The sequence below is a fragment of the Streptococcus sanguinis genome (genome assembly GCF_019929225.1).
GTDB lineage: Bacteria > Bacillota > Bacilli > Lactobacillales > Streptococcaceae > Streptococcus > Streptococcus sanguinis_J.
Genome location: NZ_JAHZPA010000008.1, coordinates 1 through 57,671 on the forward strand (window position 1 = coordinate 1; position 57,671 = coordinate 57,671).

43 protein-coding genes (1 of these 43 running past the window's edge) are annotated in these 57,671 nt (G+C 45.5%); 34 read left to right on the forward strand and 9 right to left on the reverse strand.

The window, feature by feature from the left end; translation table 11 throughout:
• The first annotated feature begins 158 nt into the window (after window positions 1-158).
• From K1I80_RS10900 to K1I80_RS10965, 14 genes are all read left to right on the forward strand, one after another.
• Window positions 159-2,432 carry an LPXTG cell wall anchor domain-containing protein gene (locus K1I80_RS10900; protein WP_457654963.1) on the forward strand — a complete coding sequence of 758 codons (2,274 nt, stop codon included), beginning with the start codon at window positions 159-161 and terminating at the stop codon, window positions 2,430-2,432.
• 344 nt (window positions 2,433-2,776) lie between these two features.
• Complete coding sequence (locus tag K1I80_RS10905) at window positions 2,777-5,998, forward strand: SP_1767 family glycosyltransferase (protein WP_223313869.1); 3,222 nt, start codon at window positions 2,777-2,779, stop codon at window positions 5,996-5,998.
• Between the two features lie 16 nt (window positions 5,999-6,014).
• Window positions 6,015-7,019: a sugar transferase gene (locus K1I80_RS10910; RefSeq protein WP_223313870.1), complete on the forward strand. Its 1,005-nt coding sequence runs from the start codon at window positions 6,015-6,017 to the stop codon at window positions 7,017-7,019.
• Window positions 7,020-7,051: 32 nt separating this feature from the next.
• Window positions 7,052-8,275 carry an accessory Sec system protein translocase subunit SecY2 gene (gene secY2, locus K1I80_RS10915; RefSeq protein WP_223313871.1) on the forward strand — a complete coding sequence of 408 codons (1,224 nt, stop codon included), beginning with the start codon at window positions 7,052-7,054 and terminating at the stop codon, window positions 8,273-8,275.
• 8 nt (window positions 8,276-8,283) lie between these two features.
• The gene (gene asp1 / locus K1I80_RS10920; protein ID WP_223313872.1) at window positions 8,284-9,864 is read left to right on the forward strand and encodes an accessory Sec system protein Asp1; all 1,581 of its coding nucleotides are present in this window, start codon (window positions 8,284-8,286) and stop codon (window positions 9,862-9,864) included.
• Window positions 9,854-11,383 (forward strand): accessory Sec system protein Asp2, encoded by a 1,530-nt coding sequence (asp2, locus tag K1I80_RS10925; RefSeq protein ID WP_223313873.1) that lies wholly within the window; start codon window positions 9,854-9,856, stop codon window positions 11,381-11,383. Before asp1 ends, asp2 begins: the two co-directional genes overlap by 11 nt.
• Complete coding sequence (gene asp3, locus K1I80_RS10930; RefSeq protein ID WP_223313874.1) at window positions 11,380-11,859, forward strand: accessory Sec system protein Asp3; 480 nt, start codon at window positions 11,380-11,382, stop codon at window positions 11,857-11,859. The genes asp2 and asp3 overlap by 4 nt, the downstream gene beginning before the upstream one ends.
• Complete coding sequence (secA2, locus tag K1I80_RS10935; RefSeq protein WP_223313875.1) at window positions 11,852-14,233, forward strand: accessory Sec system translocase SecA2; 2,382 nt, start codon at window positions 11,852-11,854, stop codon at window positions 14,231-14,233. Before asp3 ends, secA2 begins: the two co-directional genes overlap by 8 nt.
• Window positions 14,234-14,245: 12 nt before the next feature.
• The gene (gtfA, locus tag K1I80_RS10940) at window positions 14,246-15,766 is read left to right on the forward strand and encodes an accessory Sec system glycosyltransferase GtfA (protein ID WP_223311215.1); all 1,521 of its coding nucleotides are present in this window, start codon (window positions 14,246-14,248) and stop codon (window positions 15,764-15,766) included.
• Window positions 15,750-17,102: an accessory Sec system glycosylation chaperone GtfB gene (gene gtfB / locus K1I80_RS10945; protein ID WP_223311216.1), complete on the forward strand. Its 1,353-nt coding sequence runs from the start codon at window positions 15,750-15,752 to the stop codon at window positions 17,100-17,102. The genes gtfA and gtfB overlap by 17 nt, the downstream gene beginning before the upstream one ends.
• The gene (gene asp4 / locus K1I80_RS10950) at window positions 17,095-17,277 is read left to right on the forward strand and encodes an accessory Sec system protein Asp4 (protein ID WP_125377559.1); all 183 of its coding nucleotides are present in this window, start codon (window positions 17,095-17,097) and stop codon (window positions 17,275-17,277) included. Before gtfB ends, asp4 begins: the two co-directional genes overlap by 8 nt.
• Window position 17,278: 1 nt before the next feature.
• Window positions 17,279-17,500, forward strand: coding sequence for an accessory Sec system protein Asp5 (gene asp5 / locus K1I80_RS10955; RefSeq protein WP_223311217.1), 222 nt, complete (start codon window positions 17,279-17,281; stop codon window positions 17,498-17,500).
• Window positions 17,501-17,673: 173 nt separating this feature from the next.
• Window positions 17,674-18,054 (forward strand): CidA/LrgA family protein, encoded by a 381-nt coding sequence (locus K1I80_RS10960; RefSeq protein WP_023916062.1) that lies wholly within the window; start codon window positions 17,674-17,676, stop codon window positions 18,052-18,054.
• The gene (locus tag K1I80_RS10965; protein WP_002897855.1) at window positions 18,047-18,742 is read left to right on the forward strand and encodes an LrgB family protein; all 696 of its coding nucleotides are present in this window, start codon (window positions 18,047-18,049) and stop codon (window positions 18,740-18,742) included. The genes K1I80_RS10960 and K1I80_RS10965 overlap by 8 nt, the downstream gene beginning before the upstream one ends.
• A 42-nt stretch (window positions 18,743-18,784) precedes the next feature.
• Here K1I80_RS10965 and K1I80_RS10970 read toward each other — a convergent pair whose 3' ends face one another.
• Window positions 18,785-19,618: a lantibiotic ABC transporter permease gene (locus K1I80_RS10970; protein WP_223311218.1), complete on the reverse strand. Its 834-nt coding sequence runs from the start codon at window positions 19,616-19,618 to the stop codon at window positions 18,785-18,787.
• 14 nt (window positions 19,619-19,632) lie between these two features.
• Entirely contained in the window at window positions 19,633-20,340 is a 708-nt protein-coding gene (locus K1I80_RS10975; RefSeq protein ID WP_223311219.1) for an ABC transporter ATP-binding protein, read from the reverse strand.
• A gap of 180 nt (window positions 20,341-20,520) precedes the next feature.
• Between K1I80_RS10975 and K1I80_RS10980 the strand changes: the two genes are divergently transcribed.
• From K1I80_RS10980 to lepB, 4 genes are all read left to right on the forward strand, one after another.
• Entirely contained in the window at window positions 20,521-23,631 is a 3,111-nt protein-coding gene (locus tag K1I80_RS10980; RefSeq protein ID WP_317627744.1) for a DNA polymerase III subunit alpha, read from the forward strand.
• 84 nt (window positions 23,632-23,715) lie between these two features.
• Window positions 23,716-24,726, forward strand: coding sequence for a 6-phosphofructokinase (gene pfkA / locus K1I80_RS10985; RefSeq protein ID WP_002895919.1), 1,011 nt, complete (start codon window positions 23,716-23,718; stop codon window positions 24,724-24,726).
• A 56-nt stretch (window positions 24,727-24,782) separates the two neighbouring features.
• The gene (gene pyk / locus K1I80_RS10990) at window positions 24,783-26,288 is read left to right on the forward strand and encodes a pyruvate kinase (protein WP_002897851.1); all 1,506 of its coding nucleotides are present in this window, start codon (window positions 24,783-24,785) and stop codon (window positions 26,286-26,288) included.
• A 181-nt stretch (window positions 26,289-26,469) separates the two neighbouring features.
• Window positions 26,470-27,027, forward strand: coding sequence for a signal peptidase I (gene lepB / locus K1I80_RS10995; RefSeq protein WP_223311221.1), 558 nt, complete (start codon window positions 26,470-26,472; stop codon window positions 27,025-27,027).
• 77 nt (window positions 27,028-27,104) lie between these two features.
• On the opposite strand, the gene K1I80_RS11000 is transcribed toward lepB, so the two are convergent.
• Complete coding sequence (locus K1I80_RS11000; RefSeq protein WP_223311222.1) at window positions 27,105-28,292, reverse strand: cation diffusion facilitator family transporter; 1,188 nt, start codon at window positions 28,290-28,292, stop codon at window positions 27,105-27,107.
• Between the two features lie 259 nt (window positions 28,293-28,551).
• On the opposite strand from K1I80_RS11000, the gene pcrA reads away from it, so the two are divergent.
• The 8 genes from pcrA to K1I80_RS11040 all read left to right on the forward strand — a co-directional run bounded on the left by pcrA (window position 28,552) and on the right by K1I80_RS11040 (window position 41,172).
• Window positions 28,552-30,840 (forward strand): DNA helicase PcrA, encoded by a 2,289-nt coding sequence (gene pcrA / locus K1I80_RS11005; RefSeq protein ID WP_223311223.1) that lies wholly within the window; start codon window positions 28,552-28,554, stop codon window positions 30,838-30,840.
• A complete protein-coding gene (locus tag K1I80_RS11010) occupies window positions 30,837-31,235 on the forward strand; it encodes an NUDIX hydrolase (RefSeq protein ID WP_002906865.1) in 399 nt (132 codons plus the stop codon). The genes pcrA and K1I80_RS11010 overlap by 4 nt, the downstream gene beginning before the upstream one ends.
• 98 nt (window positions 31,236-31,333) lie before the next feature.
• Complete coding sequence (locus tag K1I80_RS11015; RefSeq protein ID WP_223311224.1) at window positions 31,334-32,614, forward strand: O-acetylhomoserine aminocarboxypropyltransferase/cysteine synthase family protein; 1,281 nt, start codon at window positions 31,334-31,336, stop codon at window positions 32,612-32,614.
• 98 nt (window positions 32,615-32,712) lie between these two features.
• Entirely contained in the window at window positions 32,713-33,639 is a 927-nt protein-coding gene (locus K1I80_RS11020; RefSeq protein ID WP_223311225.1) for a glycosyltransferase family 2 protein, read from the forward strand.
• Between the two features lie 54 nt (window positions 33,640-33,693).
• Entirely contained in the window at window positions 33,694-34,917 is a 1,224-nt protein-coding gene (locus K1I80_RS11025) for a beta-carotene 15,15'-monooxygenase (protein ID WP_223311226.1), read from the forward strand.
• A gap of 109 nt (window positions 34,918-35,026) precedes the next feature.
• Window positions 35,027-35,881 carry a dTDP-4-dehydrorhamnose reductase gene (rfbD, locus tag K1I80_RS11030; protein ID WP_223311227.1) on the forward strand — a complete coding sequence of 285 codons (855 nt, stop codon included), beginning with the start codon at window positions 35,027-35,029 and terminating at the stop codon, window positions 35,879-35,881.
• Window positions 35,882-36,161: 280 nt separating this feature from the next.
• Window positions 36,162-36,920: a triose-phosphate isomerase gene (gene tpiA, locus K1I80_RS11035; RefSeq protein WP_002900651.1), complete on the forward strand. Its 759-nt coding sequence runs from the start codon at window positions 36,162-36,164 to the stop codon at window positions 36,918-36,920.
• Between the two features lie 64 nt (window positions 36,921-36,984).
• Complete coding sequence (locus K1I80_RS11040; RefSeq protein WP_223313876.1) at window positions 36,985-41,172, forward strand: GBS Bsp-like repeat-containing protein; 4,188 nt, start codon at window positions 36,985-36,987, stop codon at window positions 41,170-41,172.
• 32 nt (window positions 41,173-41,204) lie between these two features.
• On the opposite strand, the gene K1I80_RS11045 is transcribed toward K1I80_RS11040, so the two are convergent.
• Genes K1I80_RS11045 through K1I80_RS11060 form a run of 4 tightly spaced genes read right to left on the reverse strand, consistent with a single transcriptional unit; the run spans window position 41,205 to window position 45,781 of the window.
• A complete protein-coding gene (locus tag K1I80_RS11045; RefSeq protein ID WP_223313877.1) occupies window positions 41,205-42,440 on the reverse strand; it encodes an aminoacyltransferase in 1,236 nt (411 codons plus the stop codon).
• 14 nt (window positions 42,441-42,454) lie between these two features.
• Complete coding sequence (locus tag K1I80_RS11050) at window positions 42,455-43,669, reverse strand: aminoacyltransferase (RefSeq protein ID WP_223313878.1); 1,215 nt, start codon at window positions 43,667-43,669, stop codon at window positions 42,455-42,457.
• A complete protein-coding gene (yidA, locus tag K1I80_RS11055; RefSeq protein WP_223313879.1) occupies window positions 43,669-44,478 on the reverse strand; it encodes a sugar-phosphatase in 810 nt (269 codons plus the stop codon). The genes K1I80_RS11050 and yidA overlap by 1 nt, the downstream gene beginning before the upstream one ends.
• Window position 44,479: 1 nt before the next feature.
• Window positions 44,480-45,781: an HD domain-containing protein gene (locus K1I80_RS11060; RefSeq protein WP_223313880.1), complete on the reverse strand. Its 1,302-nt coding sequence runs from the start codon at window positions 45,779-45,781 to the stop codon at window positions 44,480-44,482.
• Between the two features lie 115 nt (window positions 45,782-45,896).
• Between K1I80_RS11060 and K1I80_RS11065 the strand changes: the two genes are divergently transcribed.
• The 3 genes from K1I80_RS11065 (at window position 45,897) to K1I80_RS11075 (ending at window position 50,145) form a co-directional block, all read left to right on the forward strand.
• Window positions 45,897-46,283: a DUF1934 domain-containing protein gene (locus K1I80_RS11065; RefSeq protein ID WP_185761267.1), complete on the forward strand. Its 387-nt coding sequence runs from the start codon at window positions 45,897-45,899 to the stop codon at window positions 46,281-46,283.
• 285 nt (window positions 46,284-46,568) lie between these two features.
• Window positions 46,569-49,265 carry a cation-translocating P-type ATPase gene (locus tag K1I80_RS11070; protein ID WP_185776890.1) on the forward strand — a complete coding sequence of 899 codons (2,697 nt, stop codon included), beginning with the start codon at window positions 46,569-46,571 and terminating at the stop codon, window positions 49,263-49,265.
• Between the two features lie 88 nt (window positions 49,266-49,353).
• A complete protein-coding gene (locus K1I80_RS11075; protein ID WP_223313881.1) occupies window positions 49,354-50,145 on the forward strand; it encodes a DUF2785 domain-containing protein in 792 nt (263 codons plus the stop codon).
• Here K1I80_RS11075 and K1I80_RS11080 read toward each other — a convergent pair.
• Window positions 50,139-50,999, reverse strand: a complete 861-nt coding sequence (locus K1I80_RS11080; protein ID WP_223313882.1) for a metallophosphoesterase — start codon at window positions 50,997-50,999, stop codon at window positions 50,139-50,141. The two genes, K1I80_RS11075 and K1I80_RS11080, sit on opposite strands and share 7 nt — an antisense overlap.
• A 310-nt stretch (window positions 51,000-51,309) precedes the next feature.
• Here K1I80_RS11080 and prfB point away from each other — a divergent pair.
• The 3 genes from prfB to ftsX all read left to right on the forward strand — a co-directional run bounded on the left by prfB (window position 51,310) and on the right by ftsX (window position 54,061).
• A protein-coding gene (prfB, locus tag K1I80_RS11085; RefSeq protein ID WP_097677707.1) for a peptide chain release factor 2 occupies window positions 51,310-52,405 on the forward strand; the annotation gives its coding sequence in 2 pieces (ribosomal slippage) (window positions 51,310-51,381 and window positions 51,383-52,405; 1,095 coding nt in all).
• A 44-nt stretch (window positions 52,406-52,449) separates the two neighbouring features.
• Window positions 52,450-53,142 (forward strand): cell division ATP-binding protein FtsE, encoded by a 693-nt coding sequence (ftsE, locus tag K1I80_RS11090; protein ID WP_002895890.1) that lies wholly within the window; start codon window positions 52,450-52,452, stop codon window positions 53,140-53,142.
• Window positions 53,135-54,061: a permease-like cell division protein FtsX gene (ftsX, locus tag K1I80_RS11095; RefSeq protein WP_002910064.1), complete on the forward strand. Its 927-nt coding sequence runs from the start codon at window positions 53,135-53,137 to the stop codon at window positions 54,059-54,061. The genes ftsE and ftsX overlap by 8 nt, the downstream gene beginning before the upstream one ends.
• A gap of 69 nt (window positions 54,062-54,130) precedes the next feature.
• Here ftsX and K1I80_RS11100 read toward each other — a convergent pair whose 3' ends face one another.
• Window positions 54,131-54,769 carry an MBL fold metallo-hydrolase gene (locus K1I80_RS11100; protein ID WP_002915496.1) on the reverse strand — a complete coding sequence of 213 codons (639 nt, stop codon included), beginning with the start codon at window positions 54,767-54,769 and terminating at the stop codon, window positions 54,131-54,133.
• A 135-nt stretch (window positions 54,770-54,904) separates the two neighbouring features.
• Here K1I80_RS11100 and K1I80_RS11105 point away from each other — a divergent pair, with 135 nt between their 5' ends.
• Both K1I80_RS11105 and K1I80_RS11110 read left to right on the forward strand, forming a co-directional pair.
• Window positions 54,905-57,349, forward strand: coding sequence for a bifunctional DnaQ family exonuclease/ATP-dependent helicase (locus K1I80_RS11105; protein ID WP_223313883.1), 2,445 nt, complete (start codon window positions 54,905-54,907; stop codon window positions 57,347-57,349).
• A 99-nt stretch (window positions 57,350-57,448) separates the two neighbouring features.
• On the forward strand, window positions 57,449-57,671 hold the 5' portion of the coding sequence (locus K1I80_RS11110; RefSeq protein ID WP_223313884.1) for a YeiH family protein. It continues 758 nt past the right edge of the window; the window shows 223 of its 981 coding nt (coding positions 1-223); the start codon lies at window positions 57,449-57,451; the stop codon falls past the right edge of the window.

Below are 57,671 nucleotides of genomic sequence, written 5' to 3' on the forward strand. Positions count from 1 at the left end.
CAACGAGCGCGTCCGTATCTGCCAGCACGTCCGCTTCAACGAGCGCGTCAGTAAGCGCAAGTACGTCTGCTTCAACGAGTGCATCAGTGAGCGCAAGTACGTCCGCGTCTACTAGTGCGTCAGTAAGCGCAAGTACGTCTGCATCGACCAGCGCGTCTATGAGTGCAAGTACGTCGGCATCAACGAGTGCGTCAGTAAGTGCAAGTACGTCTGCGTCGACGAGTGCATCTGTATCAGCCAGCACGTCCGCTTCAACGAGTGCATCAGTAAGCGCAAGTACGTCCGCGTCTACTAGCGCATCCGTGTCCGCAAGTACATCTGCATCAACAAGTGCATCAGTTTCAGCAAGCATGTCAGCGTCCACCAGCGCGTCAGTGAGTGCAAGTGAATCAGCATCAACAAGTGCATCAGTGAGTGCAAGTACGTCCGCATCGACAAGTGCGTCAGTGAGCGCAAGTACTTCAGCCTCTACGAGTGCGTCGGTAAGTGCCAGCATGTCAGCGTCCACCAGCGCGTCAGTGAGTGCAAGTGAATCAGCATCAACAAGTGCATCAGTGAGTGCAAGTACGTCCGCATCGACAAGTGCGTCAGTGAGCGCAAGTACTTCAGCCTCTACGAGTGCGTCGGTAAGTGCCAGCATGTCAGCGTCCACCAGCGCGTCAGTGAGTGCAAGTGAGTCGGCTTCAACTAGCTCATCTGCGAAAGCGAGTGAATCAGCGTCGACGAGTGCCTCAGTAAGCGCAAGTGCTTCAGCATCGACAAGTGCGTCAGTAAGTGCAAGTATGTCCGCGTCCACGAGCGCGTCAGTAAGCGCAAGTACGTCCGCGTCGACGAGTGCGTCCGTAAGTGCAAGTACGTCTGCATCGACAAGTGCATCAGTGAGCGCAAGTACGTCCGCATCGACGAGTGCATCTGTATCCGCAAGCACGTCCGCGTCGACGAGTGCGTCTGTATCCGCAAGTACGTCCGCGTCGACGAGTGCGTCGGTAAGCGCAAGCACCTCGGCTTCAACGAGCGCGTCAGTAAGCGCAAGCACCTCAGCATCAACAAGTGCGTCTGTATCCGCCAGTACCTCAGCATCAACAAGTGCCTCTGTTTCTGCCAGCACCTCGGCATCGACGAGTGCCTCAGTAAGCGCAAGTACGTCCGCCTCAACGAGCGCCTCTGTAAGTGCAAGTACCTCAGCTTCAATGAGTGCCTCAGTAAGCGCAAGTACATCGGCGTCCACGAGCGCGTCGGTAAGTGCCAGCATGTCAGCGTCCACCAGCGCGTCAGTGAGTGCAAGTGAATCAGCATCAACAAGTGCATCAGTAAGTGCAAGTACGTCCGCGTCGACGAGTGCGTCAGTATCTGCAAGCACGTCCGCTTCAACGAGCGCATCAGTCAGCGCCAGCACGTCAGCCTCAACGAGTGCATCTGTGAGTGCAAGTACGTCCGCGTCGACGAGTGCTTCAGTTTCAGCAAGTATGTCTGCATCAACAAGTGTATCAGCAAGTGCCAGCACATCTGCATCAACGAGTGCGTCAGTGAGCGCAAGTACGTCTGCATCAACGAGTGCGTCAGTGAGCGCAAGTACGTCAGCGTCGACGAGTGCTTCAGTAAGTGCAAGTACGTCGGCATCAACTAGCTCATCTGCGAAAGCGAGCGAATCTGCATCGACCAGCGCCTCAGTATCTGCAAGTATGTCTGCATCGACAAGTGCATCCGTGAGCGCCAGCACGTCCGCGTCCACGAGCGCATCCGTATCAGCAAGTGAATCAGCTTCTACGAGTGCATCAGTGAGCGCAAGTACGTCCGCGTCTACTAGCGCGTCCGTAAGTGCCAGCACGTCCGCTTCGACGAGTGCATCCGTAAGTGCAAGTGAATCAGCCTCAACGAGCGCGTCCGTAAGTGCAAGTACATCCGCTTCGACGAGTGCATCCGTAAGTGCAAGTGAGTCCGCTTCGACGAGCGCGTCTGTATCCGCAAGCGAATCCGCTTCAGTAAGTGCTTCAGAATCCGCAAGTACTTCGGCTAGCCTGTCTGGTTCGGAAAGTGCTTTGATTAGCAATTCTCAGTCAATCAGCGAGTCTACCTCACTGAGCACCAGCACTTCAGTCTTGCATAGTCAGCTGGATCTGGTTCATGAGAAGGAATTCTACTCATTAAGCCTTTCTACCAGCGAGTCACTGTCAGCAGCAGTCAGTCTCAGCGAGCTTGCCCGTGTCAGTCAGTCTGTATCGGAAAGCCTGTCGACGAGTCTGTCAGCTAGTCAGAGCACATCTGAAAGTCTGTCCGCTTCAGCAAGACAGTCTGAGCTGGATCTGATTTCCAGAGGTCGTCTGCCTCAGACAGGGGAAACGGAGAGCAAGGCTTCCATCCTAGCTTTAGGCTTAGGAGCATTGGGCTTGGCCTTCAAGAGACGTAAAAAGAAAAGCGACTCTGAGGAGTAACAGTAAATAGAGCCGATCAGTTTATCTTTTAGTCCGTCAAAAGTTCACTCAGTTAGTGAGCTGTGGAAGTGATGGGCAGAGTAAGTCGTAAGGGAATTAACTTGATAATTTCTGGTGCTTGCTTCCTAAAATCCTAGACTAGGAATTAGTAAAAAGAAACCGAGAGGCAATAGAAACAGGAAGTTTTGACAACTTCCTGTTTTTTTGACAATTTAGTAGAAAAAAGTGTCCTTTATTCTGCAGGAAAGTCCTTGAGAATATAGATTTTTTGGACAATATTTTATATAATATCAAGTATAGAAATGATGTTTTAGAGTTTATGAAATGAAAGAGTAAGGGAAGAAATGAAAACGATTGTTTTGGTTGGGGATCAGGCCTATCAGGAGCAAGTTTCGACTACAATTAAGTCAATTTTATATTACAATAAAAATGTAAAAATCTATGTTTTCAATCAGGGATTGAGCGACGAATGGTTTCGTGATTTTAATGAGCTGGCCGAGCAGCTGGATAGTGAACTAATTAATATCAGCTTGGACCAAGTGATGATCAGTCCAGAGTGGCTGACTCAGGACCATATCAGCTCAGCAGCCTATGCTCGCTATTTCATTCCGCAGTTTGTGGCAGAGGAGCGCGTCCTTTATCTGGACAGTGATCTGGTGGTCAATAGAGATTTGCAACCTTTATTTGATATTCCTCTGGAAGGTAAGCTTGTGGCAGCGGTTGGAGATGCCGGCGGTTATGGCTTTAACTCTGGCGTTCTGCTAATTGATAATCGAGCTTGGAAAGAAAGGCAGCTGCAGGAGACCTTTATCAAGGAAACGGACCGCATCATGGGCTTGGTCCAGTCTGGCCAGATGGAGGATTTCAACGGCGATCAGACGGTTTTAAATCATGTGCTGGCTCAGGATTGGCTGCCCTTGGATAAGATTTACAATCTGCAGGTAGGCCATGACTTAGTGGCCTTTTACAGCGGCTGGAATGGTCATTTTGAGCTGGATCAGGAACCTCTGATTATCCACTATACAACCTTCCGCAAGCCTTGGAACTCGGAAGTTAGCTATCGCTATCGTCAGCTTTGGTGGGACTTTCAGGCCTTGAGCTTGGCGGAGATTTCAGCCCATCATCGGGGAGAGTTTGAGATGCAAGACCGTTGGGAGCAGGCATCTCTGAACTGCATGCTCCTGACAGATGTACAGGAGTTAGAGCAGATAGAGTTTTTAGCCCAGTCCTTGCCTAGGGTTGATTTTCACATCGCCTGTTACACAGAGATGGGAGCTTATCTGCAATCTTTGAACCAGTATGAGAACATCCATCTTTATCCGCAGGTTATTCATGCTGTGCTGGATGAGCTCATTGATAAGTGCCAGGTCTATTTGGATATTCACCATGGAAGCGAGCACTATCAGCTGAGCAGTCGTTTCAAGGCACTTGACAAGCCAGTTCTGGCTTTTGACAATACTAAGAAAAATGAAAACGAAGAACTGGTCTTTCCGCATGAAAATCCACAGGAAATGGTGGAAAAGCTGCGCAGTCTGATGAAAAAAGAGAAGCCGCAAGCCTTTCGGGCTGTGGTGTTGGCGGCTAATGCTGCCTATAGTGAGCAGGTCTTAACCACCATTAAGTCCATCGTCTGCCACAATCGCTTTATCAAGTTTTATGTCATCAACAGTGACTTTCCAACAGAGTGGTTTGTCAGCATGCGGAAAAAGCTGGCCAAGCTGGACTGCCAGATCGTTAATGCTCGGGTGTCTGCTTCGCTGGTATCAAATTTTAAAACAGATATTAGTTATACTGTTTTCCTGCGCTATTTTGTAGCGGATTTTGTTGAGGAAGACAAGGCTTTGTATTTGGATTGCGATATCGTTGTCACGCGGGATTTAAGCTCCCTATTTGAAACAGAACTTGGAGATGCACCACTTGCTGCGGTCAAGGATCTGGGTGGGCATGTGTATTTTCATCAGCATATCTTTAATGCTGGGTTCTTATTAATCAATAATGCCCTTTGGAAGCGAGAAAATATTCGCCAACGTTTGATTGAACTGACCAATGAATGGCATGACAAGGTACCGTCTGGTGACCAAAGCATTCTCAATATGCTTTTTGAAAATCGCTGGATGGAGCTGCCTTTTGCTTATAACTGTATTACGCTGCACACGACCTTTTCGGACTATGAGCCAGAAAAAGGTCTCTATCCGCCTGTGATTCACTATCTGACCGAGCGAAAGCCTTGGAAAGAGTATACCCAGTCCATCTATCGTGAGGTCTGGTGGTTCTATCAGGGACTGGATTGGTCGGATATGCAGGTTCCAGTCGGAGCCCTGACTCAAAAGATGGTGGAAGGGGAAGAGGGCTCAAGTCTGTCCTGCCTAGTCTACACCTACTCTTGTGACCTGATGCATATCAACTATCTGATTCAAGCCCTGCCTGCCTGTCATTTCTACATTGCGGCACCGGTAGTGGTAGCAGAGCCAATCACGCGTCTGCTCCAGTATCCTAATGTCAACGTCAGCTCAGATATTGCTGGTATTCCGGCTCTCTTGGAGTCGCTAGAAGCCAAGTCTCAGTTGCTGCTGGATATCAATGCCGGTGATGAGGTCGGGGATATTATTGCCCGCTTTAAGTCTGCTGGCAAGCCAGTCTTTGCCTTTGACAGCACAGTCCATGGCCAGCAGGGGCAGGAAGTCTTTCCAGCTGATAACCCTGAAGTCATGGTGCAGGCTATTGAGAAGCTAAGATTGGCCAATCCTGAAGAGCGGCAGATTTCTGTACTCTCTATCGACCAGTCGCTGGATTATCTCTTGGAGAAAGGTGCTTCAGTAGTTCGCTTTGGAGATGGGGAGATGGATTTGATTGCAGGTCGTGGTATCGTCTATCAGGAATACGATCCAGAGCTGTCAGCACGCTTGAGAGAAATCATGTCTATGGAGAGCGATGAGCGTTTGATGGTCTGTCTGTCCGATGTCTTTACAGGGCTAGAGCGCTATTCTATTGATGCCCAGAATTTTTGGAAAGTTCACTTGTATTATCACTTGTCAGATTATCAAGAGATTTGCCAAGCACCTTGGTACGGCTCGACTTTTATTTCCCGTCCTTATATTGACTTGGAAGATAAGACGCCGTCTGCGGGCTATTTTGCAAAGCTTAAGCAGCTATGGAAGGACAAGGACCTCTTGATCGTAGAGGGCTTGACTTCTCGCTCTGGTGTGGGCAATGACCTTTTTGACGGAGCTAGGTCCATCAAGCGGATTATCTGTCCTTCGCGCAATGCCTACAGCAAGCTGGAGGCCATCAAGCAGGCTGTTCGAGAGCATGCGGATAATCGTTTGATTTTGACCATGCTGGGTCCGACGGCCAAGGTCTTGGTCTATGATCTGGTTCAGGAAGGTTATCGGGCGCTGGATATTGGGCATATTGACTCAGAGTATGAATGGTTCCAGATGGGGGCTAGCCACAAGGTCAAGCTGTCGCACAAGCATACGGCTGAGCACAACTTTGATCAGGATATTGAGTTTAGAGACGACCAAGCTTATGACAGTCAGATTGTTGCCAATCTGGCTCAGGAATGAAGATTAGAAAAAGAATATGAAAGTTAATATTACCAATCTATACGGTATGTCTGGCCAGAGTACGGCTTTGATTGCCCAGAATGATGTGACCAAGCTAGCCAAGCAGCTGGGCTTCAATGAACTGAGTTTTTATTTTTACGATATTTACAGCGATAGCCAGTCGGAGCTCAGTCGTCGTCTGGACGGTATCATGGCTAGTGTGGGCTATGGCGATGTGGTTATCTATCAGTCGCCGACTTGGAATGGCCGGGAGTTTGACCAGGCCTTTATCAGCAAACTGAAGATTTTGCAGGCTAAGCTGATTACCTTTATCCATGATGTGCCGCCGCTGATGTTCCCGTCAAACTACTATCTGATGCCGGAGTATATCGACATGTACAATCAGTCAGATGCGGTCATCGTGCCTTCTGAGCAGATGCGAGACAAGCTTCTGGCAGAGGGGCTGACTGTGGGCAAGATTTTGGTCCAACGCATGTGGGATCATCCCTATGATTTACCTCTGCACCAGCCTCAGTTTGCACCTAAGCTGTATTTTGCAGGAAGTGTGGAGCGTTTTCCACATTTGATTAATTGGTCTTATGCTACGCCGCTGGAGATTTTTTCGCCTGAGGAAGAGTTAAATCCAGAGGCCAATGTCAGCTATCGCGGCTGGGTCAGCCGGCCAGAGTTGCTCTTGGAGCTGTCCAAGGGTGGTCTGGGTCTGGTCTGGGGCGTTGAGGAAAATCCAGCGGACGAGCCAGAATACTATGGTCTCAATATCTCTCATAAGTCTGCCACTTATCTGGCAGCTGGGATTCCGGTCATCGTCCCTTCTTACCTGTCCAATGCAGAGCTGATCCGCGAGCGCGGTCTGGGCTTTGTCGTAGGCAGTCTGGAAGAGGCCAGTCGGATTGTTGAAAATTTGACTGCCGAGGAGTATCAGGCTATGGTCGAGCGGGTTAGAAAGTTCTCTTTCCTGCTCAAGGAAGGTTATTTTAGCAAAAAAGTCTTAGTAGATGCGGTGATGGAAGTCTTATCTTAGAGCTTTTTCAGCCATCGTCATGAGGAGTCAGTGTGAAGTCATTTTTTAAACCGGTCATTATCAAGAAGTTTCTGTGGACCTTATTTTTCTTATTTATCTATGTCTTGGGAACCAAGCTGACCCTGCCTTTCGTCGATATGAGTAAGGCAGCTGCTATGGACGGAACCTCTACGACCTTGAACTATGCGACAGCCCTGATGGGGGGAAATCTGCGCAGTATGTCTCTCTTTTCTGTCGGCCTGTCTCCTTGGATGTCCTCTATGCTGATCTGGCAGATGTTTGCTGTGTCCAAGCGCCTAGGCTTGAGTAAGCTGCCTATGGAAGTGCAGGAAAGGCGGCGGATGCTGCTGACCTTGGTCATTGCCTTGATTCAGTCGGTGGCCCTGGTCCTAAACCTGCCACTGCAAGAAGCAGGTGGGGTGGATATGACTACGATTATGGTCTTAGATACCTTGGTCTTGATGGCTGGGACCTACTTTCTTATCTGGCTGACGGATTTGAATGCTGCCATGGGACTTGGCGGCTCCATCATGATTGTCATGGCCAGCATGATTGCCTACATTCCGCAGGATATTTGGAACTCCATTCAGGAGCTGAAGATTTCTTCACTTTGGCTGGCCTTGATGCTGGTTTTCAGCCTAGTCTTTCTCTATCTGGCTGTTACAGTTGAGCGGTCCAAGTACCGAATCCCAGTCAATAAGATCAATATCCATAACCGTTTTAAGAAATACTCTTATCTGGATATTCGTCTTAATCCTGCTGGTGGGATGCCGATTATGTACGCTATGACCTTGGTCAGCATTCCCCAGTATTTCCTTTTGATTATCCACTTTCTTCAGCCAGACAATCAGCTGATTGATCAATGGATAGAAGGGCTGTCTATGGGAAGTCCAGCTTGGTTTATCCTCTATCTGTTGACTATTTTCATCCTGGCACTGGCCTTCGCCTTTATCAATATCAGCGGCGACCAGATTGCTGAGCGGATGCAAAAGAGTGGAGAGTATATTGAAAATGTTTATCCGGGAGGAGCAACCCGCCGGTATATCAATGGTTTGGTGACCTATTTTGCTCTAGTGGGGGCTTTCTATCTTATCCTGATTTCTGGCCTGCCCATGATGGTAGTCCTTCTGGACATTCGCTATCTGCGGCTCAGTATGATTCCGGGGATTTTTATGATTTTTATCGGGATGGTCTTTTCTATTAAGGACGAGGTGGATGCCTTGACGCTTAATGACCGTTATCGTTCATTGTTGTAGGAGAAACTATGTATTACTTTATTCCTTCATGGAGTGGCAGTGGGGATCGGGTTTGGCACCGGGATATTGTCCCTTGGTACCGCTCCATGCAGCGACTGGAGTTTGATGACTCGATTCATCAGATTCGGATTTTCCAAAGTGAAAATCTGCCAGTTCAGCTGTTTTTACCAGCCTATATGCCGCATGCCCGCTACCTCTTGCATCGGCAGGATATTTTTGAGACGGACTATTACTCGGTCTTTGATGAGATTCAGGGAATCCAGTCTAAAGAAATGCAGGTCTTGCAAATCAAGGATCTGGACTGGGAGCCAGACTGCGAGTTTGTCTATACGCCCTTTCTAATCATGGTCCGCAGGCAGGGACAGCTCTATGCCCATGTCGAGTTTGGAGTAGAAGGCTTTATCAGCTTCATCAAGTTTTTCAAGGATGACCAGCTGGAGAAGTTTTATATCTTTGATGATCGGGGCTTTGTCTCCAGTATCACCTATTATGAAGAGGGGCAGCCCCTTTATCAGGACTACCTGCAGCCGGATGGTGACTGGCGGATTCGTGAGCATCTGAAGCCTGACGACTGCCGGGTAGAGGTCAATCCTGCTTACTTACTGGACTTTGATAAGCTGGAGTATGAGCAGATGCCTGACTTGATCTTGGAGAAATTGGGCCACTATATCGAGCGTAATGCAAGAGCTGACAGCCGGTTTGTCCTAGCAACGCATCCCTTATACACTCAAGCCATTTTGCGCTTATTGCCCCAGCAGGTTCAAGTCATTCTCAGCTTTTTCCACGAGCGCAATCATACAGTGGATTGGTCAGCTCTAGAAGCAGATTTGAAGCAGGCAGATTTAGTCTTAACTGACCGTATGGATTTCAAGAAGGTTATTCAGCGTTACCTGCCTGGACTGGCTCAGAAGGTGCATTACCTGTCGCCTTTTGATACCCGTCTGCAGCTGGGCAAGAGCCAGCGTCGTCGTGAATCCAAGATTTTTTATCAGATTAATCTGGAAGAAGGGCTTAATGACTATGCCATCTTCAAGGTTCTCCACTATGTGGCCAAGCATCCGGATACAGAGCTGACTATCGGTGTTTACAATGCCTGGCAGGAAGGAATCCAAAAGGTGGAGAACAAGGTGCAGGAGGTTATTGATGAGTATCTGAATCTCTATGAATTTGTCAAGAACTACCGCCGCAGTGAGCAGGCTGAGAATGCCCTGCTGGAAAATCAGGAGCAGGATCTCCGTTTCACCATTAAGAATATCACGGACGAGCTCAGCTTGATTCAGGAGCTGGATGATACGCGGTTAATCATTGACCTGAGTGAGCAGCCCAATCTCTATACACAGATTGCTGGGATTTCTGCCGGGATTCCGCAGATCAATCTGGTGGGCTCGGACTATGTGACCCATCTGCAAAATGGCTATATCTTGGACTCTATCTCTGATCTACCGACTGCTGCAGACTATTACTTGGAAGGTTTGAAAAATTGGAACCAGGCCCTGATTTATTCCATTGAAAAAATCCATCATAATACTGGTCTGGAGCTGATTGGCCGGTGGGAGCAGTGGCTCAAGGAGGCTGAGAATGCAAAATAAGCTGAAAATCTTACAGATTGGCTCAAGCGACTGGAGCAAGGAGCTTGACATTCCGGACAATATGGCCTGGTATTATTTCTTTCCTAACTCCAATCTGGCTATCAAAAAGGTCATGGAGATGGATAAGATTGGCAAGTTTGATGCGATTCTGGTGGACGACCTGCGTCGGATTCCAGATTTGTTTATGATTGAGTCCAAGATTATTCCTTATACAGTTTTCTACGATCAGGAACAGGAAACCCAGGAAGCGGATATTGAGTACTTCCTCAAGCGTCACTGTGCTCAGCCAACGGATATGAGCGATCGAGCTGACCTGCTCCGCAAGCTGTCCAAGGCTCTCTTTTCCGGCCAGTATGGCGATAAGATGACCCCGCTTGATATGGTGGTCAGTCCCGGATTTCACGGGAAGATTTGCTACAATGGATATGAAAATCTAGAGCTGGAAGGTGACTTTGGTCAGGACTTTCAGCCTGTCCTCTCTTGGAAATACAATGTCGTGGCCAATGCCTCCAATCCAGTTGAGCTCTGGCTTGAGTATGAAAAGGAAGGAAAGAGTGAACTGCGGCTGCGCCTCTATAACATCCAAGAAGGATCGACTGCGGACATTGCTCGCGAGACTATTTTCGCCGAAGAGGACATGCGGGAATCCATGGTTCTGGACAATGACTTTACTTCCTATCTGGGCGTCAGTCTGGAGGCTAGAGGCGAGGGACGGATTCAGGTTGGTGCTCTGCATCAGCGCCTGACCCGCTATGAGTTTGGCAAGTACGTCCTGGGTGGAAAGATTCTCCGCGATAGCCATCGACAAGAGATTAATTACTTCTTTTATCCAGGAGATTTGAAGCCGCCTTTGGCTGTTTATTTCTCTGGTTACCGTCGGGCGGAAGGCTTTGAGGGCTTTGGGATGATGCGCAGTTTGGGCTGTCCTTTTCTCTTGTTTTCAGATCCGCGCGTGGATGGCGGTATGTTTTATCTAGGCAGTCAGGAGCTGGAGAGCGGTATTCATGAGATTATCCAAGAGCATCTGGACTATCTGGGCTTTACAGAGAGAGACCTTGTCATATCTGGCATGTCGATGGGGACCTACGGTGCTGTCTATTATGGTTCGGAGTTTCGTCCGCGAGCTATCGTTTTGTCCAAGCCCTTGGGAAATCTAGGAACTATTGCCCAACGTGGTCGTTTGCACTTGCCTAAGGTCTTTCCAACAGCTTTCGACGTCCTTCATCTCCACACAGGTGGCAAAGATCAGGAACACGTAGAGGAGCTGAATCATCGCTACTGGCGCAAAGTTGAGAAGGCTGATTTCAGCCGGACGACCTTTGGTATCGCCTATATGAAGGAAGAAGACTATGATCCGACGGCCTATGAGGACTTAGTAGCGGCTCTTCATCTGACCGAGGCCAAGCTGATCAGCAGAGGTGTTCCGGGACGTCATAATGACGACTTAGCTGTGTCTGTGTCTTGGTTTATGAATTACTATCGAATGATATTGGAAAAGGAATTTGGGAGAAAGAAATGAAGATTCAAAAAAGAAAGGGCATATACTGGGGAGAGCTGAGAGGGGTTTCGGCAGCTGGTAAAATGACTGACTTTACCTATCTCTATGGAACTACCCTTATCATTCATTCCCCTTCACATATATTTTTTGAAAATAAACTGATGGCCTCCGGCCAGACCATCCATGAATGGTCTTCTAAATGGAACTATCAGCGAGACCGGCAGGTGCCTGCTCTCCCCTTGCTCAAAAAGGGAGCTTGCTATTGCCTATCTAGAGATATGACCACCTATCCTGAATCCAGCGTCTTTCTGAAAATCATCTTCTTTGACCGCTATGAGAAAGAAATCAGCAATCAAGTGGAGCGTTCGGAGAGTATGATCTTTACCTACCCAAACGAAGCCTATAGCTATAAGGTTCAGCTGCTGAGTGCAGGAGTTGAGTCCTTAGAGTTTCATTGCCTAAACATTGACCAAATCATAGAGGAGTCTGATGATTAAAAATCATTTTCAAATTCAGCGCTTAAAGAAAATCTTAGCCAAAGTCAAGAGCTTTGAGTCAGAAATGGCTGGCTTGTCAGACGCTGAACTGCGAAAGAAAACACAGGAATTTAAGGAAAGACTGACCGCAGGTGAGACTTTAGACGACCTGCTGCCGGAGGCTTATGCTGTGGTGCGGGAAGCGGACAAGCGGGTGCTGGGCATGTTCCCCTACGATGTGCAGGTCATGGGGGCGATTGTTCTCCATGAGGGCAATGTCGCTGAGATGGCTACGGGAGAGGGCAAGACTCTGACGGCTACCATGCCGCTCTATCTCAATGCCCTGTCTGGTCAAGGAGCTATGCTGGTGACCACCAATACCTATCTGGCTCTGCGGGATGCTCAGGAAATGGGGCAGGTCTATCGTTTTCTGGGGTTGACTATTGAGGCAGCGGTGGTAGCTGATGAGACTGAAAATTTGACGCCCAAGCAGAAGCGGCTGATTTATCAGGCGGATATTGTCTATACGACCAATAGTGCCTTGGGCTTTGACTATCTGATTGAAAATCTAGCAGAGAATAAGGATAGCCAATATCTTAGTCCTTTCAACTATGTCATCATAGACGAGATTGACTCCATCCTCTTAGACAGCGCTCAGGTACCTTTGGTTATCTCTGGTGCTCCTCGGGTTCAGTCAAACTTCTATGGTATCATGGATACCTTCATTACGACTTTGAAAGAAGAAGAGGATTATCACTACGATGACGAGAAAAATGAAGTCTGGCTGACATCCAAAGGTATTCTGGCAGCAGAGTCTTTTCTTGACTTGGAGCATCTTTTTTCTAAGGAAAATCAAGAGTTGGTCCGCCATCTCAATCTAGCCTTGCGGGCCCACAAGCTCTACAAGAAGGACAAGGATTATGTTGTCCGCCAGGGCGACAAAGAGGCAGAAGTCGTACTTTTGGACCGCTCAACCGGCCGTCTGCTGGAAATGACTCGGCTTCAGGGAGGCCAGCACCAGGCTATTGAGGCCAAGGAGCATGTCAAGCTGACGGAGGAAACGCGTGCCATGGCATCCATCACTTATCAGAATCTCTTCCGGCTCTTCCGGAAAATCTCTGGTATGACCGGGACCGGCAAGGTGGTGGAGAGCGAGTTTATGGAAACTTACTCCATGTCTGTCATCAAGATTCCGACCAACCAGCCAGTTATTCGACAGGATTTGCCAGACCAGCTTTACCAAACCCTGCCAGAAAAAGTCTTTGCTTCTCTGGACGAGGTCAAGCACTACCATGCTCAATGCAATCCACTCTTGATTTTCACCGGCTCAGTGGAGATGTCAGAGATTTACTCTTCCCTACTGCTGAGAGAAGGCATCGCCCACAATCTGCTCAATGCCAACAATGCGGCGCGTGAGGCGCAGATCATCGCAGAGTCTGGGCAGAAAGGTGCTGTGACGGTGGCTACATCCATGGCCGGCCGCGGTACGGATATAAAGTTGGGACCGGGTGTCGCTGATTTGGGTGGTCTCGTGGTGATTGGTACTGAGCGGATGGAGAACCAGCGGATTGACCTACAGATTCGTGGCCGTTCAGGCCGCCAAGGTGATCCGGGAATTAGTAAGTTCTTCATCTCGCTAGAGGATGATCTGCTCAGGAAGTGGGGGCCAGATTGGCTCAAGAAGCTCTACAAGGACTACTCAACTGAAGAGGTTAAGCAGCATCCAGTCCAGCTGGGACAGCGCCGCTTTAGACGCTTAGTAGCTAAGGCCCAGAGAGCCAGCGAAAGCAGTGCCAAGATGTCCCGTCGGATGACGTTGGAATATGCCCAGTGTATGAAGATTCAGCGGGAGATTACCTATGCTGAGCGCAATCGTCTGATTCAAGCTGAAGAGCGGATTGATGAAGAAATCAGCCGTGTCCTCAGTCAGGTCATTCATCAGGCGGCCTATGAGCAGTCCTATGAGACGCGAGCTGACCTCTATCGCTTTATTTTAGACCATTTCAGCTATCATGCTGAGCGTATTCCTTATGATTTTGATATTTATTCGCCGGAGAAAATTGCAGAGCTCTTGCAGGATATTGCCGAGCAGGAATTGCAGGCAAAGAAAGCCTATCTCAAGTCTGACAAGCTCTTTACCCATTTTCAACGGGTCTCCGTTCTCAAGGCTATTGATGAGAACTGGGTCGAGCAGGTAGACTATCTGCAGCAGCTCAAGACGGCCTTGAGCGGTCAGCATTTCTCTATGAAAAATCCTCTGGTAGAATACTACCAAGAGGCTTACGATGGCTTTGAATATATGAAGGAGCGCATGAAGCAGCAGATTGTCAAGAATCTTTTAATGAGTGAATTGGCACTCAACCCTAGAGGAGAAGTCATCATGTACTTCCCGTAAGACGAGGAGAATATGACAGTATATAACATCAACTTAGGCATCGGCTGGGCCAGCAGCGGTGTAGAATACGCCCAAGCTTATCGGGCCCAGCTTCTGCGCAGGATCCAGCAGCCGGCTAAGTTTGTCTTTATGGATATGATTTTAGCGGATAATATCCAGCATTTGACGGAAAATATCGGTTTTCTGGATGAGGAAGTTATCTGGCTTTATAATTACTTTACTGATATCAAGATTGCACCGACGACGGTGACGCTGGACCAGGTGCTGGCTCAAGTCGCAGGTCAGCCGGAGCGCTCGGAGAGAGAGGGCAAGATTGTCCGCTATTTCTACCCGCAGGATGATCAGTTTATCACTTGCTACCTGCGGCAGGAAGATCAGGACTTTGTTGAGCATGTAGAGTATGTCTCGCGGGGGAGATTGATTCGCAAGGATTATTTCTCCTATGTCCGTTATGCTAGTGAATACTTCGCCCCCCACAATGACGCTGCAACTCTCTACCAGCGCCGTTTTTACCATGAAGACGGCAGTGTGGCTTATGATATGCTGATAGAGGGTGGTCAGGAAGAGCTCTATCGCTTTCCAGATCGGATTTTCTATTCCAAGGCTGAGCTGGTCCGCTATTTTCTCCAGTGTTTGCAGCTGCAGGCAGATGATGTAGTTATCTTGGATAGGGAGACAGGGATTGGTCAGGTTGTCTTTGAGGAGAGTCAGAAGGCTAAGCTGGGAGTAGTGGTCCATGCGGAGCATTTTAGTGAAAATGCCAGCAGTGACGACTACATTCTCTGGAACAATTTCTATGACTACCAGTTTACCAATGCTGACAAGGTGGACTTTTTCATCGTGGCAACTGAGGCTCAGAAAACGATTCTAGAGCAGCAGTTCCAGCATTACTCGGACAAGCGGCCCAAGATTGTCACCATACCGGTGGGCAGTCTTGGCCAGCTGACTTATCCCAAAGAGCCTCGCAAGCCTTTCTCCATGATTACGGCTTCGCGTCTCGCTACGGAAAAGCATATCGATTGGCTAGTGGCAGCGACTGTCCAAGCCCACGCCCAGCTACCTGAGCTGACTCTTGATATTTACGGTAAGGGGGGCGAAGAGGAGAAGCTGCGACGTAGGATTGAGGAAGCAGGAGCTCAAGACTACATTCGGCTTAAAGGGCATGCAGATTTGAGTCAGATTTATGCAGGCTATGAGCTTTATCTGACAGCTTCAACCAGTGAAGGCTTTGGTTTGACTCTCATGGAAGCGGTCGGATCAGGTCTGCCTCTCATCGGCTTTGATGTCCGCTATGGCAATCAGACTTTTATCGATGATGGTAAAAATGGCTATCTGCTGCCGGTCAGTTCCAATCAGGTCGAGGACCAGATTATTGCTGCTTTTGTGGAGAAAATAATAGCTCTCTTTAGCCAAGGACGCCAGCAGGAGATGAGCCAACACTCTTATCAAGTGGCCGAGAATTATTTGACTAGCCGGGTTGAAGCGGCTTGGTCCCAGCTTTTAAAGGAGGTCAGAGATGATTCAGCTCTTTGATTATTACAATCAGGAAACCCAGGATCTGCATGATTCCCTCCTTGCAGCTGGCTATGACTGTCCGACCATTGTCATTGAGGCCAATGGCTTTCTCCCGGACGATATGATTTCCCCCTATACTTATTTTTTAGGGGATGAAGAGGGAGTAGACCACCCGCTTTTTTTCAATCAAGTGCCAGTGCCCCCTTTCTGGGAAATCACAGGTGACCATCAGTCGGCGCGTGTCAGTGACATGGGAGAAGAAAGAGCACGGATTCACTATGCAAGTCAGGCCAAGGGTCGCTTGGTCAAACAGGTGGATTGGCTGGATAAAAAAGGCCAGCTGCGACTGAGTGAGCGCTATAATAAGCAAGGCCGCTGCTTTGCCAAAACAGCCTATAAATCAGGCCAGGAGGCTTTCAACACAACCTACTATAGCACAGACGGTCAGGAGCGCATCGTGGAAAATCATGCCACTGGTGACATCATCCTGACTCTGGACCAAGAGCCCTTGCGGATTTTTAAAAGCCGAGTAGATTTTATCCATTTCTTTTTAGAGCGGCTAGACTTTGACTTGGATCACATTCTCTTTAATTCGCTGGCTTATTCTTTCCTAGTTTCCCACAGCTTGACAGGCCGAGCTGGGCAGGATATTCTCTTTTGGCAGGAACCTCTGTATGATGAGCTTCCGGGCAATATGCAGCTGATTCTGGAAAACAGTCAGCTGCGGGCGCAGACCATTGTCATTCCAGATTTAGCAACTTATGAAAAGGCCAAGAGTCTGGCTGCAGCTGACCAGCAGCAGAAGTTCCTGCATCTGGGCTATCATTATGACTTCAAGCGGGACAACTACCTACGAAAAGATGCTTTAATCCTGACCCATTCGGATCAGATTGAAGGCTTAGAGACCTTGGTTCAGTCCCTGCCGCAGCTAGTCTTTCGAATTGCTGCCCTTACGGAAATGTCACCTAAACTCTTGTCTATGCTGTCCTATAAGAATGTAGTCCTTTATCAAAATGCCAGTCTCAAGCAAATTGAGCAGCTCTACTTGGAATCAGACATTTATCTGGACATCAATCACGGCGGTCAGGTCCTGCAGGCAGTACGTAAGGCTTTTGAGAACAATCTCTTGATTCTAGGCTTTGAGCAGACCCTGCATGACAGACACTACATTGTCCAACAGCATATTTTTGACAGCAGCCAGCCAACTCAACTGGCGTCAACTCTGGAAGAAGCCTTATCTGGTGTCGAGCAGATGCGGTCAGCCTTGCAAGCTCAAGGCCGACATGCCAATGATGTACCCGTCAGTCTTTATCAGGAGACTCTCCAAAGCTTGTTAGGAGGTCAGCATGGCTAAAAAAGATTTATTTCATAAGGATATTGAGGGACGGTTAGATGAGCTCAAGCATGGCAAGCCCAAGAAAGAAAAGGCCAGCTTGGGGGAAAACCTCAACAAAGCCTTTGTCATCGTCTTGGGCTTGATGATCTTGATTGGCTTGATTTTTACATTGATTGGAGCCTTGAGGAAATAAAATGCAAACAATATTGATTACACTTACAATTGTAGCAGCCCTTGTCTTGATTTTGCTGGTTAGTCTTCTTCCCAGAGAAAACCAGCAATTTTACAGAGACACCAATACATCGATTGGCAAGTCAGGCTACTGGGAAACCCATATCGCAAAGAAAATCTTAGTTCTTTTGGCAAGTCTTGCCCTGATTGTGCTCATGATTTTCTTTATGATTCAATCCATCTAGCATCTGTCTAGGAAGCTACTCAGACGACTGCTAAATAAGAAAGACCCTCTATTGCAGACAATAGAGGGAATTTTTATAAGCAAATTTTGGATGTAAAGGTTTTAATTTCTGAAAGCACCTTGATATTTTTCTGAAAAGGAGTAAACTGGATATACAAGTGATGGAGGTTTGGTATGAAATTATACGTTCAGTTGATGATTATTTTTATGATTTCCCTCGTTGGAGAAGGAATTTCAAGTGTTTTCCACCTACCTGTTCCAGGCAGTATCATAGGTCTGGTTTTGCTGTTTTTAGCTCTGCAGTTCAAGATCTTGCGCCTACGCCATATCAGTATGGTTGGCAATTTTCTTTTGGCGAATATGACCATTCTTTTTCTGCCTCCAGCAGTTGGTATCATGGATAAATTTCAGGTCATCGCGCCTTATCTGCTGCCGATTATTTTGATTGTTTTAGGAGCAATTGTGCTTAATGTCTGCGTGATTGCAGTTGTGGTGCAGCTGATTAAGACTCGTTTTGAAGGAGATTATGAGGAAGGAGACGCCAGCAATGTCTGATTTATGGAGCAACCCTCTCTTTGGCCTTGCCTTGTCTATCTTGGCCTATCTGTTCGGCCTATTGATTTTTCGGAGATTTCCTCATCCCTTGACAACTCCTTTGCTGATTGCAGCAGTTTTGGTTATTGCTTTTTTGAAATTAACCGGTATTTCCTACAAGGATTACTATGTCGGCGGCTCCTATTTAAACAACCTAATTGTGCCATCTACGGTTGCTTTGGGGATTCCGCTTTACAAGACTTTTCATTTGATGAAGCACCATGCGCGCAGTATTTTGATTGGGACCTTTGCGGCGGTTGTAGTCAATACCAGCTTTACGGCTCTGCTGGCTAAGTTTTTCGGCATGGATTTCTTTCTGGCTGTTTCTCTTTTTCCGAAATCTGTCACAACGGCCATGGCTGTCGGCATCACAGACAAGCTGCAAGGTCTTGCTACAGTGACATTAGTGGTGGTTGTTGCGACGGGCATTCTGACCAGTGTCTTGGGGCCAACGCTTCTTAAGCTCTTAAAAATCACAGACCCAGTAGCTATCGGTCTAGCTTTAGGTGGAACTGGCCATGCGGTAGGAACGGGAACCGCCTTTAAATACGGACAGGTCGCCGGAGCTATGGCAGGACTTGCGATTGGCGTGACCGGCCTCATGTACGTTCTGGTCAGCCCCATCGTGGCAGCGATTATTCTGAAGTAAAAATAAACAAGGTTGAAACAAAACGTTTCAACCTTGTTTTGCTTATTGAAGATTTAGTTTGTTTTTTACAATGGCATAGATTGTAAAATAGAAACCGAAAATTTTGACCAGCTCAAAGACGACTCTGATAATAATGAAGCCATCTAGCATCTGTTCAAATTCCGAAGAGGAGTAACTGTAATCATATAAACTAAGTAGTCCATATGAATCAAAAGAACTAGGTAATAAGAGTGACAGGACTGCCAGAACAGTCCAAATCAAAAATCCAAAGAGCACAGCCATCATAATCCGATTCTTCTTGAAAAGCTGTCCGACTGAGATTGCTAGGTAAAAGAAGAGGATACCAGAAAGGATTTGAAGGAGATTAAGGAAGCCGTATTTGACAATCCATAGCCACAAATCTGGTATTTCACCAATAAATTTAAAAATCTCATCGAATGAATAGCCTACAAGGGGAAGCGCAATGCCAAAGATGACTAAACCACTAATAAACATGGTCAGCATACACAAGAGGGTCCAAACAAATGCGGAAAGAAGCTTGGACAGAAGAATCTGATGCGGGGTGACCGGCAAGGTCCAAGTCAGGTAGCCTTCTCTCCCAAAGACATTTTTATAAAATCGACGGATAATAATGATGGTATTGGATAGAAAGACTGCGCAAGATGCAGAAAACAGCAAGAGAAATAGTAGATAGAAAGTGATAATAACACCACTAATAGACAATGGATGTTCACTATAGCGATTCATTGCCTCAGGTCTTAAGATGCTGCCAGCTATGATTCCCATAAAGACTGATAGAGTGAGAAGAATGGCAAAGGTGATACAATACCATTTGTAATTAGACTTAAAGTCGTATTTAAACAGTTTTCCAAACATATAATGAAGACCTCCTAATAAAAGCGAAACTGGCTGCGGAAAAGATTATCAATGGATTGATTGTACTGTTGACGCAGCTGATTAGCATTTTCATGCAAAAAGATCTGACCTTGGTTAATCAGGATTACTTCATCCAAGATTGGCTCAATATCTGCGATCAAGTGGGTGGAAATGATGACAGAAGACTGAGGTGTGCGGTTTTGAATGATGGTCTGCAGGATATAGTCGCGAGCGGCCGGATCAACACCACCGATAGGCTCGTCTAGGATATAGAGTTCCGCATGGCGGCTCATGACCAAAATGAGCTGCATTTTTTCCTTGTTTCCTTTTGAAAGGCTTCCGATGCGCGCTTGAGGATCAATATGAAGATCCTTTAGAAGCTGCATGGCTTTCGCGCTGTCAAAATTATCATAAAAATCTTGGAAATATTTTATAGCTTCGATTACTTTAGAGCTGTCGCTTAGATAAGTCGTATCTGGTAGATAGGAAACGATTCTTTTGGTCTCAGGTGAAGGTTCCACGCCTTTGAGATAAATATGGCCAGAGGTGGGCTGCAAGAGACCATTGATAAGCTTGATAATAGTTGTCTTGCCGCTGCCATTAGGACCTAGAAGTCCGATGATTCTGCCAGGCTGGATGTTTAAGCTCACATCATAGAGGGCGGGTGCGTCGCCATAATTTTTATGGACATGGTCAAGATAGACCAGAGGATACTGATTCATACATGTCTCCTTTATTTTCTTCAATTTACAATTATTATACCTTTTCCTTAGGAAAATGGCAAAGAAAGCCGGAAAGGGTGAATGGAATCTTTATGTTTAGTCAAACTCCTATTTCCCTCATTCAGTGAATTGCGGTATAATAGTTATAAGAAGAAGCAAAGCATGTTCAAGGAGAAAAATGTGGTGATACAACTTGATACCAAGACTGTTTACAGTTTTATGGATAGCTTGATCCCGATAAAGAAATATGTGCAGAAAGCCAAGGAGTTAGGATATAGTCATCTGGGCATGATGGATGTGGACAATCTCTATGGAGCCTATCATTTCTTAGAGGAAGCCGAATCTGCGGGACTGCAGCCGCTTTTAGGCTTGGAGCTGAGTCTGATCAAGGCAGAGCAGGAGCTTCATCTCCGTCTGCTAGCCTTAGACAGTCAGGGATATCGCAATCTGATGAAAGTCTCTACTCTCAAGATGATGGGACAAAAAAACTGGGAGGATTTCCAGCATCTCTTTAAGGGATTGGCTGTGATTGTTCCTGCTTTTAACGGAGTAGTAGATCTGGATTTGGGGTTGGATTTTTATGTTGGAGTCTTTCCAGCAACGCCCCAGCAGGAGTTTAGTCGACCAACCCTGCCCCTGCATACCGTCCGATATTTTGACACAGGGGATTTGGAGACCTTGCAGATGCTTCGGGCTATTCGAGAAAATGCCAGCCTGCGGGAGATTGGCAGCCTCCCCAATCATGAGTTTTTGCTGGCACCAGATGCTCTGGCAGGAGCTTTTAAGGAAACTTTCCCAGAGAGTCTGGCTAACCTTGAGAAGCTAGTCCGTGATGTTCACTATGATATCAATAGGGAGCTGAAACTGCCCCGCTTTAATCGGGAGCGGCCAGCTGTGGAAGAGCTGCGGGAGCGCTCCGAAGCTGGCTTAAAAAAACGCGGTTTAACAGGTAAACTCTATCAGGAGCGGCTGGACCAGGAGCTGGCTGTCATTCATCAGATGGGCTTTGATGATTATTTTCTCATTGTCTGGGATTTGCTGCGTTTTGGTCGCAGTCAAGGCTATTATATGGGAATGGGGCGAGGATCTGCTGTCGGCAGTCTAGTGGCCTATGCTTTGGAGATTACTGGGATTGACCCAGTCAAGAATAACTTGCTTTTTGAGCGCTTTCTAAATCTAGAGCGCTATACCATGCCCGATATTGATATTGATATTCCAGATGTTTACCGGCCGGAGTTTATACGTTATGTTCGCGACCGCTATGGCAGTATGCATGCGGCTCAGATTGTGACCTACTCGACCTTTGGGGCCAAGCAAGCCATCCGTGATGTCTTCAAGCGCTTCGGACTGCCAGAGTACGAACTGACCAATATCACCAAGAAAATCCGCTTTGGCGATAGCCTGACCTCTGCTTATGAGAAAAATATGGCCTTTCGTCAGATTATCAATAGTAAGCTGGAATATCAAAAGGCCTTTGATATTGCTAAAAAAATCGAAGGTCATCCCCGTCAGACTTCTATCCACGCAGCTGGCGTTGTGATGAGTGACAATGACCTGACAGACCAGATACCGCTCAAATATGGTGAGGACATGTATATCACCCAATATGATGCCCACGGTGTGGAGAGCAACGGTCTGCTCAAGATGGACTTTCTGGGCTTGCGCAATCTGACCTTTGTCCAGCGGATGAAGGAAGCAACCCTGAAAAAATATAAGGTAGATATTGAGATTGCCGAGATTGACTTGGAGGATGCAGACACTCTGAAACTCTTTGCGGCTGGCCAGACCAAGGGGATTTTCCAGTTTGAGCAGCCGGGTGCAATCAGCCTGCTTAAGCGGGTTCAGCCGGTTCGCTTTGAGGAAGTAGTAGCCACAACCTCTCTCAATCGTCCTGGAGCCAGCGATTATATTGACAATTTTGTCAAGAGAAAGCATGGACTGGAGCAGGTGGAGTTGATTGATGACAGTTTGGCTGATATTCTAGCTCCGACTTACGGTATCATGCTCTATCAAGAGCAGGTCATGCAGGTAGCCCAGCGCTTTGGTGGCTTTAGTCTGGGGAAAGCCGATATTTTACGAAGGGCAATGGGTAAGAAAAGTGCTGCTGAAATGCACCGCATGCAGGAGGACTTTGTTGCAGGTGCTCTCAAGCTAGGGCATTCGGAATCTAAAGCCAAGGAAGTCTTTGCTATTATGGAGAAGTTTGCTGGTTATGGCTTTAACCGCAGTCACGCCTATGCCTACTCAGCTCTGGCCTTTCAGTTGGCTTACTTCAAGGCTCACTATCCAGATGTTTTCTTTGATGTCATGCTTAATTATTCTAGCAGTGACTATATCACCGATGCCCTGAGTTTTGGCTTTGAAACAGCACCCCTCAGTATCAACAATATCCCCTACCATGATAAGTTTCAGGATAAGAAGATTTTTTTGGGCCTGAAAAACATCAAAGGCCTGCCTAGGGATTTGGCTTACTGGATTATTGAAGAGAGACAAAATGCCGCCTTTACTGGGGTGGAAGACTTTATTCTGCGCCTGCCTCAGAATTACCATAAGATTTCTCTGCTGACTCCTCTGATCCAGCTGGGGCTCTTTGACAGTTTTGAGAAAAATCGCCAAAAAATTCTAGCCAATCTGCCTAATCTATTTGTATTTGCAGATGAGTTGGGCAGTCTCTTTGCGGATACGACTTATTCTTGGACAGAGGCTCAGGATTTTAGCGATGCCGAAAAGTTTGAGCTGGAACAGAGCATAATCGGTGTGGGGCTTAGCGATCACCCCTTGGTTAAACTGGCCAAAGAAGCGGACCAGCCCTTTAGCTGGATTAGTGAGCTGACGGAAAATAGCAGAGCTAGGATTTTAGGTGAGGTCCAGACTATCAAGACTATCCGGACTAAAAAGGGCGAGAATATGGCTTTCTTGCAGGTTTCAGATACGAAGAAAAAACTGGATGTCACAGTCTTTCCTGATACTTATAGACAGCTGGGTGAACGCATTAAGGAGAAGGGGATTTACTACTTGACCGGCAAGGTGCAGGAACGGGATGGACGCTTACAGTTGGTCTTGGCAGACATAGAGGAGACCACGACTGAACGCTTCTGGATAAAACTTGCGGGCCATGAACATGATCAGGAAATATCTCAGATTTTGCAGAAATACCCCGGCAATATTCCGGTTGTCCTGCGCTATGAAGATGAGAAGCGAACCGTATCTGCACCTCATTTCCGAGTGGAGAAATCGGAGCAGTTGCAAGAGGAATTGAAGAATTATACTATGAAAACGATTTTTCGTTAAAAAATATGGAAAATAAGAGAATTTTCATGATGATTGTGGTATAATCTATAAGAATGTTAAAAAGAAAAAGGAGCAAAAAGCGAAATGAAACGTATTGCTGTTTTGACTAGTGGTGGTGATGCCCCTGGTATGAATGCTGCCATCCGTGCAGTTGTTCGTAAAGCAATTTCCGAAGGAATGGAAGTTTACGGTATTTATGATGGTTACGCTGGAATGGTAGCTGGCGAGATTTACCCACTTGATGCGACATCAGTTGGTGACATTATTTCTCGCGGTGGAACTTTCCTTCACTCTGCTCGTTACCCTGAGTTTGCCCAAGTTGAAGGGCAGCTGAAAGGAATTGAGCAGCTTAAAAAACATGGAATCGAAGGTGTCGTTGTTATCGGTGGTGATGGCTCTTACCACGGTGCGATGCGCTTGACAGAGCATGGCTTCCCAGCTGTTGGTGTTCCAGGAACCATTGATAATGATATCGTCGGAACAGACTTCACTATCGGTTTTGATACTGCTGTTACTACAGCCATGGATGCGATTGACAAGATTCGGGACACTTCATCCAGTCACCGCCGTACTTTCGTTATTGAAGTAATGGGACGTAATGCTGGTGATATTGCTCTTTGGGCAGGTATTGCATCTGGTGCGGACGAAATCATCGTTCCTGAAGAAGGTTTCAAGATTGAAGAAGTTGTTGAAAGCATTAAGAATGGCTATGCCAAGGGTAAGAAGCACAACATCATCGTCTTGGCTGAGGGTGTCATGTCAGCGGATGAATTCGCTGAGAAGCTGAAAGAAGCTGGTGATATGAGCGACTTGCGTGTCACAGAGCTCGGACATATCCAGCGTGGAGGCTCACCGACTGCGCGTGACCGTGTTCTTGCCTCTCGTATGGGAGCACATGCTGTTAAACTGCTTAAAGAAGGTATCGGCGGAGTTGCTGTTGGAATCCGCAATGAGCAGATGGTTGAAAGCCCAATTCTGGGAACTGCTGAAGAAGGAGCACTCTTTAGCTTGACTGCTGAAGGTAAGATTGTTGTCAATAATCCGCACAAGGCTGATCTGGACTTGGCTGATTTGAACCGCAGCATCAATATTTAATTATTATTTGTTATTCAGGCCAAGAGGCCAAATAGAAGAAGGAGTTTCATACAATCATGAATAAACGTGTAAAAATCGTTGCAACATTAGGTCCTGCGGTAGAAATCCGCGGTGGTAAAAAATTTGGTGATGACGGATATTGGGGAGAAAAGCTGGATGTTGAAGCATCAGCTCAAAACATTGCTAAGCTGATTGAAGCTGGCGCAAACACATTCCGTTTCAACTTCTCACACGGTGACCATGCTGAGCAAGGAGAGCGCATGGCAACTGTTAAGCGTGCAGAAGAAATTGCCGGCCAAAAAGTTGGTTTCCTTCTTGATACAAAAGGACCAGAAATTCGTACAGAATTGTTTGAAGGCGATGCAAAAGAGTATTCATACAAGACTGGTGAAAAAATCCGTGTTGCTACTAAGCAAGGCATCAAGTCTACTCGTGAAGTAATTGCTTTGAACGTTGCCGGTGGATTGGACATCTATGATGATGTTGAAGTTGGTCGTCAAGTATTGGTTGACGATGGTAAACTTGGTCTTCGTGTTGTCGCTAAAGATGATGCTACTCGTGAATTTGAAGTAGAAGTTGAAAATGACGGCATTATCGCTAAGCAAAAAGGTGTGAACATTCCTAACACTAAGATTCCTTTCCCAGCACTTGCTGAGCGTGATAATGACGATATCCGCTTTGGTCTTGAGCAAGGAATCAACTTCATCGCGATTTCATTTGTACGTACTGCAAAAGACGTCAACGAAGTTCGTGCAATCTGTGAAGAAACTGGTAATGGACACGTTCAACTGTTCGCGAAAATCGAAAACCAACAAGGTATCGATAACTTGGACGAAATCATTGAAGCTGCTGACGGTATCATGATTGCCCGTGGTGACATGGGTATCGAAGTGCCATTCGAAATGGTTCCAGTTTACCAAAAGATGATTATCACTAAGGTAAATGCAGCTGGTAAAGTGGTTATCACAGCAACTAACATGCTTGAAACCATGACAGAAAAACCACGTGCAACTCGTTCAGAAGTATCAGACGTATTTAACGCTGTTATCGACGGAACTGATGCAACTATGCTTTCAGGCGAGTCTGCAAATGGTAAATACCCACTTGAGTCAGTAACAACAATGGCGACTATCGATAAGAATGCTCAAACCCTTCTTAACGAATATGGCCGTTTGACAACTGACAACTTTGAGCGCAACTCTAAGACTGAAGTTATGGCTTCAGCAGTTAAAGATGCTACAAACTCAATGGATATCAAGTTGGTAGTTACCCTTACTAAGACAGGTCACACAGCTCGCTTGATTTCTAAGTACCGTCCAAACGCTGATATCTTAGCTATCACTTTTGACGAATTGACTCAACGTGGTCTTATGCTGAACTGGGGTGTTATTCCAGTGACTACTGAAACTCCATCTAACACAGATGATATGTTTGAAATCGCTGAAAAGATTGCAGTTGAGCAAGGCTTGGTTGAATCTGGCGATGATATCGTTATTGTTGCTGGTGTGCCGCTTGGTGAAGCAGTTCGTACCAACACGATGCGCATCCGTACAGTACGTTAATCTAAGACAACAAAAAAGAACCGTTGATTGGAAAATCATCGGTTTTTTTCTTGTCTATGCGATACCACTTATCTTACTTGAGAGAAGAACAAGTTTGAGAATTGATTTTTGAAATAAAATTGTACCTTTGTCTATTTTGTCTAAAAATGATATAATGGTATAAAAGAGATGGGGGAGACGAATGTTAAAGAGAGATTTATTAAGAAATATTATTATTTTTTCAGTACTGGCAGCTATCATTATAGGGCTGAGAGTTTTTATTTATACGCCTTATCGGGTGACTGAGCAAGACAGCAATGCTTACTTGGCAAAGAATGACTTGGTCTTGGCGACGAGAAAGCAAGACATCAAGCGTGGGGATTTTGTCCTCTATGAAGTGGACGGCAAAGACTATGTCGGCCGGGTCATTGCCCAGGAAAAGGATCAGGTAACCTATATGGATGATCTTCTTTACCTGAACGGTCAGGTCATGTCGGAAGAATATATTGAGAAAATACGCGAGAAATATCTAGCTTCAGCAGGAAGTTCGGGTTACTATACTCATGATTTCTCTGTTATGGATTTAAAAGACTCAAAGTCTGATAAAATTACTAAAGATTCTTATTTGATTCTTAATGATCGACGGGAAAATACGAAGGACAGCCGAGAATTTGGGCTCATCAAAGCCAGTCAAATCAAGGGAGTGGTGGAGTTCCGACTCTCACCGCTGAGTAAATTCGGATTTGTCGAAACGAAGTAACCCACAGTTGCTTTGTTTTTTTAAAATCTTTTTAGAAAGAAAATTACTGCTTACGAAAAAACAACCAGACAGCCGGTCTAGTTGTTTTTTCGTGTCTCTTGGTGAAAGATGTTTTGCCATACTTCGTGGCGGCGCCAGAGGCTGGTATGGATAACACCATCCATTTCATAGCGGATGAGCTTGGTTTTCTGGCTGACAGAGAGCAGTTCAACGTTCTTGATAGGTGTTTTTGAGGCTCTTTCTGCCAGAAATTCAGCCTTGTTCAGCTGTCGGCCATCTTGGGAAATGTAGAGAAATTCGGCGGACAGAAGTGTATCCAGTTGGTTGCCTTGCTCCACGAGCTGTTCACGCATGAGCAGGTTTGGGTAAAGATTGTCCAGCGTCTCATCCTCGGGAATGGGAGCAGGCTCAATATGAATGTCAATATCAAAGACTCCGAAGCGCTCCATAAGCATATCCTCAACTTGGTCCGCAATCTCATGGCTTTCAAAAACAGACAAATCCGGATTCATTTCCAAGATAATATCCAGATAGATATTGCTGCCATAGGTCCGGCCGCGCTGTGACTTGACCTGAGTGATTTTAGGAATTTCCAGGATAGCTTGCTTATAGTCTTGGAGCAGGCTTTCATCAAATCCGTCGGACAGGCTGAAGGAAGATTCCATAAAAATATCATAGGCCGTCTTGAGAATGAAGAAGGTAATGACAATGGCTACCAGCTTATCAACGATTGGAAAGTTAAAGGCGCTGGCAATGATAGCAACTGAAGTGCCGATAGAAGTGACAGCGTCTGATAGGTTATCCTTGGCTGCGGCATCCAGAGCCTTGGAGTGAGCTTTTTTAGCCAGTGTTTTATTGTAAAAATAAACACCCAACATAATGATTGCCGAGATGATTCCGACCACGGCACCAACTGGGTCAAGCTTGGTCTCTTGATTGGAAATAATTTTCTGAATGGTCTCTATCAAGACATCAAATCCAACGAAAAACATGATGAAAGATGTGATGAGACTGGCCAGATCTTCTATCTTCCAGTGGCCAAAGCGATGGTCACGGTCGGCTGGTTTTCTAGCCATACGCAGGCCAATTAAAACGGCTATATTAGCCACGATATCAGAGACGTTGTTGAAGCCATCGGCCGTCAGACTGGAGGACTGGAGGGTCGAGCCTGCGATAATCTTGACCGCTGAGAGAATCAGATAGGTAGCGATGGACAGGATGGCTCCTCTCTCCGCTAGCTTCAGATTGTTACTAGGATTTTTCATGACAGCCTTTCTTTCTAGTGGGGCAGCAGAATGGAAAAGAGACTTGCGAAAAAATGTCATCTCTGGACAGGTACTCTAAGTCTCATATGGGCATATTATAGCAAAAATAGGCCTGATTTTCAATTTGAATCGGGCTTAGGGTGCCTTAAATGACTTTGCCGAAAATCTAATCTAAAATCAGAAATTCCTCTTCTTTCTGGTTTAGCTTCATCAGGATTTTTGTTATAATAGTAGCATTGACTTTGAAAGAGGAAGAAAAATGCATCCTTTATTAAACGGTATGAATGACCGTCAGGCTGAGGCGGTTCAAACAACAGAAGGGCCTTTGCTGATAATGGCGGGGGCTGGTTCGGGTAAGACCCGTGTCCTGACCCACCGTATTGCCTATTTGATTGATGAAAAAATGGTCAATCCTTGGAATATCCTTGCCATTACCTTTACCAATAAGGCGGCGCGGGAGATGAGAGAAAGGGCTGAAAAACTTAAAACGGAAGCTCAAGATTGCTTAATCGCTACCTTCCACTCCATGTGTGTGCGTATTCTGAGACGAGAAGCAGATCATATTGGCTACAACCGCAACTTTACGATCGTTGATCCTGGCGAACAGCGGACTCTGATGAAGCGAATTCTCAAAAATCTCAATCTGGACCCTAAAAAGTGGAATGAGCGTGCCATTCTGGGAACTATTTCCAATGCTAAGAACGACCTGATTGATGAGGTAGCCTATGCAAATCTAGCTGGTGATATGTATACAGAGATTGTAGCTAAGTGCTACACGGCCTATCAAAAGGAATTGCGCCAGTCTGAGGCTATGGACTTTGACGACTTAATCATGCTGACCCTGCGACTCTTTGATCAAAATCCTGACGTTTTGACCTACTACCAGCAACGCTACCAGTACATCCATGTGGACGAGTATCAGGATACCAATCATGCTCAGTATCAGCTGGTCAAGCTCTTGGCCTCCCGCTTTAAGAATATTTGCGTAGTCGGAGATGCTGACCAGTCTATCTATGGCTGGCGGGGAGCCGATATGCAGAATATCCTGGACTTTGAAAAGGATTATCCAGAAGCTAAGGTAGTTCTGCTAGAGGAAAATTATCGCTCAACCAAGACCATTCTTCAGGCGGCTAATGAAGTCATCCGAAACAACCGCAACCGCCGTCCTAAAAATCTCTGGACTCAAAACGAAGACGGTGAGGAAATTGTCTACTATCGGGCTAATGACGAGCAGGATGAGGCTCTTTTTGTCGCTCGGACTATTGATCAACTGAGCCGAGAAGGCTACAGTCATAAGGATTTTGCAGTTCTATACCGGACCAATGCCCAGTCACGGACGGTGGAGGAAGCCCTGCTCAAATCCAATATTCCCTATACCATGGTCGGTGGCACCAAGTTCTACAGCCGCAAGGAAATCCGAGATGTTATTTCTTATCTCAATCTCATCGCCAATCCTAGCGATAATATCAGCTATGAGCGCGTGGTCAATGAGCCCAAGCGTGGTGTCGGACCAGGAACGGTGGAGAAAATTCGGAATTTTGCGTCCAGTCAGGAAATCTCTTTACTGGATGCGTCAGCCAATATCCTGCTTTCGCCAGTCAAGGGTAAGGCGGCTCAGGCAGTCTATGATTTTGCTAATATGCTTCTGGATTTGCGGGAGCGCTTGGACGACTTTACAGTGACGGAGCTGGTAGAAGCCGTTTTAGAAAAGACAGGCTATGCTGCAGCCTTGGCTGCCCAGGCAACCTTGGAAAGTCAAGCTCGAATTGAAAATATCGAAGAATTCCTGTCTGTAACCAAGAATTTTGACGAAAGTCCAGACAATCCTACTGATGAGTCTGGCCTGGATAAGCTCAGCCGTTTTCTCAATGACTTAGCCTTGATCGCAGACACAGATGACGGAGATACGGAGAGTTCCGAAGTGACTCTAATGACCCTCCACGCAGCCAAGGGATTGGAATTTCCGGTCGTCTTTCTGGTTGGTATGGAGGAAAATGTCTTCCCTTTAAGTCGGGCGTCTGAAGACGAAGATGAGTTGGAAGAGGAGCGGCGCCTGGCCTACGTCGGCATCACCCGAGCAGAGAAGATTCTCTATCTGACTAATGCTAATTCCCGTATGCTTTATGGTCGGACTAACTACAATCAGCCGACCCGTTTCTTGAGAGAAATCAGATCAGACTTGCTAGACTATCAAGGCCTGGCTCGACCGGCAAATAGCTCCTTTAAGGTCAGTTATACCAATAGTGATACCAGTCAATTCGGTCAAGGCATGAGTCTAGCACAGGCTCTACAAGAGCGGAAGCGTCAGGCGGCACCAAGTTCGATTTCTACAGGCAGTCTGCCTTTTGGAAAGAGCAGTCAGAGCCAGCCATCTAAGCCAGAAGTTGCTTGGGCTATCGGAGATATTGCCCACCATAAGAAATGGGGCGATGGGACAGTTCTGGCAGTCTCTGGCAGTGGAAATAATCAAGAGCTTAAGATTAATTTCCCAGAAGTGGGTCTGAAGAAAGTGCTAGCCAGCATAGCACCGATTGAGAAAAAATCATGATGAAACAGTCGATTGAAGCCTGGATCTATCATCCAGAGGATAGGGAAATCTTGCTCTTGAAAGTGGAGAATGAGAAAGTTTCCTTTTGGCAGCCCATTACTGGTGGGATTGAGAGTGGCGAGAGCCCAGAAGAGGCTTGTCTTCGTGAAATAAAGGAAGAGACCGGCTTGCTCTTAGCTTGTCCAAATTTGACTAGTCTTGGAGATTTTACGGTAAAGATTGATGAAAATCTGTCCATCCACAAAAATCTCTTTCTAGTTCTGACTGAACAGAAAGAAATCCAGATTTCTGATGAGCATGTAGGAGCTCAGTGGGTAGCTTTAGACAAAGTTTCGTCGCAGCTGTACTGGCCCAGCAATCAAGCGACTTTTGAGATTATAAAAGAGAAGCTATAAGATATAGCTTCTCTTTATTTCTTTTGATAAGGAAATTCTATTAGTCAAGCGGGGCGTTTAGTGGTAGACTTATCACATAACTATAGTGAGGTGACCTTATGACACGTGAATTTAAATTTGAAACTCTGCAGCTTCATGCTGGACAGACAGTTGATCCGACAACCAAGTCTCGGGCTCTGCCTATTTACCAGACAACTTCCTATGTGTTTGACGATACTCAGGAGGGAGAAGAACTTTTTGCCCTGCGCAAACCGGGCAATATCTACACTCGGATTACCAATCCGACCCTGTCTGCTTTTGAGGAGCGGATTGCGGCTTTGGAGGGTGGGGTTGGAGCTCTAGCGACAGCTTCTGGTATGGCGGCCCTTACCTATACCGTTCTAGCCTTGGCGCATGCTGGCGACCATGTAATAGCAGCCTCTACCATCTACGGTGGTACCTTTAATCTGCTCAAAGAAACCCTGCCTCGCTATGGCATTACCACGACTTTTGTGGATATTGAAAATCTGGCTGAAGTAGAAGCAGCTATTCAGGACAATACAAAGTTGGTTCTGATTGAAAGTTTGGGCAATCCTTTGATAAATATTCCTGACTTTGATGCTTTGGCAGAGCTGGTTCATGCTCATAAAATTCCGCTGATTTCCGACAATACCTTTGCAACACCTTATCTGATCAATGTTTTTTCTCATGGAGTGGACATCGTAGTACATTCTGCGACCAAGTTTATCGGCGGTCATGGAACCAGCATCGGTGGTGTGATTGTGGACAGCGGTCGTTTCGACTGGGGAGCTTCTGGCAAGTTTCCGCAGTTTGTGGACCCGGACCCGAGCTATCATGATATCAGTTATACGCGCGATGTCGGAGCGGCAGCCTTTGTTACCGCTGTCCGGACCCAGCTCTTGCGTGATACGGGCGCAGCTATGTCTCCCTTCAATGCCTTTCTCTTCCTACAGGGACTGGAAACTCTCTCTTTGCGCGTAGAACGCCATGTGTCCAATGCCGAGAAGATTGTGGAATTCTTAGCGGGGCATCCTAAGGTTGAGCAGGTCAATTATCCCAAGCTTGCTGACAGTCCTTATCATGCTTTGGCTAAAAAATATTTCCCTAAAGGTGTGGGCTCCATCTTTACCTTTAATGTCAAAGGTGGGGAGAAAGAAGCTCGTAAGGTTATTGACAGCTTAGAGATTTTCTCTGACTTGGCCAATGTAGCAGATGCTAAGTCCCTGGTCGTCCATCCAGCTACGACGACTCACGGTCAGATGTCACCAGAGGCTCAGCTGGCAGCAGGCATTACACCAAATCAAATCCGTCTCTCTATCGGTCTGGAAAATGTGGAAGACTTGATAGAGGATTTGAGAATCGCCTTGGAATCTATCTAATTTTCAAGGCCTCTAGACTGAGCGAATAAGAATAAAACTAGGTTTTCGCCTAGTTTTTTGTTATAATGAGAGATATTAAAAAATAGCAGGTAATCAAAATGACAATTTCAGTGATTGTTCCGTGCTTCAATGAAGAAGAGTCTATTCCTCTGTTTCATGAAGCTATGGAAGCGGTGAAATATCAAATCCGTGACCAGTTTGAATATATTTTTGTCAATGACGGATCGACAGACCAAACCTTGGCTGTTTTGCGTGAGCTCAGCAGTCGCTGTCCTGACGTGCACTATCTGTCCTTTTCTCGTAATTTCGGAAAAGAAGCAGCGCTCTATGCTGGTTTACAAGAGGCGAGCGGGGATTTTGTGACGGTCATGGATGTAGATTTGCAGGATCCGCCTGAGCTCCTTATTAAGATGAAGGCCATGCTGGACTCGAATCCTGAGCTGGACTGTGTGGGGACTCGTCGCACTACTCGAGAGGGCGAGCCCCCAATCCGAAGCTTTTTCGCCAATTTGTTCTATAAGCTGATTAACAAGATTAGTCAGGTAGAGATGGTAGATGGTGCGCGTGACTTCCGACTGATGCGCCGTCAGATGGTGGAAGCCATTCTGGAGGTTTCAGAGTACAATCGCTTCTCCAAGGGAATTTTTGCCTGGGTTGGCTTCAATACCGAGTACTTGGAATACAAAAATGTTGAACGAGTGGCTGGCAAGACCTCTTGGAATTTCTGGTCTCTATTTAACTATTCTTTAGAAGGCATCGTCAATTTCTCTGATGCGCCGCTCAACATCGCCTTTTTAGGAGGTATCCTGTCTTGGATTTTAGCCTTCATCCTAATGGCGGTAATTATTATCCGTACCTTGGTTTTTGGTGATCCGACATCTGGCTGGCCATCCCTTATGACCGTCATTCTCCTTATCGGGGGTTTTCAGCTACTGACCATCGGTATCCTAGGCAAATACATCGGCAAAATCTTCATGGAAACCAAGCATCGCCCAATTTATGTGATTAAAGAGAAGAGTAAGTGAGTCTTTGAGAGAGTTTTTGAGCTTAAGTGACTCTTATTTAGCTGAGGAGAAATTGTGAAAAATAAAAAAATTAATATTGTCTTATGCTTGTCTTCGTTTATTTATGCGATACAGTTTTATATCAATAATAAAATCACCCCAGTAGGAGACCAAACAGCATTTTTAGAATATGCTAAGGAATTTCATTACAATTATTTATTCTTTGGGATTGATCGTTATTTTACTTGGAGCAGTAGGCTGTTCATTGAGTCAGCCACCTTATTATTTTCCGTTCACGAAAAGCTGTTTATAGCAGCAGCCTTTCTAGCAACATTGCTTTTGGTTTATGCTTTAAGGAAGCTGACTCCTTCCTTGCCTTGGCTGCCAGCTTTACTTATTTTTATATTCCTTCCAGCAACTGAATTTTTAAGCGCGGGTTCTATTCCAACCTATGTCAATTACATTTTCCCTGCTTCCTTGTTGCTTTTTGCACTTTTTTGCAGAGAATCTAAAAATATTTGGATTAATATGGCTAGCCTTTTGTGCTTTTTAGTTGCTATCATGCAAGAACAATTAGCTGTCTACGCTTTTTTATGGCTTCTGTTTGAAACTGTCCTTGCGAAAAAAGAGAAAAAACCTTTACTGGGTAATCTATGCTATTTGGCACTGAGCGCTTTAGGAATCATATCAGCCAAGCTGTCTCCGGGGAATGCTCTGCGTTTGGAAAAGAATATTGTCAGTTGGTTCCCCAACTTTCCTAACTTGAATATCTTGCAAAAGCTTGGGCTTGGCTTTCTGGAGACAGGCGATAATCTGCTTTCCACGTCCTTTGCCTTTGTGATGGTCTTCTTGCTTGTGCTCTTTGTCTATGCTCTTCATAAGAAAAGTGTAACAGCCTTAGCTCTGAGCGGTTTTGTCATATTCAATATTTTTTCACAAAAAATGGGCTGGAATACTATTTTTGGTACATTAACAGGTATCAGTAAAGCAGCCAGAGAATCAGGGACATTTTCTTTTAATATCACGTATATGAGCGCAGTCGCTTTTTATGGCTTGCTGCTATTAATGATTCTTTACGCTTTGTGGCTTGTAGTTTCTGACTTTAAAGAAAGAATATGGCTGACCTATTTATTTGTAATTGGCTTTATTGGCCGCATGGTTATTTCATTATCTCCAACTCTCTACGCTTCAAGCACTCGAACTTTTTTGCCTCTGATGATAAGTCTATTCATTATTACTTGCAGATTGTTGTATCTCTTGTACACAGAGTATCAAAAGCGGCAAGAGGATGTTCTCTAGATTATACTATTAAGTATATTTTCCGATGGTGATTCGACCAAGCAGATTTTTTCTGCTTTTTTTGTTATAATAAACTCATTGAATGTTTATGATGTGAAAGGAAAGACAAATGATTTTAATTACAGGTGCGAATGGACAGCTGGGTACAGAGCTTCGCTATCTTTTGGATGAGCGCAATGAGGAGTATGTGGCTGTTGATGTGGCGGAAATGGATATTACCAATGCGCAAATGGTGGACAAGGTCTTTGCGGAAGTCAAGCCAAGCTTGGTTTATCACTGCGCAGCTTATACTTCAGTTGATGCGGCTGAGGACGAAGGAAAAGAGCTGGACTATGCCATCAATGTGACCGGGACCGAAAATGTTGCAAAAGCAGCAGAAGCACACGGAGCGACCTTGGTCTACATCTCAACAGACTATGTCTTTGACGGACAAAAGCCTGTCGGAGAGGAATGGGAAGTAGATGACCGGCCGGATCCACAGACAGAGTATGGCCGTACCAAGCGCATGGGTGAGGAGCTGGTTGAGAAATATTCCAGCCGTTTCTATATTATCCGTACTGCCTGGGTCTTTGGTAACTACGGTAAAAACTTTGTCTTTACCATGCAAAATCTTGCTAAGACGCACAAAACTCTGACTGTAGTCAATGACCAGCATGGCCGTCCGACTTGGACTCGTACGCTGGCTGAATTTATGACTCATCTGGCTGAGAATCAAAAGGAATTTGGTTACTACCATCTGTCTAATGATGCGGCTGAGGACACGACATGGTATGACTTTGCAGTGGAAATTCTCAAAGATACAGATGTGGAAGTCCAGCCGGTTGATTCCAGCAAATTCCCGGCCAAGGCTAAGCGACCTTTCAACTCAACTATGAGCCTGACCAAGGCCAAGGCTACAGGCTTTGTCATTCCGACTTGGCAGGATGCCTTAAAAGAATTTTACAAGCAAGAGAAGAAACAGTGATTTTCTTTGACGTTTATAACAGCGACAGAACTTAGTCTCAGACTAGGTTCTGTTTTTTCTTCTGGCAGACTGAAGAGGTGATTTTGAGGTGCGTGCTCTGGTGGAGAAAGAGCTGGCTTGAAGATGCGGGTGGGAAATGATAATGAGAAGAATTTTCCACAGATCTTATCCCCTTAAAATAAAGATGTTTCAATTTGATGAAATTCTGTGGATAACCTTTATTATTTCATTCAACTATGTTACAATGTTACTATAAATAAAATAGAAGAGGTGTGTGAATATGTCACGTAAACCATTTATTGCTGGTAACTGGAAAATGAACAAAAATCCTGAAGAAGCAAAGGCTTTTGTAGAAGCGGTTGCTGCTAAGCTACCTTCTTCAGATTTGGTAGAAGCTGGTATCGCTGCTCCAGCACTTGATTTGACAACTGTTTTGGCAGCAGCTAAAGGAAGCAATCTTAAGGTTGCAGCGCAAAATGCTTACTTTGAAGATGCAGGTGCTTTCACTGGTGAAAACAGCCCTAAAGTTCTTGCAGAGGTTGGAGTTGACTACATTGTTATCGGTCACTCAGAACGCCGCGATTATTTCCATGAAACAGACCAAGACATCAATAAAAAAGCGCACGCTATCTTCCGCAATGGTTTGGTGCCAATCATCTGCTGTGGTGAGTCGCTTGAAACTTACGAAGCTGGTAAAGCTGTAGATTTCGTTGGTGCTCAAGTATCAGCTGCTTTGAAAGACTTGACAGCTGAGCAAGTTGCATCATTGGTTATCGCTTATGAGCCAATCTGGGCTATCGGTACTGGTAAGTCAGCAACTCAAGACGACGCTCAAAAGATGTGTAAAGCAGTTCGTGACGTTGTAGCAGCTGACTTTGGTCAAGAAGTAGCGGACAAGGTTCGCGTTCAGTACGGCGGTTCTGTAAAACCTGAAAATGTTGCGTCTTACATGGCTTGTCCAGATGTTGACGGTGCTCTTGTTGGTGGTGCATCACTTGAAGCTGAAAGCTTCTTGGCATTGCTTGATTTTGTAAAATAAAAAATGTTGAAAAAAGACTTGTCCTCCCAAAGGTGACAAGTTTTTTAAAAGTTGGAGAGAAAAGTTGAAATCGAAAGAATTAGTTTATTTAGCGAGTACGGCTATTTTGCTGGCAGCGACTGCCAATGTTGCAAAAGCCGAGGAACATACTATCGCTGAGTCAGAAGTTTTAAAAACAGAAAGGTCTGTTAGTTCCGAGAATCAGCCGACTGTAGCAGTATCATCTGCAGAACAGTCAGTTCAAGCTGTTAAGCAAGAGGAGGAAGCAACGAACGCTACAGGAACAGCTGTTAAGCAAGAGGAGGAAGCAACGAACGCTACAGGAACAGCTGTTGAGTCTGGAGGAGCAGCTCAATCAGTTCCTGTAGAAACTCAGGTAGCTTCTGCTAAGCCAGAAGGGCAAAGTCAGCCAGATGCAAATGCTTCTAATCAGAATGAAACTGCAGCTGATCAGTCAGCAAAAGCAAGTTCTTCTGTTGCAGATTCTGCTATTGCCTCAGAGCCCAAGGCTAGTCCTGCAGTAGCATCAGCACCAAAAGCTAGTAATGCTGGAAAAACTGTATTTTATAATGCGGGGTCAAAGGCTCAGGCAGCCCGCGGGAATTCCCAAGCGGAGATAAAAGGCACATCCTTTGTAGATGTCAGCAGCCACAATGGCCATATCAGCGTAGACGACTATCGTAAATTAGCCCAGCAAGGGGTTGGCGGTGTCGTTGTCAAACTGACTGAAGGAACCCATTACACGAATCCATTTGCTGAGTCTCAAGTGAGAAATGCTCAGGGAGCTGGTTTACAAGTATCGACCTATGCCTTCTCGCACTATACTAACGATGAAGAAGCGAGAGCCGAAGCTCGTTATTACGCTGCCTTTGCTAATAGACTAGGTTTGCCTAAAAACACAGTCATGGTCAATGACATGGAAGATCCCAAAATGCAAAATGGGATTAACCAGCATACCCAGGCTTGGGCGGATGAGATGCGCAGACTGGGTTATTCTAACCTGATGTATTATACTAGTGCCAGCTGGCTGGATCAAAATAATCTTCGCAGCAAGGGACCAGTTAATACATCGCAATTTGGCTATAGCAACTTCTGGGTGGCCCAGTATCCGTCCTCTAATTTAAATCTTGATGGAGCTAAATCTCTCAAATACAATAGTGGCGCTGGAGCATGGCAGTTTACAGCTCAGGCTCAGCTTTTAGCTGGCAAACATGTATTTGACCATAGCGTAGATTACACTGGGAGATTTACCCAGCAGTCTGCTCTTGCTAAGCAGCCTTTAAAGGGTAACATCAGTATTCAGAATAAGAATAATGTCAACGGTAGCTTTGATGTTGTGATTTCAAACGTTTCTGCTCCTTATGGAGTGTCTGTCGTTAGTGTTCCAGTGTGGTCAGAAGCTAATGGTCAAGACGATATTATCTGGTACACAGCCACTCAGCAGGCCAATGGTACTTATAAAGTTTCTGTTGATTCTAGCAGACATAAGGATTCAGTTGGCAAGTACAATGTCCATCTCTACTATGTCCGCAACGACGGTCAGTTAGTCGGTGTTGGCGGTACTACAACCAATGTGTCAGCAGTTAAACCACAGGGCAAAATCAGTATCCAAAATCGTAACAGCGAAACTGGCGATTTTGATATTGTGGTTTCAGATATTGTATCGCCAGGCGGTCTCAAGACTGTTTCCCTGCCAACCTGGTCAGAGGCCAACGGTCAGGATGATATCAAATGGTATACTGCTGAACGTCAGGCTGACGGCACCTATCGTAAGCGAGTACGCATAGGCGACCACAATAATGTGCAGGGCGAGTACAACGTCCATCTCTATTATGTCCAAAATGACGGCCGCTTGGTTGGTGTAAGCGGCACTAAAACGACCGTTTCTCTTGGAAAACCTAAGGGCACCATCAGTATTCAAAATCGAAACAAGGAAACTGGCGATTTTGATATTGTAGTTTCAGGTATTTCATCTCCGGGCGGTCTGAAGGAAGTTTCCCTGCCAACTTGGTCTGAGGCTAACGGCCAAGATGATATCAAGTGGTACAACGCTGAGCGTCAAGCTGATGGCACCTATCGTAAGCGTGTCCGTCTGAGCGATCACAAAAATGTTGAGGGTGAGTACAATGTGCATCTTTATTATGTGCAAAATGATGGCAGCTTGGTAGGTGTAAGTGGCACTAAAACGACTATTTCTATAGAAAAACCAAAAGTTCAAGGCAAAATCAGCATCCAGAATCGCAACAGCGAAACTGGCGATTTTGATATTGTGGTTTCAGATATCGTATCGCCAGGCGGTCTCAAGAATGTTTCCCTACCAACTTGGTCAGAGGCCAATGGCCAAGATGATATCAAGTGGTACAATGCAGAACGTCAGGCTGACGGTACTTATCGGAAACGAGTTCGCCTGAGCGATCATAACAATGTCCAAGGCGAATATAATGTGCATCTCTACTATGTGCAAAATGATGGCAAGTTAGTAGGAGCAGGCGGTATCAAGACCAACATTTCTATCAGCAAGCCGCAGGGCAAAATCAGCATCCAGAATCGCAACAATGAAACCGGTGATTTTGATATTGTGGTTTCGGGGATCTCATCCCCAGGGGGGGTGAAGAGTGTTTCTGTTCCAACCTGGTCTACAGCCAACGGCCAAGATGACATCAAGTGGTACGATGCTGAGCGTCAAGCGGATGGCACCTATCGTAAGCGTGTCCGTCTGAGTGATCACAATAATGTTGAGGGCGAATATAATGTGCACCTTTACTATGTGCAGAATGATGGCAAGCTGGTTGGTGCTGGTGGCATAAAAACTAATGTTTCTCTAGGTAAGCCAAAGGGCAACATCAGTATCCAAAATAAGAATAATGTCAACGGCAGTTTTGATGTTGTGATTTCAAACGTTTCTGCCCCTTATGAAGTGTCTGCTGTCAGTGTTCCGGTTTGGTCTGAAGCTAACGGTCAAGACGATATTATCTGGTATACAGCTACTCAGCAGGCTAATGGTACCTATAAAGTTACTGTTGAATCTAGTAAACATAAAGACTCAGTTGGTAAGTATCATATCCATCTTTACTATGTCCGTAACGACGGGCAGTTAGTCGGTGTTGGCGGTACTACAACCAATGTGTCAGCAGTTAAACCACAGGGCAAAATCAGTATCCAAAATCGTAACAGCGAAAATGGCGATTTTGATATTGTGGTTTCAGATATTGTATCGCCAGGCGGTCTCAAGACTGTTTCCCTGCCAACCTGGTCAGAGGCCAACGGTCAGGATGATATCAAATGGTACAACGCTGAGCGTCAGCCGGATGGTACCTATCGTAAGCGAGTTCGTGCGAGCGACCATAACAACGTTCAGGGCGAATATAATGTACATCTCTACTATGTCCAAAATGATGGCAGGCTGGTAGGAGCAGGTGGCATCAAGACCAACGTTTCTATCAGTAAGCCGCAGGGTAAAATCAGTATTCAAAATAAGAATAACGATACTGGAGAGTTTGACATTGTAGTATCAGGCATTGTGGCACCAGAAGGCCTCAAGACAGTCTACCTGCCGACTTGGTCAGAAGCGAATGGTCAAGATGATATCCAATGGTACACAGCGGATCGTCAGGCTGATGGAACTTATCGTAAGCATGTATATGCGCGTGACCATAAGAATAATGCAGGCGAATACAATGTTCACTTGTATTACTTAAATAATCAAAATCAGCTGCAAGGAGCTGGTGGAGAAAAGACCTCTATCTCTGTGAACCGTCCTCAGGCAGCTAGTCAGCGAGACCGTGTTCTTGCGGCGGCAGCTGCTATGGTAGGTGTCAGGGGAGGAAGTGCTGAGCATCAGCGCTTGGTCAACGATTATAACAGTGTCAGACCGCTGCCGGTTGGCTATGCTGTGAAGAACACAGATGACTGGTGCGACATTTTCACGACGGTTATTTTCCAAAGAGAGGGCTTGAGTGATCTTATCGGCCGCGAGTGTGGTGTAGAGCGCCATATTCATATTTTCCAAAGACTTGGTATCTGGAATGAAGATGGTAATTCGACTCCTAGCGCAGGCGATATCATCACTTTTAACTGGGACAAAGATACCCAGCAAAACGATGGCTGGGCTGATCATATCGGTATTGTCGAAAAAGTTGAAAATGGTATCATTCACACGATTGAAGGCAACAGCAATAACGTAGTTAAACGCAACACTTACCGCATCGGTCATGGAAATATCCGTGGTTTTGCGACACCTCGTTATAAATAAACACACAAAAAACCAAGGTTTCCCTTGGTTTTTTAACGTCTTAGAATTTTTTTTATGAGCTGAAGCAGCTTAAACTTGAGAGGGTTAGGGTAGTAGCGGAAAGTTCCCATTTTTCGGATGATGAAGCCGTTGAAGTTTTGTTTGAAGCGCAGAACGCCGTCAGAACCATCGAAAATTCCCATAATACCGAGGAAATTGTAAAATGGAATGCCTCTCTTGATACTTTCGGTCATAACGTATTCCTGCAGAAGGGCTGGAGCGTAGAATTTATTAAACTCAGGATAGGAGCCGCTGAAGAGATAGGTTGCTTCCTGAGGGGTATAGATAAAGAGGCTGGCAGCCAGGATTTGGTCTTGGTCGCCGTACTTATCAATTAGTTCTTGGGCTTCAGCTTTGCGGGTTTCAAAGCTATCAAACTGGCTGGAAAGTTCTCGCAGCTGATTTTGTTTCTTTTCAGATTGAGGATTGTTTTCCAAGTCAGCCTGCAGTTTCTGGATTTTTTGGCCCAGTTTCTCTTGGTCTTTTTGTAAGTTCTGAAGATAGTCCTTGAGGTTGAGACTGGCTGTCATAAAGTCCGCCTGCTGACCAAAGCTATCATAAAAATCTTGATAGTAGTCTAGTGGCTTGTCATCATATTCCCGCCGGTCAGAAGTAGCAGCTGTGATGTCTTTGAAAACGCTGAGTTGGTCACGTTCCAGCCTTGTTAGCTTGATACCAAAGGTGTTCGCCTTTTTGACGGTCGCCTTGCCGTTTTTACTGAAGGACTTGAGCAAGTCTTTCTCTGTCAGACCAGCTAAGTCTTTGACATAATGCCAATCAGGCTCCCCGCCTGGATAGCCTGACTGTAAGCCGTCAAAGTCAAAGCCCAAATCAGTCAGTTGCTGGATAAGCGCGACTTTTTCATCAGATGTGGGCTGGCCATTGCTGTCAAAGGTCTGATAAGTCTCGTAGGGCTTGATGATGAGCTCTAGAGCGCCTTCTTTTTTAGCGTAAGCCTGCAAAGCTTGATAGAAGGGAGTCAGGTATTTAGCATCGGTAGAGACAGGACCGCAGTTGATTTCCATATGGAGGCCGCCAGTCATCGGCATACTGTAGAGGACAGCAGACACCACTACCTGTCCCTGCGGGTCAGTGTAGCCGATATACTGGGTACTGAAGCCACGCTTGCTCAGCAGCTCTGCCATTTCCACGGTCTGCATAAAAGAGCGTTGGGAGCTAGCTGAGGTATGCTGGATGAATTCTTCTTTGCTGAGAAGTTTAAAGGTCATAGGCTTCCTTTCTTTTAATGCTTGCTGCGCAGTTTCTTTCTGAGAGTGTAGGCCAGATTGGAGAGGTGGTAAAGAGGATTGGTTGGCAAGTTAAACTCACCAGCAAATTCCTCAATGGTCGGATTGAACTTGGATTTAAAGCTGTAGAGACCGCCCTTGAGGTCGTTTTCGATGCCGCCCATATTTTGCCAATCTGTCCCGCGCTCAAAAGCATGCTTGGCCGTTTCGTACCAAGTGATGATGGCAGGCTGGTAACGACGGTATTCCTCGTCCATGCCGGCATAGATATTTTCAGAGGTCTTGCCGTATTCTAAGACTAAGGTGCCAGACAGGGGAACGACAGTAGCACCTTGGCTGATTTTGTCCTGTAGGAAGTCAATCTCTTCCTGGAGGCGTTTCTGTTCTTGCTGGTTATTCTCAATCTTGCCGGGTTTGGTTTTCTCGGTAAATTTCTCTGCTTCCTTGAGTGCCTTAGTCAGCTGAGCCTGCAAGTCTTCCAATCGTGCCTTTAGATCAATGCTGGATAAGGTGATGTAGGAGTGCTCAGGATAAGTATCCAAAAGTTTTTGGTAATAGTCTTTGCCACGCAGGTGGATATTTTTTCTATTTTCCGTTTTCTTCATCAAGGCTGAAAAGTCGTCCAGTAATTCTGCTCCGCCAAATTGGATTTGAATACCTTTGTTACGAGCTGTACGAATAGCCTGCCGAGTACTCTTAGAAAGCAGATCCTCGCTGAAATCTTCTTTATGAATATTTGCCTGCAAGCGAGGTTGGATTGTTTCGTCCAGAGACTCAGTCCGCCCGACCCAGACAGCTCCTGCTTGCTGCAGTTCTTGAATCAGCTCAACTGTCTCTGCCTTGTCTTGCAATTCACCGCCCATTTTGCTTTCTGCCAGAAAGAGGCTAGGATCAAACTTGACAAAGAGCGCTTTTTTCTCCTTGGCAAATTTCTTGAGCGACGCCAAAACAAAGGTCAGCAGCTCCTTGTCACTATAGTCCATGATGGGACCGCGCGGGATATAAAGCATGGTCATCCCCAAGGGCAGTGGTTTGATCAAGACACTGGCTGCAGCAACCAAGTGGTCGTCTTTATAGAAGCCCAAGCGTTCGTTTTCCCAGTTGTCCTTGATTTGAGCCCAGGCTGAACTCTGCAGAAGATTGGCCTGGGGATGAGCTGTGACAAAATCGTCGTGTTCCCGAGCTGAAATTCCAATTTTGTAACTAAACATTATTTTAAAACCCACTCTCTAATAGCGTGTGCTACGCCGGATTCGTCGTTTGATTTGGTGATATACTTGGCGATTTTCTTGAGTTCTTCCTTGCCGTTTTCCATGACAACAGGAGAGCCGACGGCTTCCAGCATGGCGCGGTCATTTTCTTCATCACCGATAGCCATAGTCTGCTCCTTGCTTAAGCCAAGTTTTTCAGCCAGATGAAGGATAGCAGCCCCTTTATTGACAGTCTTTTTGACAATTTCCAGATAGAAAGGAGCTGATTTAACCAGTGTATATTTTTCAGCTAATTCCGGTGGCAGCTTAGCAATGGCCGCGTCCAAAATTTCCGGCTCATCAATAAACATGCACTTGACGATTTCTTTATTGGCCATTTCCTCAGGTGTACGGTAGAAAATAGGCATGCTGACCAGATTGGACTCGTAAACAGTGTACTTGCCGATGTTACGATTGGCTGTATAAATGCCGTCCTTGGTGATGGCATGCATGTGGACACCTACTTTTCGCCCGAGCAGTTCGATATCCAGATAGTCGTCATAGGTCAGTGTTTCTTTGATTAATTCTTGACCTGTAACAGTATCCTGTACCAGTCCGCCGTTGAAGGTAACGACATAGTTGTCTGGCTGATTAAGTTCTAGCTCCTCAAGAAGCTTTTGAACACCTGCAATAGGACGGCCGGTTGCAATAACGATTTTGACACCAGCAGCCTTGGCATCCTGAATAGCGCTGAAGACTTCAGGAGTGATTTCTTTTTGGTTATTTAAAAGGGTGCCGTCAATATCAACGGCAACTAATTTAATAGACATGTTATTCTCCGTAGGTAAATTGGTCATTTTTGATATATTGCATAAAAGTCTGGTTTTTTTCGCTGAAAAGTCCGGTCTCTGCCAGCATTTCCTTGGGGAAGTAGAAGCGATTATCGCCCTGTCTGGTTCCAGCTAGCGAATGAACGATAGGAGACAGGCTGGACAGTTCTGCTAAGCTGCCATCTTTTTGTAGGATCTCAATCTGGGTCCGAGGTTTTTCAACGTCAGGCCGGTAGAAATCATAAGGCAAATCAAAATTACGATGAATAGCAGTATAGTAATCAGGGTCAAAACCAACCTGTCCAACTAGGTCTCGCATGATATCCAAATGCGCTTCGTTTTCCTGAGAGAAGACGATAGACTTAAAGACCTTGCGGTTGATAAAACGCTGAGCTAAGTCAGATAAAATCTTGTCTGGACTAGCCATCCAAACTTGGAAATAGGTATTCATAACACCATCATCCAAGGCCAGATAATCCTGCAGGGTCACTCTGTTTTCAAAGAATGGAATGAGATTGGGCGATGACAGCGCAAAATAATCCTTCTGAGCCGGATAGAGATATTTAGCACGCTTGAGCAGATTTTGCAGCAGAACTTCCATAGCTCGGCTAGCCGGGTGGAAATAGACCTGCATGTACATCTGGTAGCGGCTGACTACATAGTCTTCTACCGCATGCATGCCATTGCGCTTAAAGGCGATACCGTTTTCTACAGGACAAATCACTCGTAAAATTCTAGTCAAGTCAAATTGCCCATAGGAAGCGCCAGTAAAGAAGGAATCTCGCAAGAGATAATCCATCCGGTCCACATCAATCTGGCTGGAAATCAGCTGGACCACCTGCTTATTGGGGTAGGTATGGTTGATGACGCTAGCCACCTTTTCTGGGAAATCCGGCGAAACCTGCACCAGAGCCTGATGAATCTCTGTCTCTGGACTGGTGATGATTTGCCGCGTAATGTCCTCGTGGTTAGTATCAAAGAGCCGCTCGAAGGTGTGTGAATAAGCTCCGTGTCCCAAGTCATGCAGGAGAGCAGCAGTCATAGTCAGCAGGCTTTCGTGGCTGTCCCAGTTGGCTTGGTATTTTTCATTGAAAATCTTGGTGATGCGCCGGGCAATCTCATAAGCTCCCAGACAATGCGAAAAACGGCTGTGCTCCCCGCCGTGGAAAGTATAGCCGGAGGTGCCCAGCTGTTTGATGCGGCGCAGCCGTTGAAATTCTTTGGTATTGATTAAATCATAAATAACCTGATGGTCCACATGAACATAATTATGAACCGGGTCCCGAAATACTTTTTCAATCATACTACCATTATACCACAAATCATAGTAGGAAAAAAATCAAAGCTGCGACTGAAAGAAGAGCAATTTTGTCCTTTTTTTGATAAAATAGGGAAAGAAAAAGAGAAACGAGATAAAGATGCAAATCAGAATAAAAAATCACATCCAGCTGGACGGGCATACCGAGCTAATTGATCAAATCTACGATACGGACTGGACGCAAAAAGGAAACTATCATTATCTGCTATACAAAAATGAAGAAGGAGAGAAAGTAGTTCTGAAGTTTCACGATAAAGAGTTGGTTATGACCCGCTTTTCTGAGCCTAAGTCCATCATGCGCTTCATCAGTCAAGGGCAGGCGCTGGTTGGCATCTATACACCTGTGGGCGTGCAGCAGTTTGTGACCGATACTCCTTTCTATAAGGTTGATTTGACCAAGCAGGTTCTGCAACTTCATTATCAGCTGAAAACTGTTGACGGAGAGCAGATTTTTGCCAGCTATGAGATGGAGATTAGCTGGGGTTAGCTACTATTCTCCGAGAAAACTCTTGAAAATCATAATGTTTCCCCTTGCAAAAGCTTGAAAATTTGGTATAATAGTTTCTAACTCAAGGGAGTAGCTAACGGAATAACCGTTACAAGGTCGTCAATACGAAAGAAATTTCCGGCCTTGTATGAAATAGCGAGACTTGTTAATAAACAGGTCTCTTTTTTGTTTCTGACTTTTTGGGTATGACTGATGTGGCTCGAGATGATGAGTCGTAGTGGTCAGAAAACTTCAGAAATAAAAGAGGCCAAGAGGAGGAATACATTGTCAAAAGAACAAAAGCGCCAAGCTTTTTACACCCAGAGTCCTGAGGAAATTTTCAAAACTTTGGACGCTTCAGAGCAAGGTTTATCCAGTCAAGAAGCAGCCAAGCGTTTAGCTGATTATGGCCGCAATGAACTGGATGAAGGGGAGAAAAAATCTCTCTTGATGAAGTTTTTGGAGCAGTTCAAGGATTTGATGATTATCATCTTGTTGGTAGCAGCTGTCTTGTCTGTTGTCACATCAGGCGGCGAAGACATCGCAGATGCTTTAATCATCTTAGCAGTCGTAATCATCAATGCCATCTTCGGTGTCTATCAGGAGGGCAAGGCTGAAGAAGCGATTGCAGCTCTCAAATCCATGTCCAGCCCGGCTGCGCGTGTCCTGCGTGATGGCCATGTCACAGAAGTAGATTCTAAAGAGTTGGTACCTGGCGATATCGTTAGACTGGAAGCCGGGGACGTTGTCCCAGCAGATATGCGACTTTTGGAAGCTAATTCACTGAAAATCGAAGAAGCGGCTCTGACTGGTGAGTCTGTTCCAGTTGAGAAAGATTTGACAGTTGAGGTGGCTGCAGATGCTGGTATTGGCGATCGTGTGAATATGGCCTTCCAAAACTCAAATGTGACCTATGGTCGTGGGGTTGGATTGGTTGTTAATACAGGGATGTATACAGAAGTCGGCCACATCGCGGGTATGTTGCAGGATGCGGATGAAACAGACACACCGCTCAAGCAAAATCTTAATAGCCTGTCTAAGGTTCTGACCTATGCTATCTTGGTGATTGCTGCAGTGACTTTTGTAGTTGGTGTCTTCATTCAAGGTAAAAATCCACTGGATGAGCTGATGACTTCTGTAGCTTTGGCAGTTGCGGCTATTCCAGAAGGTCTGCCTGCTATCGTTACCATCGTGCTGGCTTTGGGAACTCAGGTTTTGGCTAAGCGGAATTCAATTGTCCGTAAGCTTCCAGCTGTTGAGACTTTGGGATCAACTGAGATTATCGCTTCAGATAAGACTGGTACCCTGACCATGAATAAGATGACGGTCGAAAAAGTCTTTTATGACGGAGTCCTGAATGAAGCTGGACAAGATATTGAACTTGGCTTGGAGCTACCTCTCTTACGTTCAGTTGTTTTGGCCAATGATACCAAGATTGACCAGGAAGGGAAGCTAATTGGTGACCCAACAGAAACAGCCTTTATCCAATATGCTTTGGACAAGGGCTATGATGTGAAAGCCTTTTTAGAGAAATATCCTCGTGTAGCTGAGCTTCCCTTTGATTCAGACCGTAAGCTCATGTCTACTGTCCATCCATTGCCAGATGGGAAATTCCTTGTGGCAGTAAAGGGAGCACCAGATCAACTATTGAAACGCTGTGTTGCCCGTGATAAGGCTGGAGATGTTGCAGCGATTGATGACGCTACTTCACAGCTGATTAAGTCTAACAACTCAGACATGGCTCACCAAGCTCTGCGTGTGCTGGCTGGCGCCTACAAGATTATTGATGCAGTTCCGACTGACCTGACGTCTGAAAATCTGGAAAATGATTTAATCTTTACTGGTTTAATCGGTATGATTGACCCAGAACGTGCAGAAGCTGCAGAAGCCGTTCGTGTAGCCAAGGAAGCAGGTATTCGTCCGATTATGATTACCGGTGACCATCAGGATACAGCAGAAGCTATCGCTAAGCGCTTGGGTATCATCGAAGAAGGAGATACTGAAGACCATGTCCTGACTGGTGCAGAGCTCAATGAGCTTTCTGATGCGGAATTCGAAAAGGTTGTTGGTCAATACTCTGTCTATGCACGGGTTTCTCCTGAGCATAAGGTACGGATCGTCAAAGCATGGCAAAACCAAGGCAAGGTCGTAGCCATGACAGGTGATGGTGTCAATGATGCACCAGCTCTGAAGACTGCGGATATCGGTATCGGTATGGGCATTACTGGTACAGAAGTATCTAAGGGTGCCTCTGACATGATTCTGGCAGATGATAACTTTGCGACCATCATTGTAGCCGTTGAAGAAGGACGTAAGGTCTTCTCTAATATTCAAAAGACCATCCAGTATCTCCTTTCAGCTAATACAGCTGAGGTGCTGACTATTTTCTTGGCAACCCTCTTTGGTTGGGATGTGTTGCAGCCAGTTCATCTGCTTTGGATTAACCTAGTAACGGATACCTTCCCTGCCATCGCTCTAGGAGTTGAGCCTGCTGAGCCAGGTGTCATGAGTCATAAGCCTCGCGGCCGTAAGTCTAGCTTCTTCTCAGGTGGAGTGATGAGCTCTATCATCTATCAGGGTGTCCTGCAAGGGGCTTTGGTTCTGGCAGTTTATGGTTATGCTATCTCTAATCCCGTCCATGCCGGTGATATCAAGGCTATCCATGCGGACGCTCTGACAATGGCCTTTGCAACGCTTGGCCTCATCCAGCTCTTCCATGCTTATAATGTAAAATCTGTTTACCAGTCTATCTTTACAGTTGGTCCATTCAAGTCTAAGACCTTTAACTGGTCTATTCTGGTTTCTTTCATCCTATTGATTTCAACTATTGTAATTGATCCACTGGAAAAGATTTTCCATGTAACCAAACTGGACTTGTCACAATGGACGGTTGTTTTGATTGGTAGCTTTGCCATGATTGTCATTGTTGAAATTGTTAAGTTCATCCAGCGTAAATTAGGTATGGACAAAAACGCTATTTAACAGCAAAAAGTCATCTGCGGATGGCTTTTTTGCGTACAAGGCGATATAATCAAATTCAAAGAAAGGAACTCGAAAGGACGGTGAAAGTATGTATCAAAACTTACGAAAGAAGTTGGAAGAGGCTTCTCCTTTATATTATGAGGAAGAAATCTTATGGTTACTGGATCATATTGGTCATCCAGAAGCGACAATCCGTGATGAGTTAGTCTTTTCGTCCTTAGCAAGGGGACTTCAGACTGACCTGTTTTCAGCTGAACAGTTTCGTTTCTTGGCTCAAGAAGCAGTTAACAGACAAGGACTTTTTTACAAGAGTGATAAAAATGGTCAAGCTACCTTAACACGCTCCTTCACAGCTTTACTTTATGCCAATCTCTTAAACTGTGATGGTAATCCAAACTCTTCGTATTATCAGGCATTATCAGTGCAAGGAAGAAAATATTTACTAGATAAGGGGCTAACCTACCTGTCAGTAGAAAGAGACACAAGGGGTTACTCCAGGAAATACGGTTGGGTTCATGCCTTCGCTCATGGAGCAGACTTATTGACAGAAGTGGCTTGTCATCCGGACTTTCCCTCTAGTAGGATGCCAGAGGTTTTAGAGGTCATTCATCAAGTTTTTAAAAGAGTTTCAGTCCGTTTCGGAAATGATGAGGATTGGCGCTTAGCCCAGATGCTCTATCAAGCTGTCTTAAAGGAAAAACTGTCGCAGCGTGAACTTAGACTATGGCTTCAATCACAGAGTTTTCCATTGGAAAACAACCAAGACTTCATTTCTTTTTCCAATTTTCGCTCCTGCTTATTAGAAGTCTATGTGAAGTTGGACAGCAAAAAGCAGCTCTCAGATGAGCTGAGAGCTGCTATTCAACATTTCCATTACTGAACTTCAATTACTGTTAAAGCATCTCGCAGTTCAGCTGCTAGGTGTTTTTTCTTATAGTCTCGGAATTCGACTAAATCTTTAACAGCATTATAACGCTTGTGCAGGCGATACATCTGGGGAATCTTATACTGAGGAAAGTCATTAAAAAAATTCCGAGTCAGTTCCCATTCACGGATGTAGCCCAGAGGACGCATATGGTAGCGGACACCTTCGATAACACGGCTTTGGTGGCGGTGATGGAGATGACCGAAAACAACCTCTTTCACCTTGTATTTGACAAAGAGCCGATGAAAAGCTTGGCTTCCTAGGAAGGCGTTGAAGCGCTGGAAATAGGGATGGTCGTATAGAAAGTCTTGATGAGGGACAAAATGCAGAGCAACAATAATGGGACCATCTAAAGTCGCCAGCAGTTTTTCTAACTCTTGCAGTGTCTGAGCCGTAATACTGGGGTCGTCGAGTTGACGCTCCAATCTGCGGTCAAACCAGAAATTTGTCTTGGTTCTCAGATGCTCTTCTTTGCTTTTTTCTGGAACAAAGCTGTAGTCGTACCAGCCAGAAAAGCTGACGAGCGTGGTCTGGCCGAACTGTTGGACCTGAAAATCATAGTTTGAAATTTCTTGCTCAGAAAGTCCCAGCATATCGTGGTTTCCCAGATTAAAAGAAAGGGGAATCTCTTGCTTCAAAGTTTCAATAAAGGGCAAACTGATCTTGGTCAGGTCGTTGGACAAATCCCCTGCGATGTGTAGGTGGTCAATACCTTCCTTTTTTAAAAGCTGGCGGAGTGCTTGCCGCTCAAAGTCTCCAAATTGATTGGAGTCCAGATGGAGGTCGCTCATAAATCCGATTCTTGTCATGGTTTTAGTCTAGCATATTTTTTAAAAGTTGGAAATGCTTAAGCACCTATGGAGAGTCTTCCTTTTATCTGAACACCTCATAAATTATCGTAATCTTGTATTTCGTTTATTCATGGACGAAGTCTAGGAAGGCTTGAAATAATTCTTCCAACCCCATGTCATTATATTCCTTTTTTAACAATTAGGTGACAAGGAGTCGCTTGTCTTGCCTAGCTAGGGAAAATCCGATAAAATGTAAGCTGCTGAATGTGAGATTAGGCAAACTGTTTAATTTATGTTATAATTAAACGATATGTGAAAAGAGGTATTTATGGACATTTCAGAAATTCGTCAAAAGATTGACGCAAATCGTGAAAAATTAGCTTCTTTCAGGGGGTCTCTTTGACTTAGAAGGTCTGGAAGAAGAAATTGCCATCTTAGAAAATAAGATGACAGAACCCGACTTTTGGGATGACAACATTGCAGCTCAGAAGACATCTCAAGAGCTGAATGAACTCAAGCAAACCTATGAAAATTTCCATCAGATGACTGAGCTTTTTGATGAATCGGAAATCTTGCTTGATTTTCTGGCTGAGGATGAGTCGGTTCAGGGAGAGTTGGAAGAAAAGCTGGCCGAACTCGAGAAAATGATGACCAGCTATGAAATGACCCTGCTCCTATCTGAGCCTTACGACAATAACAATGCTATCCTTGAAATTCACCCGGGCTCTGGTGGTACAGAGGCCCAGGATTGGGGAGATATGTTGCTGCGTATGTATACGCGCTTTGGCAATGCCAAGGGCTTCAAAGTTGAGGTCTTGGACTATCAAGCGGGAGATGAAGCGGGAATTAAGTCAGTGACTCTTTCATTTGAAGGGCCGCACGCTTATGGTCTGCTCAAGTCAGAAATGGGAGTCCACCGTTTGGTTCGGATTTCACCATTTGACTCAGCTAAACGTCGCCATACTTCTTTTACCTCAGTAGAGGTCATGCCAGAGCTGGATGACACCATTGAGGTGGAAATTCGCGATGACGATATTAAGATGGACACTTTCCGCTCGGGAGGAGCCGGCGGACAGAATGTCAATAAAGTTTCTACTGGTGTGCGGCTGACCCATATTCCTACAGGAATTGTGGTGCAGTCTACGGTTGACCGGACTCAGTATGGAAACCGTGATCGAGCGATGAAGATGCTGCAGGCCAAGCTTTATCAGCTAGAGCAAGAGAAACAAGCAGCCGAAGTCGATTCACTCAAGGGAGATAAGAAGGAGATTTCCTGGGGCAGCCAAATCCGCTCCTATGTCTTTACGCCTTATACCATGGTCAAAGACCATCGGACCAGTTACGAAGTAGCACAGGTGGACAAGGTTATGGACGGAGATTTGGATGGTTTCATCGACGCCTATTTGAAATGGCGTTTGAACTAGGAAATGCAAGAGATTAGAATTAGATTGAAAGGAAATTTCAATAGATGTCAATAATTGAAATGAAAGATGTTGTCAAGAAGTATGGCAACGGGACCACTGCCTTACGTAGTGTGTCTATTAACGTAGAACCTGGGGAGTTTGCCTATATTGTTGGCCCTTCAGGCGCAGGAAAGTCAACCTTTATTCGTTTGCTTTACCGGGAGATAAAGCTGGATAAGGGAAGTCTGAAAGTAGCTGATTTTGACTTAGCTAAGATTAAGAAGCGTGATGTTCCAATGCTGCGTCGTCAGGTTGGAGTAGTCTTCCAGGACTATAAACTTCTTCCTAAAAAGACGGTGTATGAGAATATTGCCTACGCTATGGAAGTTATCGGTGAGCGCCGCCGCAATATTAAAAAGCGGGTTATGGAAGTGCTGGATTTGGTTGGTCTTAAGCATAAAGTTCGCTCATTTCCTAATGAGCTTTCCGGTGGTGAGCAGCAGCGGATTGCCATTGCGCGTGCTATTGCCAACAACCCTAAAGTCCTGATTGCGGATGAGCCGACAGGAAACTTGGACCCAGATAATTCTTGGGAGATTATGAACCTGCTGGAGCGGATTAACCTTCAGGGAACAACAGTCCTGATGGCAACCCACAACAGCCAGATTGTAAATACTCTGCGTCACCGCGTTATTGCTATTGAAAATGGCCGTGTGGTACGTGATGAAGCGGAAGGAGAATACGGATACGATGATTAGAAGATTTTTTCGTCATTTGATTGAGTCGCTTAAGAGTCTTACGCGGAATGGTTGGATGACTGTAGCGGCTGTCAGCTCGGTTATGATTACCTTGAGCTTAGTAGCTGTTTTTGCTTCAGTAATTTTAAATACAGCCAAGTTGGCAAATGATATTTCCAATAATGTCCGCGTCATGGTATACATGCGTAAGGATGTTTTCGATAATAGCGAAACGATTGTAAAAGAAGGTCAAACAGTTCAGAATGAGGACTACCATAAGGTCTATGATGCTCTGACTTCTATGAAAAATGTAGAGAAGGTTACTTTTTCTAGCAAGCAAGAGCAGTATAATAAGCTAACAGAGACCATGGGTAGTGAGTGGGATGTTTTTGATGAAGAAAATAATCCTCTTTACGATGCTTATATTGTTGAGACCAAGGCACCTAAGTATGTTGAATCTGTTACAAAAGATGCCAGAAAGGTTGATGGTGTTTCAGAGGTTCAAAATGGGGGTACCAATACCAAAAATCTCTTTGCGTTTTCTAATTTCATCCAAACATGGGGATTGATTGGGACAGCGCTTCTGATTTTCATTGCTATCCTTCTCATTTCCAATACTATTCGGATTACCATTATTTCCCGAAGTCGCGAGATTCAAATCATGCGCTTGGTTGGTGCCAAGAATAGCTATATCCGCGGACCATTCCTGTTTGAAGGAGCGTGGATTGGCTTGCTAGGAGCGACAGTTCCGTCACTTGTAGTGTATTTGACATATGGTATAGCCTACCAGACTATGAATAAGAGCTTGGTAGGTCAAGGACTTTCTATGATTGATCCAAAACTCTTTAGTCCGATTATGATAGCAGCACTCTTTGTGTTGGGAATTCTTATCGGATCATTGGGATCTATCATCTCTATGAGACGCTTCTTGAAGATTTAACAAATCATAAAAAAACAGAGTTTGAAGAATTTCAAACTCTATTTTTGTTATAGTTAATTGCTTTAATGGCTACTGAGCTAAAAATGGATTAAAGATTTTTTCATGTGAAATAGTGGTATCATGACCATGCCCAGGATAAACAGCGTAGTCTTTAGGTAATACCAGAAGTTTCTCGCGAATGGATGTCAGCAATTGCTCCATGTTTCCTGTAGGAAGATCCGTTCGTCCGATGCTTTCCCGAAAGAGGGCATCGCCCGTCAAAACAAGGCGGTCATCTGGAAAGACTGGAGAGACACCTCCGATGGAGTGGCCAGGTGTTGCAAGCACATAGAAGTGAAAGCCTCCAAGATCATAGTCTGTTTCGTAGGAGAAAAACTCTTCTGCTGGTCGACAGATAATATCATCCAGATCAGCATGGCGCGCCAGACCAGATAGGTTATCTGTCGGTGTGTAGAGCCAGCTGCTTTCACTCTCAGCCACATAGACAGGTGGGGCAGCATAGTGCTCTCGGACCTTTTCTAAACTCATAATGTGGTCATAATGGGTATGGGTCAAGAGTACAGCAATCACAGGCTTGGCGAGTTCCTCTAGCTTGCGCTCAATCTTTTTCCAGTCACTGCCAGGATCGACGACTAGGAGGCCCTGGTTATTTTCTAAGATATAGGTGTTTTCAAAAGCAACAAGGTTGATAATTTTATGAATCTTCATTTGATTTCCTCGGAAAATGTATTCTGCTATTGAGTGTAACAGAAAAGAGAATTTTTTGCACAGAATTGCTTCATAGACTATGGCTGAAAATTTTCAGATGTCTCAGAATGGCTTTTATGATATAATCATAGCAGTATGACACAAAATGATTATAAGTATGCCGTTGTGGACTTGGAGGCTACAGGAACGGGCAGCAGTGCAAAGATTATCCAGATTGGCATTGTTCTGATTGAGAATGGAATCATTACCAAGACTTATGAAACAGATGTCAATCCTCATGAGGAACTGGATGAGCATATCAAAGAGCTGACAGGTTTGGATGATGAGCGGCTTGGCCGAGCACCGGAGTTTTCTCAGGTAGCAGCTGAGGTATATGAGTTGATTCAGGATGCGATTTTTGTCGCTCATAATGTCAAGTTTGATGCCAATCTACTAGCGGAGGCCCTTTTCTGGGAAGGGTTTGACTTGCTGACACCGCGTGTGGACACGGTAGAGTTGGCTCAGGTCTTTTACCCGACCTTTGATAAATATTCCTTGGGTAATCTCTGTAATTTGCTGGATATTTCTTTAGAAAACGCTCATACTGCTCTGGCAGATGCTCAAGCAACGGCTCAGCTATTTTTAAAAATACAAGACAAAATCAAGAGCCTGCCCAAGGCCTTGGTTGAGAAAATGCTAACTTTGGCGGACAGCATTATCTATGAGTCGCGCTTGGCTATCGAGGAAGTTTATCAGACGATGCCGGATCAGCAAGATAAGGAACTGCAATCCTGCCATGGTATTTTCCTGCGACTTCCCCAAAAGCTGACTTCGGAAAAGAAGCTGTCGCAGGATTTCCTGACCAATCTATACCTGCTGGGCTTAGAAGAGCGGCCAGAACAGCTCAAATTTGCTTATTTTATGGAGGAAGCTCTGGACCAGCAGAAGCCTAGTTTTTTAGAGGCGCAGACAGGCTTAGGTAAGACTTTTGGCTACTTGCTGCCTATTCTATCTAGAGGTCAAGAAAAAGTACTAGTGACGGTTCCGACTAAGATCCTGCAGGACCAGCTGCTGCAAAAGGAAGGACGATTGTTGGAGGAAGTATTTGGTATTTCCTTTCACAGTCTCAAGAGTCCGGAGAATTATCTCAAACTGGACCATTTCTATCAGACATTGGATAGGGAATATGACAACCGTCTGGTGAATCGCTGCAAGCTACAACTCTTGGTTTGGCTGGCAGAAACCAAAACAGGTGATTTGACCGAAATCGGGCAGGCTCATCGCTTCTCAAGCTACTTCACTGAAATCCGTCATGATGGCAAGCTAAGCAAACATTCTCTTTTTTATGAGGAAGATTTTTGGCGGTTAGGACAGGTCAAGTCAGCTACCAGTCGTGTCGTGATTACCAATCATGCATACCTGTTGACGCGTTTAGAGGATGACCAGTCTTTGCTGGACAATCGCATTCTGGTAGTTGATGAAGCTCAGAAGATGTTTTTCGCCTTGGAAAGCTTCTCCCAGGCCAGTATTAATCTAACTAAAACGCTGCAGCAGATAAATCATCTCCTTCAGGAAGAAGGAGAACTTCTGCAGCAACGGCTTTTGCAAAGCATTCAGTTTGAGCTGGCTGATGCCGCAGAGAAGCATCGCAAGAAAGCATCTGAGCTAAGTCCGGAAAAGATTGCCCGACTGCTCCAGGATGTGTCCGAGTTAAAGACAAGTGCATTGCCTGAGCTGCAGCACCTGTTCAGTGGCAAATACCAGTATTATTGGTTGGTTGATGAAGTTTTGGCAGATCATCGCTTGATGACTCTGCATGCCGGTCGTTCAGAATTGCTGCATTTTACCGACTTCCTGCCTGAAAGCACCAAGGTTATCTTGGTTTCGTCTACTCTGGAAATCAGCTCTAAGGTCAATTTGGCGCAGTTGCTAGGCTTTGAAAGTTATCACTTTTACAAGCTGAAAAGCAAGAAGAAGCCGCTGCAGAAGCTCTTTTTAGATGAAAGTTTTCCAGCAGTAGTGGATTTGTCAACTGAGGATTTTGCGCAAGAGATTGTTGCTTGCCTGCAAAAAGTAGCAGAACTAGGTCTGCCTATCGTCGTTCTCTTCACCTCTAAAGACTTGCTTTTGACTGTTTCGGACTTGCTGGCTCTACCGCATTTGGCCCAATATAAAAATGGCGATGCCGGCAATATCAAACGCCGTTTTGATAGAGGAGAGGCAAGTATCCTTTTGGGCTCTGGTAGCTTCTGGGAGGGGGCAGATTTTGCTGAGCAAGATCAGATTATTCAGTTGATCACTCGGATTCCATTTGACAATCCCAAGGATTTCTTTGTGCAGAAGATTAACAGCCGCCTGAAAGCAGAAGGTAAGAATGCCTTTTATGATTATCAACTGCCTCTTGCCATCTTACGGCTTAAGCAGGCTATTGGCCGGACCCGGCGTAATGAGCATCAGAAGTCAGCTGTCATTCTTTTGGACAATCGCATTTCTAGTAAACGCTATGGAAAGCAGATTCAGCATCATCTGTCACAATTGGCTTCTTTGGATATTATGCCAGAGGCAGCCATTATGCATGAATTACAAGACTTTTTTGACTGAAACTATCTGAAATCAGCTGAGTTTTATTGGCTGATTTTTTAGTTCCATTCAGATTTTTGGGAAAGAATTTGTTATAATGAGAGGCATAAGAAAGAAGGAGTGCTCGTGAAAAAATATTTACCAGGAATTCTGTTATCCTTTGGCATAGCGGCTGTTTCTATCTTTTTAGGCGGCTTGCTTCCCTTGATAGGCTCTAGTGTTTTGGCTATTGTCTTTGGGATTGTTTTGAACAACAGCATGAAGCTGCCGGCTGTTTTTCAGGAAGGACTCAGCTATTCAGGGAAGAAATTGCTGCAGTATTCCATCATCTTTTTGGGATTTT

Bases quoted from the DNA above. Each gene is read 5' to 3' on its own strand.
- K1I80_RS10900 (WP_457654963.1), top strand. From the start codon at position 159: ATGAGTGCAAGTACGTCGGCATCAACGAGTGCGTCAGTAAGTGCAAGT.
- K1I80_RS10910 (WP_223313870.1), top strand. From the start codon at position 6,015: ATGAAAGTTAATATTACCAATCTATACGGTATGTCTGGCCAGAGTACG.
- K1I80_RS11045 (WP_223313877.1), bottom strand. From the start codon at position 42,440: ATGACCTTTAAACTTCTCAGCAAAGAAGAATTCATCCAGCATACCTCA.
- gtfB (WP_223311216.1), top strand. From the start codon at position 15,750: ATGATTCAGCTCTTTGATTATTACAATCAGGAAACCCAGGATCTGCAT.
- K1I80_RS10905 (WP_223313869.1), top strand. From the start codon at position 2,777: ATGAAAACGATTGTTTTGGTTGGGGATCAGGCCTATCAGGAGCAAGTT.
- K1I80_RS11050 (WP_223313878.1), bottom strand. From the start codon at position 43,669: ATGTTTAGTTACAAAATTGGAATTTCAGCTCGGGAACACGACGATTTT.
- K1I80_RS10970 (WP_223311218.1), bottom strand. From the start codon at position 19,618: ATGTTTGGAAAACTGTTTAAATACGACTTTAAGTCTAATTACAAATGG.
- tpiA (WP_002900651.1), top strand. From the start codon at position 36,162: ATGTCACGTAAACCATTTATTGCTGGTAACTGGAAAATGAACAAAAAT.
- K1I80_RS11075 (WP_223313881.1), top strand. From the start codon at position 49,354: ATGTATCAAAACTTACGAAAGAAGTTGGAAGAGGCTTCTCCTTTATAT.
- K1I80_RS11020 (WP_223311225.1), top strand. From the start codon at position 32,713: ATGACAATTTCAGTGATTGTTCCGTGCTTCAATGAAGAAGAGTCTATT.
- asp4 (WP_125377559.1), top strand. From the start codon at position 17,095: ATGGCTAAAAAAGATTTATTTCATAAGGATATTGAGGGACGGTTAGAT.
- K1I80_RS11065 (WP_185761267.1), top strand. From the start codon at position 45,897: ATGCAAATCAGAATAAAAAATCACATCCAGCTGGACGGGCATACCGAG.
- rfbD (WP_223311227.1), top strand. From the start codon at position 35,027: ATGATTTTAATTACAGGTGCGAATGGACAGCTGGGTACAGAGCTTCGC.
- K1I80_RS10965 (WP_002897855.1), top strand. From the start codon at position 18,047: ATGTCTGATTTATGGAGCAACCCTCTCTTTGGCCTTGCCTTGTCTATC.
- lepB (WP_223311221.1), top strand. From the start codon at position 26,470: ATGTTAAAGAGAGATTTATTAAGAAATATTATTATTTTTTCAGTACTG.
- K1I80_RS10975 (WP_223311219.1), bottom strand. From the start codon at position 20,340: ATGAATCAGTATCCTCTGGTCTATCTTGACCATGTCCATAAAAATTAT.
- pyk (WP_002897851.1), top strand. From the start codon at position 24,783: ATGAATAAACGTGTAAAAATCGTTGCAACATTAGGTCCTGCGGTAGAA.
- asp5 (WP_223311217.1), top strand. From the start codon at position 17,279: ATGCAAACAATATTGATTACACTTACAATTGTAGCAGCCCTTGTCTTG.
- asp3 (WP_223313874.1), top strand. From the start codon at position 11,380: ATGAAGATTCAAAAAAGAAAGGGCATATACTGGGGAGAGCTGAGAGGG.
- ftsE (WP_002895890.1), top strand. From the start codon at position 52,450: ATGTCAATAATTGAAATGAAAGATGTTGTCAAGAAGTATGGCAACGGG.
- pcrA (WP_223311223.1), top strand. From the start codon at position 28,552: ATGCATCCTTTATTAAACGGTATGAATGACCGTCAGGCTGAGGCGGTT.
- pfkA (WP_002895919.1), top strand. From the start codon at position 23,716: ATGAAACGTATTGCTGTTTTGACTAGTGGTGGTGATGCCCCTGGTATG.
- K1I80_RS11105 (WP_223313883.1), top strand. From the start codon at position 54,905: ATGACACAAAATGATTATAAGTATGCCGTTGTGGACTTGGAGGCTACA.
- asp1 (WP_223313872.1), top strand. From the start codon at position 8,284: ATGTATTACTTTATTCCTTCATGGAGTGGCAGTGGGGATCGGGTTTGG.
- K1I80_RS11000 (WP_223311222.1), bottom strand. From the start codon at position 28,292: ATGAAAAATCCTAGTAACAATCTGAAGCTAGCGGAGAGAGGAGCCATC.
- secA2 (WP_223313875.1), top strand. From the start codon at position 11,852: ATGATTAAAAATCATTTTCAAATTCAGCGCTTAAAGAAAATCTTAGCC.
- K1I80_RS11080 (WP_223313882.1), bottom strand. From the start codon at position 50,999: ATGACAAGAATCGGATTTATGAGCGACCTCCATCTGGACTCCAATCAA.
- K1I80_RS11100 (WP_002915496.1), bottom strand. From the start codon at position 54,769: ATGAAGATTCATAAAATTATCAACCTTGTTGCTTTTGAAAACACCTAT.
- asp2 (WP_223313873.1), top strand. From the start codon at position 9,854: ATGCAAAATAAGCTGAAAATCTTACAGATTGGCTCAAGCGACTGGAGC.
- K1I80_RS11015 (WP_223311224.1), top strand. From the start codon at position 31,334: ATGACACGTGAATTTAAATTTGAAACTCTGCAGCTTCATGCTGGACAG.
- gtfA (WP_223311215.1), top strand. From the start codon at position 14,246: ATGACAGTATATAACATCAACTTAGGCATCGGCTGGGCCAGCAGCGGT.
- K1I80_RS10960 (WP_023916062.1), top strand. From the start codon at position 17,674: ATGAAATTATACGTTCAGTTGATGATTATTTTTATGATTTCCCTCGTT.
- ftsX (WP_002910064.1), top strand. From the start codon at position 53,135: ATGATTAGAAGATTTTTTCGTCATTTGATTGAGTCGCTTAAGAGTCTT.
- yidA (WP_223313879.1), bottom strand. From the start codon at position 44,478: ATGTCTATTAAATTAGTTGCCGTTGATATTGACGGCACCCTTTTAAAT.
- K1I80_RS11010 (WP_002906865.1), top strand. From the start codon at position 30,837: ATGATGAAACAGTCGATTGAAGCCTGGATCTATCATCCAGAGGATAGG.
- K1I80_RS11060 (WP_223313880.1), bottom strand. From the start codon at position 45,781: ATGATTGAAAAAGTATTTCGGGACCCGGTTCATAATTATGTTCATGTG.